50 protein-coding genes and 1 tRNA gene (2 of these 51 cut by a window edge) are annotated in these 57,671 nt (G+C 42.3%); 25 read left to right on the top strand and 26 right to left on the bottom strand.

The features are described from left to right. Together BDD43_RS27785 and BDD43_RS27780 are read left to right on the top strand one after the other, a co-directional pair. Positions 1-1,290, top strand: the 3' portion of a protein-coding gene (locus BDD43_RS27785) for an SPFH domain-containing protein (RefSeq protein ID WP_121201478.1). The gene continues 657 nt to the left of window position 1, outside the view; 1,290 of the gene's 1,947 nt are visible here — the last part of the coding sequence; the start codon falls outside the window, past its left edge; its stop codon occupies positions 1,288-1,290. A gap of 334 nt (positions 1,291-1,624) precedes the next feature. After that, positions 1,625-3,187, top strand: coding sequence for a glycoside hydrolase family 28 protein (locus tag BDD43_RS27780; protein WP_121201477.1), 1,563 nt, complete (start codon positions 1,625-1,627; stop codon positions 3,185-3,187). A gap of 5 nt (positions 3,188-3,192) precedes the next feature. Here the strand turns inward: BDD43_RS27780 and BDD43_RS27775 are convergent, their stop codons facing one another. The 3 genes from BDD43_RS27775 to BDD43_RS27765 form a co-directional block, all read right to left on the bottom strand. Beyond that, on the bottom strand, positions 3,193-3,507 hold the full coding sequence (locus BDD43_RS27775; RefSeq protein WP_121201476.1) for a hypothetical protein: 315 nt from the start codon (positions 3,505-3,507) through the stop codon (positions 3,193-3,195). A gap of 5 nt (positions 3,508-3,512) precedes the next feature. Continuing rightward, on the bottom strand, positions 3,513-4,751 hold the full coding sequence (locus tag BDD43_RS27770; RefSeq protein WP_121201475.1) for a multidrug effflux MFS transporter: 1,239 nt from the start codon (positions 4,749-4,751) through the stop codon (positions 3,513-3,515). A gap of 93 nt (positions 4,752-4,844) precedes the next feature. After that, the gene (locus BDD43_RS27765) at positions 4,845-5,462 is read right to left on the bottom strand and encodes a hypothetical protein (RefSeq protein WP_121201474.1); all 618 of its coding nucleotides are present in this window, start codon (positions 5,460-5,462) and stop codon (positions 4,845-4,847) included. A 146-nt stretch (positions 5,463-5,608) separates the two neighbouring features. Here BDD43_RS27765 and BDD43_RS27760 point away from each other — a divergent pair, with 146 nt between their 5' ends. Beyond that, entirely contained in the window at positions 5,609-7,159 is a 1,551-nt protein-coding gene (locus BDD43_RS27760) for a glycoside hydrolase family 43 protein (RefSeq protein WP_162847184.1), read from the top strand. 210 nt (positions 7,160-7,369) lie between these two features. Here BDD43_RS27760 and BDD43_RS27755 read toward each other — a convergent pair whose 3' ends face one another. Continuing rightward, complete coding sequence (locus tag BDD43_RS27755) at positions 7,370-7,954, bottom strand: tetratricopeptide repeat protein (protein ID WP_121201472.1); 585 nt, start codon at positions 7,952-7,954, stop codon at positions 7,370-7,372. Positions 7,955-8,192: 238 nt separating this feature from the next. Between BDD43_RS27755 and guaA the strand changes: the two genes are divergently transcribed. From guaA to BDD43_RS27740, 3 genes are read left to right on the top strand one after another with little or no spacing between them, the layout of a single operon-like run. After that, complete coding sequence (gene guaA / locus BDD43_RS27750) at positions 8,193-9,722, top strand: glutamine-hydrolyzing GMP synthase (protein ID WP_121201471.1); 1,530 nt, start codon at positions 8,193-8,195, stop codon at positions 9,720-9,722. Further along, positions 9,679-10,929, top strand: a complete 1,251-nt coding sequence (locus BDD43_RS27745) for an ABC transporter substrate-binding protein (RefSeq protein WP_121201470.1) — start codon at positions 9,679-9,681, stop codon at positions 10,927-10,929. The genes guaA and BDD43_RS27745 overlap by 44 nt, the downstream gene beginning before the upstream one ends. Then, positions 10,926-12,125: an RsmB/NOP family class I SAM-dependent RNA methyltransferase gene (locus BDD43_RS27740; RefSeq protein WP_121201469.1), complete on the top strand. Its 1,200-nt coding sequence runs from the start codon at positions 10,926-10,928 to the stop codon at positions 12,123-12,125. The genes BDD43_RS27745 and BDD43_RS27740 overlap by 4 nt, the downstream gene beginning before the upstream one ends. Before the next feature lie 6 nt (positions 12,126-12,131). On the opposite strand, the gene BDD43_RS27735 is transcribed toward BDD43_RS27740, so the two are convergent. From BDD43_RS27735 to BDD43_RS27720, 4 genes are all read right to left on the bottom strand, one after another. Further along, the gene (locus BDD43_RS27735) at positions 12,132-12,482 is read right to left on the bottom strand and encodes a hypothetical protein (RefSeq protein ID WP_121201468.1); all 351 of its coding nucleotides are present in this window, start codon (positions 12,480-12,482) and stop codon (positions 12,132-12,134) included. Between the two features lie 9 nt (positions 12,483-12,491). Then, positions 12,492-13,082 (bottom strand): MarC family protein, encoded by a 591-nt coding sequence (locus tag BDD43_RS27730; protein ID WP_121201467.1) that lies wholly within the window; start codon positions 13,080-13,082, stop codon positions 12,492-12,494. Positions 13,083-13,163: 81 nt separating this feature from the next. Further along, complete coding sequence (locus tag BDD43_RS27725) at positions 13,164-14,720, bottom strand: amino acid permease (protein WP_121201466.1); 1,557 nt, start codon at positions 14,718-14,720, stop codon at positions 13,164-13,166. A 111-nt stretch (positions 14,721-14,831) separates the two neighbouring features. Further along, positions 14,832-17,045 carry a sodium-translocating pyrophosphatase gene (locus tag BDD43_RS27720; RefSeq protein WP_121201465.1) on the bottom strand — a complete coding sequence of 738 codons (2,214 nt, stop codon included), beginning with the start codon at positions 17,043-17,045 and terminating at the stop codon, positions 14,832-14,834. Between the two features lie 256 nt (positions 17,046-17,301). Between BDD43_RS27720 and BDD43_RS27715 the strand changes: the two genes are divergently transcribed. Together BDD43_RS27715 and dacB are read left to right on the top strand one after the other, a co-directional pair. Continuing rightward, on the top strand, positions 17,302-18,771 hold the full coding sequence (locus BDD43_RS27715) for an APC family permease (RefSeq protein WP_121201464.1): 1,470 nt from the start codon (positions 17,302-17,304) through the stop codon (positions 18,769-18,771). Further along, positions 18,746-20,158, top strand: coding sequence for a D-alanyl-D-alanine carboxypeptidase/D-alanyl-D-alanine endopeptidase (dacB, locus tag BDD43_RS27710; protein ID WP_246001811.1), 1,413 nt, complete (start codon positions 18,746-18,748; stop codon positions 20,156-20,158). The genes BDD43_RS27715 and dacB overlap by 26 nt, the downstream gene beginning before the upstream one ends. A gap of 25 nt (positions 20,159-20,183) precedes the next feature. On the opposite strand, the gene BDD43_RS27705 is transcribed toward dacB, so the two are convergent. After that, positions 20,184-20,846, bottom strand: coding sequence for a hypothetical protein (locus BDD43_RS27705; protein ID WP_121201462.1), 663 nt, complete (start codon positions 20,844-20,846; stop codon positions 20,184-20,186). 213 nt (positions 20,847-21,059) lie between these two features. On the opposite strand from BDD43_RS27705, the gene BDD43_RS27700 reads away from it, so the two are divergent. From BDD43_RS27700 to BDD43_RS27670, 7 genes are all read left to right on the top strand, one after another. Further along, positions 21,060-24,080, top strand: coding sequence for a tetratricopeptide repeat protein (locus tag BDD43_RS27700; RefSeq protein ID WP_246001810.1), 3,021 nt, complete (start codon positions 21,060-21,062; stop codon positions 24,078-24,080). Then, positions 24,077-25,870 (top strand): TonB-dependent receptor, encoded by a 1,794-nt coding sequence (locus BDD43_RS27695; protein ID WP_121201460.1) that lies wholly within the window; start codon positions 24,077-24,079, stop codon positions 25,868-25,870. The genes BDD43_RS27700 and BDD43_RS27695 overlap by 4 nt, the downstream gene beginning before the upstream one ends. Before the next feature lie 42 nt (positions 25,871-25,912). Then, entirely contained in the window at positions 25,913-27,010 is a 1,098-nt protein-coding gene (locus tag BDD43_RS27690; protein ID WP_121201459.1) for an HU domain-containing protein, read from the top strand. A 5-nt stretch (positions 27,011-27,015) separates the two neighbouring features. Beyond that, a complete protein-coding gene (locus BDD43_RS27685) occupies positions 27,016-27,723 on the top strand; it encodes a MotA/TolQ/ExbB proton channel family protein (RefSeq protein WP_121202149.1) in 708 nt (235 codons plus the stop codon). Next, positions 27,720-28,118 carry an ExbD/TolR family protein gene (locus BDD43_RS27680; protein ID WP_121201458.1) on the top strand — a complete coding sequence of 133 codons (399 nt, stop codon included), beginning with the start codon at positions 27,720-27,722 and terminating at the stop codon, positions 28,116-28,118. The genes BDD43_RS27685 and BDD43_RS27680 overlap by 4 nt, the downstream gene beginning before the upstream one ends. A 2-nt stretch (positions 28,119-28,120) precedes the next feature. After that, positions 28,121-28,930 carry an energy transducer TonB family protein gene (locus tag BDD43_RS27675; RefSeq protein WP_121201457.1) on the top strand — a complete coding sequence of 270 codons (810 nt, stop codon included), beginning with the start codon at positions 28,121-28,123 and terminating at the stop codon, positions 28,928-28,930. A gap of 272 nt (positions 28,931-29,202) precedes the next feature. Further along, on the top strand, positions 29,203-30,522 hold the full coding sequence (locus BDD43_RS27670) for a bifunctional folylpolyglutamate synthase/dihydrofolate synthase (protein ID WP_121201456.1): 1,320 nt from the start codon (positions 29,203-29,205) through the stop codon (positions 30,520-30,522). A gap of 154 nt (positions 30,523-30,676) precedes the next feature. On the opposite strand, the gene BDD43_RS27665 is transcribed toward BDD43_RS27670, so the two are convergent. From BDD43_RS27665 to BDD43_RS27635, 7 genes are all read right to left on the bottom strand, one after another. Next, the gene (locus BDD43_RS27665) at positions 30,677-31,603 is read right to left on the bottom strand and encodes an aspartate carbamoyltransferase catalytic subunit (RefSeq protein ID WP_121201455.1); all 927 of its coding nucleotides are present in this window, start codon (positions 31,601-31,603) and stop codon (positions 30,677-30,679) included. A 110-nt stretch (positions 31,604-31,713) separates the two neighbouring features. Then, positions 31,714-32,259 carry a bifunctional pyr operon transcriptional regulator/uracil phosphoribosyltransferase PyrR gene (gene pyrR / locus BDD43_RS27660; protein WP_121201454.1) on the bottom strand — a complete coding sequence of 182 codons (546 nt, stop codon included), beginning with the start codon at positions 32,257-32,259 and terminating at the stop codon, positions 31,714-31,716. Between the two features lie 144 nt (positions 32,260-32,403). Beyond that, positions 32,404-33,411 carry a YncE family protein gene (locus BDD43_RS27655; protein WP_121201453.1) on the bottom strand — a complete coding sequence of 336 codons (1,008 nt, stop codon included), beginning with the start codon at positions 33,409-33,411 and terminating at the stop codon, positions 32,404-32,406. 208 nt (positions 33,412-33,619) lie between these two features. Continuing rightward, a complete protein-coding gene (locus tag BDD43_RS27650; protein WP_246001808.1) occupies positions 33,620-35,269 on the bottom strand; it encodes an ABC transporter ATP-binding protein in 1,650 nt (549 codons plus the stop codon). Beyond that, complete coding sequence (locus BDD43_RS27645) at positions 35,250-36,974, bottom strand: ABC transporter ATP-binding protein (RefSeq protein ID WP_121201452.1); 1,725 nt, start codon at positions 36,972-36,974, stop codon at positions 35,250-35,252. Before BDD43_RS27645 ends, BDD43_RS27650 begins: the two co-directional genes overlap by 20 nt. Before the next feature lie 655 nt (positions 36,975-37,629). Then, positions 37,630-38,007: a bactofilin family protein gene (locus BDD43_RS27640; protein WP_121201451.1), complete on the bottom strand. Its 378-nt coding sequence runs from the start codon at positions 38,005-38,007 to the stop codon at positions 37,630-37,632. A gap of 64 nt (positions 38,008-38,071) precedes the next feature. Further along, positions 38,072-38,938: a M23 family metallopeptidase gene (locus BDD43_RS27635; protein ID WP_121201450.1), complete on the bottom strand. Its 867-nt coding sequence runs from the start codon at positions 38,936-38,938 to the stop codon at positions 38,072-38,074. A 255-nt stretch (positions 38,939-39,193) separates the two neighbouring features. On the opposite strand from BDD43_RS27635, the gene BDD43_RS27630 reads away from it, so the two are divergent. After that, positions 39,194-39,604 (top strand): BrxA/BrxB family bacilliredoxin, encoded by a 411-nt coding sequence (locus tag BDD43_RS27630; RefSeq protein ID WP_121201449.1) that lies wholly within the window; start codon positions 39,194-39,196, stop codon positions 39,602-39,604. A gap of 56 nt (positions 39,605-39,660) precedes the next feature. Here the strand turns inward: BDD43_RS27630 and BDD43_RS27625 are convergent, their stop codons facing one another. Both BDD43_RS27625 and BDD43_RS27620 read right to left on the bottom strand, forming a co-directional pair. Further along, positions 39,661-39,969, bottom strand: coding sequence for a type II toxin-antitoxin system RelE/ParE family toxin (locus BDD43_RS27625; protein WP_121201448.1), 309 nt, complete (start codon positions 39,967-39,969; stop codon positions 39,661-39,663). Next, the gene (locus BDD43_RS27620) at positions 39,969-40,217 is read right to left on the bottom strand and encodes an addiction module protein (protein ID WP_162847183.1); all 249 of its coding nucleotides are present in this window, start codon (positions 40,215-40,217) and stop codon (positions 39,969-39,971) included. The genes BDD43_RS27625 and BDD43_RS27620 overlap by 1 nt, the downstream gene beginning before the upstream one ends. A gap of 125 nt (positions 40,218-40,342) precedes the next feature. Here BDD43_RS27620 and BDD43_RS27615 point away from each other — a divergent pair, with 125 nt between their 5' ends. After that, entirely contained in the window at positions 40,343-42,832 is a 2,490-nt protein-coding gene (locus tag BDD43_RS27615) for a M1 family metallopeptidase (protein WP_121201446.1), read from the top strand. A gap of 194 nt (positions 42,833-43,026) precedes the next feature. Here BDD43_RS27615 and cdaA read toward each other — a convergent pair whose 3' ends face one another. The 3 genes from cdaA to BDD43_RS27600 all read right to left on the bottom strand — a co-directional run bounded on the left by cdaA (position 43,027) and on the right by BDD43_RS27600 (position 45,924). After that, the gene (gene cdaA / locus BDD43_RS27610; RefSeq protein WP_121201445.1) at positions 43,027-43,818 is read right to left on the bottom strand and encodes a diadenylate cyclase CdaA; all 792 of its coding nucleotides are present in this window, start codon (positions 43,816-43,818) and stop codon (positions 43,027-43,029) included. Positions 43,819-43,893: 75 nt separating this feature from the next. Beyond that, positions 43,894-44,946, bottom strand: coding sequence for a TerC/Alx family metal homeostasis membrane protein (locus tag BDD43_RS27605; protein ID WP_121201444.1), 1,053 nt, complete (start codon positions 44,944-44,946; stop codon positions 43,894-43,896). A 6-nt stretch (positions 44,947-44,952) separates the two neighbouring features. After that, the gene (locus tag BDD43_RS27600; RefSeq protein WP_121201443.1) at positions 44,953-45,924 is read right to left on the bottom strand and encodes a polyprenyl synthetase family protein; all 972 of its coding nucleotides are present in this window, start codon (positions 45,922-45,924) and stop codon (positions 44,953-44,955) included. Between the two features lie 207 nt (positions 45,925-46,131). Here BDD43_RS27600 and BDD43_RS27595 point away from each other — a divergent pair. Together BDD43_RS27595 and BDD43_RS27590 are read left to right on the top strand one after the other, a co-directional pair. Beyond that, positions 46,132-46,219, top strand: a tRNA-Ser gene (locus BDD43_RS27595). A 155-nt stretch (positions 46,220-46,374) separates the two neighbouring features. Further along, positions 46,375-46,830, top strand: coding sequence for an ankyrin repeat domain-containing protein (locus tag BDD43_RS27590; RefSeq protein WP_121201442.1), 456 nt, complete (start codon positions 46,375-46,377; stop codon positions 46,828-46,830). A gap of 378 nt (positions 46,831-47,208) precedes the next feature. On the opposite strand, the gene BDD43_RS27585 is transcribed toward BDD43_RS27590, so the two are convergent. Further along, positions 47,209-47,787 carry a YdeI/OmpD-associated family protein gene (locus tag BDD43_RS27585; protein ID WP_121201441.1) on the bottom strand — a complete coding sequence of 193 codons (579 nt, stop codon included), beginning with the start codon at positions 47,785-47,787 and terminating at the stop codon, positions 47,209-47,211. A 268-nt stretch (positions 47,788-48,055) separates the two neighbouring features. On the opposite strand from BDD43_RS27585, the gene BDD43_RS27580 reads away from it, so the two are divergent. After that, the gene (locus tag BDD43_RS27580) at positions 48,056-48,826 is read left to right on the top strand and encodes a phosphatase PAP2 family protein (RefSeq protein ID WP_246001806.1); all 771 of its coding nucleotides are present in this window, start codon (positions 48,056-48,058) and stop codon (positions 48,824-48,826) included. Between the two features lie 59 nt (positions 48,827-48,885). Continuing rightward, complete coding sequence (locus BDD43_RS27575; protein ID WP_121201440.1) at positions 48,886-49,185, top strand: hypothetical protein; 300 nt, start codon at positions 48,886-48,888, stop codon at positions 49,183-49,185. 142 nt (positions 49,186-49,327) lie between these two features. Here BDD43_RS27575 and BDD43_RS27570 read toward each other — a convergent pair whose 3' ends face one another. Further along, positions 49,328-51,064: a phospho-sugar mutase gene (locus BDD43_RS27570; RefSeq protein WP_121201439.1), complete on the bottom strand. Its 1,737-nt coding sequence runs from the start codon at positions 51,062-51,064 to the stop codon at positions 49,328-49,330. Between the two features lie 401 nt (positions 51,065-51,465). On the opposite strand from BDD43_RS27570, the gene ahcY reads away from it, so the two are divergent. Further along, positions 51,466-52,782, top strand: coding sequence for an adenosylhomocysteinase (gene ahcY, locus BDD43_RS27560; RefSeq protein WP_121201437.1), 1,317 nt, complete (start codon positions 51,466-51,468; stop codon positions 52,780-52,782). Between the two features lie 164 nt (positions 52,783-52,946). Then, positions 52,947-53,588 (top strand): START domain-containing protein, encoded by a 642-nt coding sequence (locus BDD43_RS27555; protein WP_121201436.1) that lies wholly within the window; start codon positions 52,947-52,949, stop codon positions 53,586-53,588. A 76-nt stretch (positions 53,589-53,664) separates the two neighbouring features. On the opposite strand, the gene BDD43_RS27550 is transcribed toward BDD43_RS27555, so the two are convergent. The 3 genes from BDD43_RS27550 to BDD43_RS27540 form a co-directional block, all read right to left on the bottom strand. Beyond that, positions 53,665-54,996 carry a zinc dependent phospholipase C family protein gene (locus BDD43_RS27550; protein ID WP_121201435.1) on the bottom strand — a complete coding sequence of 444 codons (1,332 nt, stop codon included), beginning with the start codon at positions 54,994-54,996 and terminating at the stop codon, positions 53,665-53,667. A 65-nt stretch (positions 54,997-55,061) separates the two neighbouring features. After that, on the bottom strand, positions 55,062-55,559 hold the full coding sequence (locus BDD43_RS27545; protein ID WP_121201434.1) for a DNA-deoxyinosine glycosylase: 498 nt from the start codon (positions 55,557-55,559) through the stop codon (positions 55,062-55,064). After that, positions 55,546-56,526, bottom strand: coding sequence for a polysaccharide deacetylase family protein (locus BDD43_RS27540; RefSeq protein WP_121201433.1), 981 nt, complete (start codon positions 56,524-56,526; stop codon positions 55,546-55,548). The genes BDD43_RS27545 and BDD43_RS27540 overlap by 14 nt, the downstream gene beginning before the upstream one ends. Before the next feature lie 85 nt (positions 56,527-56,611). On the opposite strand from BDD43_RS27540, the gene BDD43_RS27535 reads away from it, so the two are divergent. Then, the gene (locus BDD43_RS27535) at positions 56,612-57,331 is read left to right on the top strand and encodes a pyridoxine 5'-phosphate synthase (protein WP_121201432.1); all 720 of its coding nucleotides are present in this window, start codon (positions 56,612-56,614) and stop codon (positions 57,329-57,331) included. Between the two features lie 156 nt (positions 57,332-57,487). After that, on the top strand, positions 57,488-57,671 hold the beginning of the coding sequence (gene gcvP / locus BDD43_RS27530; protein WP_121201431.1) for an aminomethyl-transferring glycine dehydrogenase. It continues 2,708 nt past the right edge of the window; only the first 184 of its 2,892 coding nucleotides appear in the window; its start codon is at positions 57,488-57,490; its stop codon lies beyond the right edge, outside the window.

Raw genomic sequence — 57,671 nt, 5'->3', positions numbered from 1 at the left:
ATTATATTAGCCGGTTCGTACAACGTTAATAAATGGGCGGTACAAATAGAAGAGATCCCGATGACGGACGTACCTATTGGTTATGTAGGTGTGGTAATATCATACATAGGCGAAGACGGGCAAGACATGACCGGTGATGCGTTTAAACACGGTAACATAGTAAGCAAGGGTTTCCGCGGTGTGTGGATGGAGCCTATGGGCCCCGGTAAGTATCCAATTAACACCTTCACCATGAAAATGGAACTGGTGCCTACCACAAACCTGGTGCTTAACTGGGCCAATGCCCGCAGCGAATCGCACAATCTGGATAAAAACCTTTGTACCATTACTGTACGTTCAAAAGATGGTTTCCCTTTTAACCTGGATGTGGCCCAAATTATCCACATCCCGGCAAACGAGGCACCAAAGGTTATAGCCCGCTTTGGTAGCATGTTAAACCTGGTATCGCAAGTGCTGGAGCCAACCATTGGTAACTATTTCCGTAACTCGGCTCAGGATAGCGATGTAATATCGTTTTTAACTTCCCGTAAGGAAAGGCAGGAATCGGCCAAAGAGCATATCCGCATTGTGCTGGAAGAGTATAACGTGAATGCAGTTGATACGCTGATTGGTGACATTGTGCCACCAGAGGCTTTGATGAAAACTTTAACCGACCGTAAAATAGCGCAAGAAGAGGAAAAAACTTACGAAACACAACGTATGGCACAGGTACAACGCCAGGGCGTAGAAAAAGAAACCGCGATTGCCGAAATACAAAAAGAAATTGTAAAGGCGCAACAAAGTGTTGAAATTGCCCAACGCACTGCTGATGCTGCGGTAAAAAAATCGGAAGGTGAGGCTACCAGCTTAAAATTACAGGTAAACGCCGAAGCGGCTGCCACAAAAATGCGCGCCGAAGCCGAAGCTGATGCAACCCGCTTACGTGCCGGTGCACAGGCCGAATCGACCAAGTTGAACGCGTCTGCCGAAGCCGAAAGGATTTCGAAAACCGGTTTAGCCGAAGCCGAAAAAATTATGGCCATAGGTAAATCAACCGCCGAAGCTTACGAGTTACAGGTTAAGGCAATGGGTGGCGATAACTTTACCAAGTTTAAAATTACCGAAGAAATTGGTAAGGGCCACATCAAGGTTATTCCAGATGTGCTGATAGGTGGCAACAACGGCTCCGACGGCCCGATAAGCGGTTTGTTAGGCTTAAAACTAATGGAAATGATGGACACCGAGAAGTTTGGTAAGGAAAGCAAAAAGCTGCCTGCCACTGATAACGATAAGTCATCAGATAAAAAATAAGGTTAAGTTTTTCCCAGAAGTAAAGGTTTTAAGTTTTCACGTCATTGCTTTGTATCTTACAGCAATGACGTGTTTTTTATTATCGCGAGGCACGAAGCAACCGCACGGAGGTCTGTTCGCCCTGTATAGCTGCCCGGCTTCCGAGCGATTGATACGCTATCGCTCGCAACAACATAGTTTTATATTTGTTGTTATCAATTCCGACTATCGTTGCCGGGAACGATTGCGTAAATAAATAGCGCAAACTGTATCTATCCTGCCAAAAAAACTACTTACAATTGTCTTGCAGTGTAAACCTTTGCTCTGCCTATACCCAATTGTAAACAACCGCTTTATGAAAAATAACAGACTGATATTTTTAGCCGCTTTACTTTTTTGCTATACCACCTCGTTGGGGCAACAAGCTACAGAACACGATATGATGTGGTACGTTAACAACGCTCCTTTTAAAATGGGCAATATAAGTGAACCTAAATTTGCCGACAAAACATTTAACATTAAAGATTACGGCGCAGTGGGCGATGGGCAGGCACTCAATACCGATGCTATTGCCAAAGCTATTGATGCCTGTTCGGTAGCGGGCGGGGGTACGGTGCTTATTCCGCCTGGCTTGTGGTTAACCGGCCCTATAGTGCTAAAAAGTAATATCAATTTACACGCGGCTACGGGTGCGTTGGTTATATTTAGTGCCGATCATTCGTTGTTTACCGTTAGCGGTGGGCGCGGCAAACCGCAACTGTATGGCGAAAAACTGGAAAACGTTGCCATAACCGGCGGCGGTATTTTTGACGGCGCAGGCGATACCTGGAGGCCATTAAAGAAAAGCAAAGCTGCACCAACCTTATGGAACGACCTTGTAAAATGGGGAGGTGTATTAACCAAGGATGGTGATATGTGGTACCCCACCAAAGAGGGCCTGGCCGACGACCATTTGCGCCCCATTATGGTAGTGATAAACAGTAGCAAAAATGTTTTGGTAGATGGGCCAACATTTAAAAACTCGCCAAATTTTGCCTTTAATCCTAAAAGTATCACTAACCTCATTATCCGCAACGTAAAGATAGAGAACGAATATTATGCCCAAAATGGTGATGCTATTGATCTGTCAACCTGCAAAAACGCCATAGTCTACCATTGCACCGTACACGCCGGCGATGATGGTATCTGCATGAAATCCAGCGGAGCAAAAGATAAAAACGCCGCAGCCTTAGAGAATATAATTATAGCCGAAAACATTGTTTACCACGCGCACGGCGGTTTTGTAATAGGCAGCAATACCGATGGCGGTATGAACAACATCTGGGTAACCAACAATAATTTTGTTAATACAGATATAGGCATACGCGTAAAAAGTAACGAAGGGCGCGGTGGCCTGGTGCATAACGTTTACATCGACCATATTTATATGCGCGATATTTTGAACGAGGCCATTTTGTTTAGCAGCTACTATGAGGATAAGGGCCCCGGTGCTGTAAAAGCTGCCGTACTTGCAACCGATAAAACGCCCAACTTTCAGGATTTTCACATCAGCAATGTATATTGCAACAGTGCCAAAATAGCTATTTCTATTATTGGTTTACCCGAAATGCCCATAAGTAAAATAGATTTTACAGATGTAACCATATCGGCAACCAAAGCATTTAGCTCAACCGAAGCTACCGATATTACATTGAAAAATGTAAACATCATATCGCCGGATAAAACGGTTTATACCCTCAATAACTCAAGCAATATTAACATTAGCAATGCCGGTTTTGATAGCCGGGCAACTACATTTATATCAGCCGAAGGGCCAAAAACTACAGGCGTTACGGTTAGCGGCACTAATGTTAGCAAGGTAGCCAACGCTGTTAAATTAGGTGCAGGGGCACCCAAAAATGCTGTTAGTATAAAATAGCATAACTATTTGTTTATAATATGGAGTATGCGCACGTAAATAGTAGCGCCATAAGCAATAAGTATAAGGGTATTTAAAACAAGCAGCCAATTTAAATCGGGCTTGGTGTATTTTTTAATGGTACATAGCACCAGCAAAGCAATAAAACCCAGGGCCAGTAATATAGGGTAAGCAAATACCCATTTATTGCTGGCCGTAATGTAAATGTTTTGCAATTGCGTATCCATTGTGTTGCCGGTAAAAAACGGCACTAAGGCAAGCAGTATTAAAAATAAAAATAATCGTACAGCTACTTTTGCTGCTATGAGGCTTGCTTTCATTTTGGCTATTCTAAATGTATTAAGGGGCCGGCACTTGCCGGGATAAATTGTTTTTTAATAATACGGCTTCCGGTAAAAAGCAGTGCTGTGCCAAGTAAGGGGCAAACGGCCATAATACCCGTCATTGGGAGCGAACTGCCGTTGTAGGCCGAACTTAAAATACTTACCATTGCCGATGCTACCGAGCCAATACCCATCTGTAAAAAACCCATCAGTGCCGATGCGCTTCCGGCTTGCTTTGCAAAGGGCGTTAGCGATAAGGCCGATGCATTGGGCGATATAAAGCCCTGGCAGCACAAAAAGGTAAAAATGAGCAGTATCATTCCGGTTTTATCAATCCAGCCTTCAAAAGTAACGGTAAATAACGCCAGGCCCACAAGGCATTGTATAAACAACGCTACTTTAATTACCTGTTCGCTTTTAAAACTGCGTAATAAAACGCTGTTAACCTGGCTGGAGCCAATAAGCCCGGCGGCTATAAAGGCAAATATCCATCCAAATTGTTTTTGGCTCACATGGTAAAAACCAATAAACACGTTTGACGAACCCGACAAATAAGCATATTGGCTTGCCGATGCTATGCCGCCCGTAATTGCATAAACATAAAACTGCGGCTGCTTAAATACACTGTAAAAATTAATAACAATAGGTATTGGCTTTAACGATAGCAATTTATCAGGCTCGCGGCCATTGGGGAGCCAATAAATGCAGCCGGCAAATATAAATGCAGCAATAGTTGTGAGTATAATAAATACCCAATGCCAGCCAAACCAGGCGCTTATGTAGCCGCCCACGGTAGGGGCCACCATTGGCGAAAGTGCTACTACCAGCAGCAGTAGCGAAAATACCTTCGCAATATCGCCAACCGGGAAAAGGTCCCGCACCAGGGCGCGGGCGGCAACCATGCCCGCGCAACTGCCCAAAGCCTGCAACAGGCGCATAAAAATGAGCATATTGGCCGATTTTGTTACCGCGCAGCCTAACGAAGCCACAATATAAATCAGTAGGCCAATAAACAAAGGCTTTTTGCGGCCAAAACGATCAAGCAGCGGCCCATAAAGCAATTGCCCCAACGAAATACCAATAAAATAGCTGGTTAACGATAGCTGGATATGCTCAACAGATGTTCCCAGATCTTTAGCAATAGCCTGGAAAGCAGGTAGGTACATATCAATAGAGAACGGGCTCAATGCCGATAACGTCCCTAAAATAAGTATGAGTATAATATATCGTTTTCTATCCAAGGCTTGCTTTAAATTTGGCGCAAAGATAAGCAGGTAGTTTTGCCTGGCCTACTATTTTTTTGGATAGCGAATGTTGAATTGGCGGCCTTTGGCCTACATTAAAGTTATGCCCGTAATTTCTTTAACCTTGTAATAACCTTTGGCCAGGGGTAAATAAACTTCTATTTCCTGCCATTCTACCTTAACATGTTTACCAACATTGGTACCTAAGCCGCTTGTAAATTTTTCTGATCCGGCAAATTGCCTTAACCATAAAAACGATTTTTCGGCCCCTTTTTCGGTTATCACAATATAATTAAACCCCTTGTTGTCAATCCGCTTTAGCACACCTGTGGAATAATTATTCAAAACTTCGGTAGCTTTTTGTTCGGCAAAATAAGTAGATAGCTTTATAAAATTAGCGCATTTATCTTTCATTAGGTTAAAGGCAATGTTCATCCCTACCTTTTGCATCGCAGCCTGGTCGTTTACATCTACTTTAAGTTCATCAGCCAGTTCTTGCAGTAAGTCAGCATGTTCCATCACACAACTGGTATATAAGGCAACAGCCTCTTGTTTGTTAGTTATTTTAGATATATCGCGTTTGCTCAAAGCGTTACAAATGCTATCAGTTATTTTTTTCTCGGCAGGGCCAATAACACGGCTTGCCTGGGCCAACGAAAGTTGTACAAATGTGATACACAGGACACAGATGGCAAAAATCTTTTTCATAAATATGTTTTATCAAAAGTAATATTTTAACTAAATAATCGGCATGGTTAATAACCAAAATGTTATTTAAATAATAGGTATTTTTGTGAGCATTTGCATTGTAACCTCATTTTATGCAGACTGATCGCGCTACTAATTTTTCATTCATGTTTAAAGCATTATACGTCATTTTGCTGGTTGCCGCGTCGGTGAGTACCGTTTTGGCTCAAACCGCTAAATGGGGCGATCAACATAATGGTACATATGCCAACCCTATACTTCCGGCGGATTTTCACGATACCGATGTGATACGCGTAGGGTCCGACTATTTTTTGGTATCCGCCACCAATCAATTATCGCCGGGCATCCTCATCATGCAGTCAAAAGATATGGTTAACTGGAAAATAGTTGGCCATGCCGTTAACGATATAACACGCATAAGTGCCAGTTATAATTACGATAAATTACAAGGCCGGGGTATAACAGCAAGTGCTATCCGTTACCACGATAATGAATTTTTAATTTACTTTACCGACCCTGATGAAGGTGTTTTTATGACCAGCGCAGGCAAAATTAGCGGCCCCTGGAGCCCCTTAATTCAACTGATAAAAGGGCCGGGATGGGGAAGCCCCTGCCCGTTGTGGAACGATGCCGGTGATGCTTATTTAGCCGCTACCAATTTTGCCGACAATTACAAAGTGCATTTGTTTAAAATGGCTAACAATGGCGAAAGTATAACTATGCCAGGCAATGTAATACAGCAAGGCAAAGCCGCTTACGGAGGCAAACTTTACAAAATAAAAAACTATTATTACCACTTTTACAGTGAGCTTACTGCCGAGGGCAGGGTGCTTTTTGCAGAACGATCTGCAAATGTTACAGGCCCTTACACAGAACATCATCAGTTAATGCATAAAGCCGACCATGAGCCAAACCAAGCCTCGATGGTGCAAAACGAAAAAGGCGATTGGTATTTAATAGCGCAACATAGCCAGGCACGTTGGGATGGCCGCGAATTAAGTTTGCTACCCGTAACCTGGGTTAATGATTGGCCCGTTGCCGGAACCCTTGCCGGGGATGGCATTGGCGAAATGGCATGGACGGCACGCAAACCTGCAACCGACCCTAACGCTACACCCATACAAACCAGCGATGATTTTAGCAGCAAAACTTTATCGCCACAGTGGGAGTGGTGCTTTCAGCCAAATGCCGAAAAATGGTCGGTAACGGAGCGGGCGGGATATTTAAGGCTATACGCAAGCAAAGTGCCACAGCCCGAAGTGATAGAAAAAATACCCAATGTAATAACGCAACGCCCCTGGCGGCTTGAGCAAAGCATAGCCACCGTTAAGTTTGATATTGCCCACATGACGGACGGGCAAATAGCAGCAATGTGTTTATTTGGTAAAACAACAGGCATTTTTGGTGTTAAACAAAACGATAATTTAAGGCATATTTATTTTAGTGCAGGCGGTATAACCAAACAAGGCCTTCAAATAGAAATTGCAAACGTATGGCTGCGCGCCATTTGGGATGCCAACGGCCTTGCTAAATTTTATTACAGCACCGATGGTGTTAACTATGATGCTTTTGGCGATGCTTACAGCATAACCAACGTTGACAATGATGGAGCTGCAAAAATAGGCATATACACCGCCAGCGACAACGAAAGCGGCGGCTTTATTGATATTGATTGGTTTCACTACGGGCTGAACTGAGTATGATTGGGAAAGCCCGATTGACAGTTATTAATCAATTAACTTATCAGCCACATCCAGTTTCAATGGAGCAGGCTGTTTGCTGTTTTAACAAGTCGTGCAGCATAACATAAAATGTTACGGGTTTTTGCCAATTTAGGGCACAAATGTAAAACATCACAAAAGATTCTGTCCATTCTAAAATTCTATTAATTCTGGTTCAGACAAACACTAATCGGTAAGCAACTCAACACAATGTTTGCTCATGTCTGTTAAGCGGGCACTTAGCGAGTTTAAATCGGCACTGTCGTTTAGCTGCTGGTACAGTTTTTTTATGTAGTTTAACGAGGTATCGTCCGGGTCGCAGGCTTGCGCTTTTTCCAGGTGGAACAAACTGCTTTTAATTATCTTTTGGTATTGGCTTGTGTAGGTAGCATAAGCCTGCGGGTCTTTTCGGGATGCATTAATTTTGGCTGCCAGTGCATTGCTTTGCTGTATATAAAGGTAGCCCAGGGCGCGGTGAGCCACGTAATAATTGGGTTCGGCAGCAAGTACTTTTTCCCAAAAGGTTATCGCCTTAGTTTGTTCGTTTTTATCTTCATACAACTTGGCCACCTTGGCATAAAAGTTGGTTTGGGTTTTAGCAGGAAGTTTTTCGGTGCCGGTTAAAATTTCGTTGGCAAGGCTTAACGCTTTATCCTTGTCGTTATCCATCGCAATAGCCTTGTTAAAATCAATGTATTTATCGTAAACGTCCTGTGCTTTAAGCAAGGGGCTGCACAATAAAAACATCAAAAATATTGTTAATTTTTTCATGGTAAAATAGTATAAATAGAAACCAAGATACTCAAAGCAACGGCATTTGGGCACATAATAACAGAAAGATTTCTCAACTTTTTAAAAGTTGGCAAATCTAAACAAGGCTCATTTGCACATCTGCATATTTTCCTCATCTGCACATTATAGCTCATCTCCACATTTACAAAGCTTATTAACATTTACAACCTTGATAACTTTACCCTTTAACCTTTGGGCCGAATAAGTATCTTTGCCCATGCCTGAAAAAATTATAATTCTCGATTTTGGTTCGCAGTTCACACAGCTTATAGCCCGCCGGGTTAGAGAACTCAATATTTACTGCGAAATTTACCCCTACAATCACATTCCCGATTTTGATGCAGATGTAAAAGGAATCATCCTTTCCGGAAGTCCGCATTCGGTAAGGCAAGAGGAGCCGCCACATTTTGATTACAACACTTATAAAGATAAATACCCAATTTTAGCAGTTTGCTACGGTGCGCAATACCTGGCCCATTTTTACGGCGGCGAGGTGCAGGCATCAAGCACACGCGAATACGGCCGTGCTAACCTGCAATATATACAGCCCGGTAACCCGCTGTTTAAGGCTATTCCGGCTGGTTCGCAAACCTGGATGTCGCACGCAGATACCATTGTAACCCTGGCCGACGATTTTGAAGTAATTGCCAGTACCGAAACCGTGCGTGTTGCTGCTTATCAAATTAAAAATTCGCAAACGTATGGTATCCAGTTTCACCCGGAGGTAACGCATAGTATTGATGGCAAACAATTGCTGCAAAACTTTTTGGTTGACATTTGCGGATGCATACAGGAGTGGACCCCCGATTCGTTTGTGGAAACCACGATTGCCAATTTGAAAGAAAAGCTGGGCGATGATAAGGTGGTACTGGGCCTTTCGGGCGGTGTGGATTCGTCGGTTGCGGCGGTTTTGCTGCACCATGCCATTGGCAAAAACCTGCATTGCATTTTTGTTGATAACGGCCTGTTACGTAAAGACGAATTTCAGTCGGTACTGGATTCGTACCAGCACATGGGCCTTAATGTAAAAGGAGTTGATGCCAAACAACGCTTTTATGATGCATTGAGCGGATTATCGGACCCTGAACAAAAGCGTAAAGCAATTGGCCGCGTTTTTATTGAGGTTTTTGATGATGAAGCAAACCGCATTGAAAATGTAAAATGGTTGGGGCAAGGCACAATTTATCCGGATATTATCGAATCCGTATCGGTAAAAGGGCCATCGGCAACCATCAAATCGCACCATAACGTTGGCGGCCTGCCCGATTTTATGAAACTTAAAGTAGTTGAACCGCTTAATACCTTGTTTAAAGACGAAGTACGCAAAGTGGGCCGATCATTAAAAATAGATGAGAATATACTTGGCAGGCACCCTTTCCCGGGGCCTGGGCTGGCCATCCGCATTTTAGGCGAGGTTACTCCCGAAAAAGTGCATATTTTACAGGAAGCTGATGCCATATACATCAACAATTTAAAGTCTTCGGGGTTGTATGATAAGGTTTGGCAGGCCGGTACCATATTTTTGCCCGTGCAATCGGTAGGGGTAATGGGCGATGAGCGTACTTACGAAAATGTGGTATGTTTGCGCGCAGTAGAATCGTTAGACGGTATGACTGCCGACTGGTGCCATTTACCTTATGATGTGCTGGCAAAAATATCAAACGAGATTATTAATAATGTTAAAGGAATTAACCGCGTAGTTTATGACATTAGCTCAAAGCCACCGGCTACCATCGAGTGGGAATAAATGGATAGTATTTGTATTGATAGGGCTTGTTTTAGGCGCATGTTCGCCTAAACTTGCTCCCGTTACGCAAAAACCGGTAACAAAGCCTGTAGAAAGTAAAACCCCGGATGTAAAAGTTACTCCTAAGGTTGTGGCTGTACACACTTCTACTGTGTCGCTTATTTTACCTTTTGAATTGAATAAGCTCGATTTGAGTTCGGCTGCTACAAGTGCCAATTTAAGCCGGGCCGATTTGGCTGTTGGTTATTACCAGGGCTTTAAGCTTGCGCTCGATTCGTTAACCGCTCAGGGCTATAACTTTAAACTACAGGTTTTTGATTCAAACGGCGACGATTCGCAGGCGCATAGCCTGGCAGGCAACACAAAATTGCGCACCAGCGATTTAATAGTTGGGCCGGTATTTCCGGAAGGTATAAAAGCTTTTAGCACAGCCATGCATGGCATTAATAAACCGCTCATATCGCCGCTTTCGCCTGCGGCACCTGCCGAGTTTAAAAACAATAATTTGGTTACCATCGAACCGCCGTTAGAATACCACGCCTGGCGCATTGCCCGTTATATTAAAGAGCGTTTAAGGCCGGTAAAGGTTTTTGTTTTAAAATCGGGCTATAGCGACGAGAATAAATATATCCTCCCGTTTAAAAAAGCTATTGATAGCCTAAGTCGTAAACGCATACAGGTGGTTTACCTCACTGTAACCAAGGGTAATTTAAGCGCAATAATACCACAGCTATCCACCTCGGCGCAAAACATATTTATCGTTCCGGCTACCGATCAAACTTTTTTAGCAGTAACATTAGCCGCGTTAGATAAACTGAATAAAACCTACCCCGTAACCGTATTTGGGCACCCCAACTGGTACAAGTCTTCATTTTTACAGGCCACTTTGCTACAGAGGCTAAAAACCTACATCACCGTATCCGACAAAGTTGATTATAATGATGATGAAACGAAGCAATTTATTAAAGCTTACCGCGATGCCTACCACCTTGAGCCCAGCGATTATGCAATTAAAGGCTTTGACGATGGCTATTATTTAGGAACCTTATTGAGTACCGATACCGAGGCTTTTAAAAAGCTGGATAAGCTTAACTACCTGGGTTTACATAACCAATTCAGTTTTATAAAAACGGGAAATGCGGGTTGGGTAAATACCCATGTAAGCATTTATCAGTATCAAAATTTTGAACTAAAGCCCGTAGAATGAAAGCCTTTAATCAATTGAAAACTTTTCAGCGTATACTGGGAGAATATCCGGTTGATACGCCTTTGAGCAAGTTTTTGCCAGGCTTTTACCGCCAAAATAAACAAATGGGCTCTACCGACAGGCGTATTGCTAACAGGCTCATTTACAATTATTTTAGATTAGGCAAGGCACTTGATAATACCGTTACCGAAGAACGCTTGTTTGTTGCCGAATTTTTGTGCAATACGCAAACCAATTCGTTTTTGGCTCATTTTAAACCCGATTGGGCGCTATGTGTAGGCTTTAGTTTAGACGAAAAGCTGGCCATGGTAAAGGTTAGTTACCCGGATTTTAAACTGGAAGATGTTTTTCCGTGGACTGATGCGCTTTCGGCGGATGTGGATAGGGATGCATTTTTAAAGTCGTTTTTTATTCAGCCCGATCTGTATATCCGCGTGTTAAAAGGTTTTGAACCGCAGGTAAAATCAACGCTAGCTAAAGCGGAAATTGTATTTAGGGAGGAAGCCAACCAATGCCTTGCCCTGGCCAACGGTACGCGCCTTGATACCTTGTTTCAAAACCAACACTGGTTCGAAATTCAGGATTTATCGTCGCAGCAAACGGCTCAGTTTTTTAAGCCCAATAAATGGGAACACTGGTGGGACGCCTGCGCTGCTTCGGGAGGCAAAACACTTTTACTACACGAGTTGCAACCCGATTTAAAGCTGGTTGTGTCAGACATTCGCGAATCTATCCTTGCTAACCTTGACGAACGCCTGCACCAGGCCGGACTATTCAAATACCAAAAAAAACTGGTTGACCTTACCAAAAATGTTGACCCGGAATTACATGATTACCAATTTGACGGTATTATTTTAGACGCACCGTGCAGTGGCTCGGGCACCTGGAGCCGCACGCCCGAAATGATAGCCCAGTTTCAGGATTTTAAAATACAGTCCTTTAAAAACCTGCAACAAAGTATTGTGCGCAATGTGGTAAAGTACCTAAAGCCAGGCAAGCCGCTTATTTACATTACCTGCTCGGCCTTTAAAGCCGAAAATGAAGATATGGTTGATTTTTTGACTGCTGAGTTTGGATTGAAGTTGGAAGAGAAAACGGTTTTAAAGGGATATGGGCATAAGGCGGACACGATGTTTGTGGCGAGGATGGTGGCACCGGATACAAAATTGAATAGGTCAATTAAAACCGATGAATAATCATATTTATTTAAAATGATGATACCAATTGCCGTCGGATTCCCGATCTACAGTTTCCTGCGATTCAAAACTAATGAACACATGCGGCTGTGCAGCCAATGGGTATCTATGCTTTTCTAATAATGATCTGAGTAATTGGTTAAGCTCTAAGTTGCTCTCTAATTCGTGCTTTACTTTGTCCGTTTTGATGCATATCCAATAAACGAGGTGTTTAGGGTCGATATCGTAAGCACCATACCAGGTAATGTCAAACTTTTCGGTACAATAACTAAATACAGTATTTTCAATGTCAGCTTTGATATCTAAGATCTTCCTTTTTAAAGAATTCTTATTGTAAAAGAATCGGGAAAAGCTCATGCTAAATACCTACAAATGCGTATTACTCCTAAACAATTTTATCGCAATAGCCAACAAAATTATCCCAAAAGCCTTTCGTAAAATTTCGAGGCCGGTTTTGCCTAATATTCTTTCTATACGGTAGGTGTTTTTTAATACCAGATAGACAAATAAAGTGTTGAGCGTAATGCCTACCAAAATGTTTTGAGTTTGGTATTGCGATTTAAGTGAAAGCAGGGTAGTCATGGTGCCCGCGCCTGCTATGAGTGGGAATGCCAACGGTACAATGGAAACCGAAGATGTGGTTTCGGCCATTTCATCTTCCTTAAAAAACTTGTGGCCCAGTATCATCTCCAAAGCGATAAAGAAAATAACCAGCGAACCGGCAATAGCAAACGAGGGTATATCAATGCCTATAATGCTTAACAACTCTTTCCCTACAAACAAAAAAATAACCATTAAAAACAACACGGTTAATGATGCTTTTTCGGCCGCTATATAACCTGCCTTGCGCTGCAACTCAATAATAACGGGCACAGTACCCACAATATCAATAATAGCGAACAGGATTAAGGTAACGGATAGTATTTCCCTGGGATCAAAAACAAAGTATTCACTCATGGGGCTGATGTTTGGTATAGTAAAGCTAAAATAAATTAAGGTCAAAAAAAATCCCGGAAGGAAATTCCGGGATTTTCGATATTATTCTACAAATTTCGGATTTGGGGGATCATTTGCAGCTTCGGGTTTGCCATGCCTTACATGTGAATGTTTAATGCTATAGCCAAAGTAAACCGCCATACCAATACCCATCCAAATGAATAAACGTAACCAGTTTTCTAAACCTTCGCTGCCCATCATGGCTAAACAGATAATGGCACCTAACGGACAAACGATGTAGTATAAAGGTGTTTTGAACGGACGTACCAGGTTAGGATCAGTGTTACGTAAAATCATGATACCAAGACAAACCAAAACGAACGCGAACAGCGTACCGATACTTACCATATCGCCTACTATGCTATCGGGTATAAACCCGGCAAATACCGATACCATGATAAAGAATAACCATTGCGATTTATATGGCGTGCTAAATTTGGGGTGTAGTTTAGAGAATACCGGCGGTATTAAACCATCAATACTCATGGTGTAAAACACACGTGTTTGGCCCAATAGCATGACCAGGATAACCGACGAGAAACCAGCCAAAATAGCGATGGTAACCAATTTGGCTAACCAGCCATAACCGTGCATTACTGCCGAAATAGCGTAGGTAACAGATGCTTCTTTACCTTGTACCAAAAACTCTTTGTAAGACACTAAACCTGTTAACACGTGCGAGAACAAAACGTATAAAACAGTACAGAATACCAGCGATATCAAAATACCTTTTGGCATATCTTTTTGTGGATTCTTAGCTTCCTGAGCTGCGGTTGATACGGCATCAAAACCAATAAAAGCGAAGAATACCACACTTGCACCACGCAATACGCCAAGCCAGCCGTGGTTAAACGTATCGGCATAATTAACTATGCCAGTGTTTGTTTTAACAGTACCCGCATTGGCAGGTATAAGGTAAGGTGTATGGTTAGCCGGGTTAATAAAACTCCAGCCTAAACCGATAATCATTAATACAATAGCTACTTTAATAATAACAATAACGTTATTAACGGCTGCCGATTCGGCAGTACCTTTGATGAGCAGCAACGTTAGCATTAACAATATAAATATAGCGGGAAGGTTAACTATGCCGTGTGAGCCTAACTCGGCGGCATACATGCCTGTTGTGGTGGTTGATGTTTCAAAGGGCGAGTGGCAAAGTGCAAAGGGTATATGTACACCAAAAAAACTTTCTAAAAAATTATTGAAATATTGCGACCAGCCAATGGCTACCGTAGCTGCACCAAGTGCATACTCAAGCACCAAATCCCAACCTATTATCCAGGCAATAAATTCGCCCATGGTAGCATACGAGTAGGTGTAGGCCGAACCTGCAATAGGTATCATACTGGCAAACTCCGCATAGCATAAGCCTGCAAGCGCGCAACCTGCGGCGGCAATTAAAAATGAGATAGTTACAGCCGGACCAGCATGTTCACCGGCGGCGGCGGCGGTACGTACAAAGATACCGGCTCCGATAATAGCACCAATGCCGAGGGCAATAAGTGAGCCAACGCCAAGGGTACGCTTTAAGGTTTTTTCGCCTTCCTGCGCGGCGGCCATCAATTGTGCAATAGGTTTCTTAATAAATAATTTCATCAGTCAGTTTATGGGTTGTAATTATAATACTTCCAAACATACAGAATTTTATGTAAAAAAGAAAAGGGATGCCGTTGCCGAAATCCCTTTTAAGCTGCATTTTGAATAGTTTTACTGGTATTGAGCAGTATTTAATTTTGTAACTACTGCTGCCGTAGCCTTGCTTACCTTAATTGTGGTAGGTTTTAACGTAGCCGCAGGCGGAACTTTATTAGGATTAAGATGCGGTGCTATTACCAGCGACATGATTGACATGAGTTTGATGAGGATATTCATGGACGGGCCGGAGGTATCTTTAAACGGATCGCCAACGGTGTCGCCGGTAACGGAAGCCTTGTGCGGTTCGGATTTTTTGTAGTAAATCTCGCCGTTAATTTCAACACCTTTTTCAAACGATTTTTTGGCATTGTCCCACGCGCCGCCCGCATTGCTTTGGAAAATACCCATCAGCACGCCCGATACGGTAACGCCTGCAAGTAAACCACCCAGTACTTCGGGGCCAAAGGCAAAACCTATAATAATAGGGGTTATTAAAGCAATTAAACCGGGAGCCATCATTTCGCGAATGGAAGCTTTTGTTGATATGGCTACGCATTTTTCGTACTCGGGTTTAGCCTTGTATTCCATAATGCCGGGTATTTCTCTAAACTGACGCCTTACTTCTTCAACCATTGCCATAGCGGCACGGCCAACTGCCGATATACATAGTGCCGAAAATATAAAGGGTATCATTCCGCCCACAAATAAACCGGCTAATACATCGGCCTTGTAAATATCAATATGGTCTATCCCGGCTACGCCAACAAAGGCGGCAAACAAAGCCAGTGAAGTTAACGCTGCCGATGCAATGGCAAAACCTTTACCTGTAGCGGCTGTAGTATTACCCACGGCATCTAAATTATCGGTACGTTCGCGCACTTCGGGCGGCAGCCCGCTCATTTCGGCAATACCACCGGCGTTATCGGCAATTGGGCCAAAGGCATCAATAGCTAATTGCATGGCAGTGGTGGCCATCATACCTGCGGCGGCAATGGCTACACCATATAAACCCGCAAAGTAAAACGAGCCGTAAATACCGGCTGCCAATACTAAAATTGGCAACACGGTTGATTCCATGCCCACGGCCAAACCGGCAATGATATTGGTAGCATGCCCTGTAGACGATTGCCGTATAATGCTCAACACCGGGCGTTTACCCATTGCTGTATAGTATTCGGTTATTATGGACATTAAAGTGCCTACAAGCAAACCAACTACTATGGCCAAAAACACATCGTTACGGGTAAAATTAACATTACGGATAATCATGTTATCGGGCATCAGCCACTGTACGGCAAAGTATGAAGCAATTGCGGTTAACAATATAGATAACCAGTTACCCATATTTAAAGCCTTTTGTACGCTATCGGTTTCGTTTTTGATTTTTACGAATGATGCACCAACTATAGAAAACAACAAACCCAGGCCAGCTATCAGCATTGGCAATAGGATAGGGGCAATACCACCGAAGTTATCAACCGATTTAATTTCCCGGCCTAAAACCATCGTAGCCAAAATAGTTGCCACGTACGATCCGAACAAATCGGCACCCATACCGGCTACATCGCCCACGTTATCGCCTACGTTATCGGCAATGGTGGCGGGGTTGCGCACATCATCCTCGGGGATGCCTGCTTCAACCTTGCCCACAAGGTCGGCACCAACATCGGCAGCTTTAGTATAAATGCCGCCGCCCACACGGGCAAACAAGGCTATAGATTCGGCACCTAAAGAAAATCCGGCCAGTACATCCAGTGCTTTCTCCATTTCGGCACCGTTTACGTTGCCATTTACGCTTTTAACATAAAAGGTATATAAAACAATAAACATGGATCCTAAACCCAAAACAGCTATCCCGGCTACACCTAAGCCCATAACCGTACCGCCCGTAAACGATACCTTTAAGGCTTGTGCCAAACTGGTTTTAGCAGCCTGAGTGGTGCGCACGTTAGCTTTAGTAGCTATGCGCATACCCAAATATCCGGCGAAAGCCGATAAAAACGCACCCACAATAAACGATACCGCAATTACCGGGCTTGATGTAGCAACCGTTGTGCCCGAGTATGCCAGTAAAATGGCAGCTACTACAACAAAATAGCTAAGTACTTTCCATTCGGCACGTAAAAAAGCCATTGCACCGTCGGCAATATAGCCCGATAATTCAGTCATGTCGCCGTCGCCTGCGTCTTGTTTGGTTACCCATGCCGATTTTATCATCATCACGGCGATGCCCACCACGCCGAACACGGGTATTAAATAAATTAAATTATTGGTAAAAAAATCCATAGTAAGTATTAGGTTATAAAATTGGTTTATAATGTAGAGAGTGGTAAATTTAAGCAGAACAAGCAAATTACCAAATTTAATTTGTTGTACGGTAACTGATACTTAAAAGTTTATATTTAGGTTGGGATTGGTGAAATTTGTTTGAATTACCGTGCGTTTAAAAATCTAAACCGGGTAAATTCTTCCAAATTCCCGTCAACATTCCCTACTCCTGATTTTTTTAAATAGATTAGTAGCTTAAACCTTTTTGTAACTGATGGAAAACCAAACACCACCGCAAGAATTAAAACGCGAACTGGGCTTGCTTGATGGCACTATGCTTGTTGTAGGCTCAATGATAGGCTCGGGCATATTTATTGTAAGCGCCGATATTACCCGCAGCGTAGGTTCGGCAGGCTGGGTAATTGCTGTTTGGCTCATTACCGGTTTTATGACACTCACCGCCGCCGTAAGCTACGGCGAACTAAGCGCCATGTTCCCCAAGGCGGGAGGCCAATATGTTTATTTAAAAGAATCCTATAACAAGCTAATAGCCTTTTTATATGGCTGGAGCTTTTTTGCCGTAATACAAACCGGAACCATTGCCGCCGTAGGTGTGGCCTTCTCTAAATTTGCGGCCTATTTGTATCAGCCTTTAAGCGAGCAACACATACTATACCAGATAAAAACCGGGGTCGACCAATTGGGTAACGATAAGTTTTTTAGCATAAGTGCAGCCCAGGCTATGTCTATCGTAATTATTGTGCTGTTAACTTTTATAAATACCCGTGGCGTAGAAGGCGGTAAATGGATACAGCGCATATTTACGCTCACAAAAATATTGAGTTTGTTTGGTTTAATTGTTTTTGGTTTAATAGCCTTAAAAGGCGATGTATGGCACGCCAACTGGACAAACGCCTGGCATATGCACGAAATTAAGCTTGATGGCACCAATGGCCTGATGGATTATACTTTACCCATTGCCCTGGGGGCCATAGCCGGATCAATGGTTGGCTCTATTTTCAGTAGCGATTCGTGGAACAGCGTAACCTTTATAGCTGGCGAAATGACAAACCCTAAACGTAATATTGGTTTAAGCTTGTTTTTAGGTACCTTAATAGTTACCGTTATTTATGTAATGGCTAACGTGGTTTATATTGGCGTTTTACCTATGCACGATATTGCTACCGCAGCCAGAGACAGGGTTGGTGTAGCCGCTTCGCAACAAATATTTGGCAATGCGGGTACTAAAATTATGGCTGTTATGATTATGATTTCAACATTTGGTTGTAACAACGGTTTAATTATGTCGGGAGCGAGGGTGTATTATACAATGGCTAAAGACGGTTTATTTTTTAAACAAACAGGCACTTTAAATAAATTTGCCGTTCCCGAATTTGGCCTTTGGATACAGTGCGTAGTTGCCTGCGCGCTATCGTTAAGCGGTAGTTATGGTAACTTGTTGGATATGATATCGTTAGTTGCCGTAATATTTTACATACTTACCATTGGCGGTATTTACATTTTAAGGGTTAAACGCCCCGATGCAGAACGGCCATACAAAGCCTTCGGTTACCCCATTTTGCCTGCTATTTATATTTTAATGGGCCTTGCATTTTGTATCGTACTTTTAATTTACAAGCCCGAATATTCACGGGGCGGTTTATATATTGTTTTATCAGGTATCCCAATTTATTTCCTGGCTAAACGTTATTTAGGTAATGATGAAGAAACTACTAACGCTTAGCCTTTTTTTAGTATCAGGTTTTGGGTATGCGCAAGGGTTACAGCAAAGGCTGCAATTAGCCTTTAACCGTTTACAGCAGGATAGCCAAAGCCGCTATGCATCCATATCCTTAACCGTGCTTGATGCCAAAACCGGCGAGCAGGTGTTTGCCGTTAACCCAAATATGGGTTTGGCTACGGCATCAACCTTAAAAACTATTACAAGTATTACAGCCTTTAATATTTTAGGGAAAGATTACCAGTACACTACATCGCTATTATACAATGGCAACATTGATGCCGATGGCACCCTTACGGGCGATATTGTGATCCGCGGTAGCGGCGACCCTACCCTGGGTAGCTGGCGTTACCCAACAGCAACGGTAAGCAGCGTGCTTAATTTATGGGTTGATGCCATCCGCAAGGCTGGAATAAAAAGGATAAAGGGCCGTATAGTTGGCGACGATTCGGCATTTGGCACGCAAACCATCCCCGAGGGTTGGATATGGCAGGATATAGGTAATTATTACGGTGCGGGCACATCGGGCTTATGCTGGCGCGAAAACCAGTTTGACATTAAGCTGCGTACCGGGCGTTTAGGTACGCCGATAGGTGTTGCGGCAACCGTGCCGACGGTGCCATATTTGTATTTTAAAAGCGAGTTGCTTAACGCCGAAGCCGGTACGGGCGATAAATCATACGCATACCTGCCCATACAGGGCAGCGTAATGTATTTGCGGGGCACGTATGCTGCCGATCAAACCAAAAAAAGTATTGCGGTAGCACTGCCCGATCCGGCATTTGATGCCGCTTTCCGTTTGGCCGATACGCTAAAGGCGCTGGGTATTGATGTTTCGCAAAGCGCATCGTCAATAAAAACGATAACCGAAAAAAATCAGACTTTGCCCGTAGGTGGTACTTTGCTGGTTGATTATCATTCGCCAAAGCTTAGTCAGATAATTTATTGGCTTAACCAAAAAAGCATTAACCTTTACGCCGAGCAATTACTTAAAACGCTGGCACTGGCATCGGGCAAAAAGGTATCAACAGATGCAGGTGTGCAGGTTGAACAGGCTTTTTGGAAGGCCCGCGGCATCGACCCGCGTTCGCTCAATATTGTGGATGGCTCGGGCCTTTCTCCCGGCGATAGGGTAACTACGCTAACGCTTGCCACCATACTACAATCGGCCAAGGGCCACGATTGGTTTCCCGATTTTTATAATAGCCTGCCCGTTTACAACGACATGAAAATGAAGAGCGGTAGCATTAATAATGTACTTACTTATGCCGGTTACCAAACCACCAAAACCGGCCGCGAGGTTTGCTTTTCTATCATGGTAAATAATTTTAGCGGCAGCACATCGGGCATTAAACAAAAAATGTTTGAGGTGTTGAATGAGTTGAAATAGGTGAGAAATTAGCAGTAGGAATAATTTAATAATCAACCTTCCAATAAGTATCGGTAATAAAATAAACAGAAGCCAAACTTCCATTATTAAAACTGTAAATATGCTTTATGTCGTCAACACATGATACTAGCACTATCACTTTGTATTTGTGTAATAACTCCTCAGGAAAATAATCGAAAAAGGTTTTATAAAAACTTTCAATACTCATTCCTATACTTATATTTTTATCAAATTTAACTTCGGCATCATTGATTTCACCTTTTATAATAAATGAATGTCTGGATCCCTCCGTATCGTTATCAAAAAAGAAAATTAACTTGCTTGATTTTAGCTTTAGTATTTGAAACTCCACCGGGCCAATATCGACCGAATCTGTGCGGTTCCGAATATCGAAGTTATTAAGAATGCTTGTTTTTAACTGTTTTTTATTTTTGATGTTGCCAAACGGCGAATAAACATAATGAGAACATGTTACAAGGGCCAGCGTATCGCCCGAAGCCATTTGCAACGAATTAAAATCAAAGAATTTTTTTGGCGTTACCCATGTACCACTTATTTTAAACGAAATGGTAGTATCTATAGTTATAGCTTTAACAGCAGACTTTTTAATTTGCTGTTTTGTAGTTGTATTAGTGCAGCTACAAAAAAAAGTGGCTACTACAAACACCCCAAACATCATTGCTTTCATTCCTCAATTGTTTTTTAAAAATAGTTTTAATTCTTAAATTTCTTAACATTTATATCAAACTAATTGCGCCCAACGTTAAAAAAACTGTTATCCACAGTTGTGAATTACTAATGTTAATTACACTTTTGCAGAAAGCGTAATTTAGCACCTATTGTTATTAGTCTAAATATGATCAAAACAAAATACTGTATAACCTTACTCCTTATATTCTGCTTGTCGCGCACAGTGGCGCAACAAAATCAGTCGTTCGAAATTTACCGCACCTATCATGCCGCACTGGATCTGTTTTCAAAACGAGCTTTTGTGGCCGCAGCCGAGCAATTTAGGCTGGTAGAAAAATCGCGCGTGAAAACAAGTAACCAACCCGAGTTTGAATCGCAGCTTTCGTTAATAAAAGAAAACTGCCAGTACTATGAGGCTGTTTGCGCACTTGAATTGGGTAACGATGATGCCGAAACCAAACTTTTGGAGTTTATTAAAGAACATCCCGAAAACCCGTTTACCAAGCTGGCCTACTTCCAGATAGGTAAATCGTACTATAAGCAGGGTAATTACCAGTTGGCCATTGTTTGGTTTGATAAAGTACACGCCGGTGAACTGAGCGGAAGCGAAAATACCGAGTACAAGTTTTTTAAAGGATATGCGTATTTTTCGTTAGAGAGTTATAAAAAAGCGCAGTTGCTTTTTAGCGAAGTGAAAAACAAAAAGTCGCCATATACTGAGGATGCTACTTATTACTTTGCCTACATTGCCTACCTTAATAAAGATTACAGCATAGCACTGGTTAATTTTGAAAAACTTAAAGATTCAAAAAAATACGAAGCCAGCTATCCATATTACATTACTTCGGTTTACTTTTTGGATAAACGGTATGACGATGTTTTAAACTATGCTATCCCAATTTTAACCAATACCCACCAACTGTACGAAACCGAAATGCTGCGTTTGGTTGCGGCAGCGTACTTTGCCAAGGCCGATTATGTTAATTCGGTAAAATATTATGATCGCTTTCAATACCAGGATCTCGGTAAAACCCAAAACACACAGGATACTTACCAAATAGGCTATGCTAATTATAAAGTTGCCAAATACGAAAAGGCCGCTAAAGAACTGGAGCAACTGGTTGATCGTAAAGATACCTACAGCCAAAGCGGCAGCTATACCCTGGGCGATGTGTTTTTAAAACTAAACAACAAGCAAAGCGCACGCAATGCATTTTTTGTAGCATCTAAACTGGATTTCGATCCGCAATTGAAAGAAGATGCCTTGTACGAATACTGCAAGCTATCGTACGAACTGGATTTTAACGGCCAGGCGCTTGACGCAACCAGGTTGTACCTGCGCACCTATCCTAAAACAACCAAGCTTAACGAAGTTAAAATTTTGTTGGCGGAGGAGTTACTTAACTCGCGTAACTATAAGGAGGCTATTGATATTTTAGAGCCGCTACCTAATAAAAACGAAAGTGCCAAAGCCGCCTACCAAAAAGTTACCTACTACCGTGGACTGGAGTTTTACAACGAACGCGCCTTTGAAAACGCAATAGGGGTTTTCTTGCGTTCGCTGGATTCGCCGATGGACCCGAAGATAACCGTACTAACCACCTATTGGATGGCCGAGGCTATGTTTGAGGTGCGCAAGTACGAGGAATCTGTTGAAACGTTTGAGAAATTTTTGGATATGCCCGAGGCTAAATACACTCCGGTGTATAACTATGCCAATTATGCCCTGGGCTATGCAGCCTTTGGCGGCGAGCAATATAAAAAGGCTGCAACCTATTTTGAACGCTTTATTGCTGGCGACGAAACTGATAAAAACAGCATTAACGACGCCATAACCCGCACTGCCGATAGCTATTTTGTGTTAAAGCAATATGGCAAGGCGATGGATAATTATGATAAAATAATAAACGAGCATCAAAAAGGCGAAGATTATGCCTTGTTTCAGCGCGGTATGATACAGGGTTTGCAAGGTGCGCTTGATACCAAAATAAATACCCTTAACGATGTATTGAGGCAGTTCCCAACATCAAATTATGCGGATGATGCTTCGTTCGAGATAGCGTATACTTACTTCCTTAAAAACAATGGCGATTTAGCCAAAACCGATTTGCAGGCTATGATACAAAAGTATCCGCGAAGCAGCTATGTACCACGAGCCTTAGTTACCGAGGGCTTAATTGATTACAATGCTGGCAGGGATAGTCTTGCTGTTACATCGTTTAAGCAGGTGATAAGCGATTACTCATCAACCGACGAAGCCAAACAGGCCCTTAAACAGATAGAAAAAATATATACCGATAAAGGCGATGCCCAAACCTTTATCACCTATGCGGCAACAACGCCAATAGGTAACTACACTAGTGCCGAGCAGGAAAATATTATGTACACCGCCGCTAACAACCTGTACTTACGGGCCGATTGGCAGGGAACGGTAAACGCTGTTAATGCTTATTTTGATAAGTTTCCCAAAGCTATTTACGATAAGCAGGCTAAATTTATACGGGCGCAAAGCTTGGTTAGTTTAGATAGGGGAGATGAGGCTGTGAGCGATTACAACTATATTTTGAACGACTGGACGAGTACTTATACCGAGAAATCGCTTATCAGCATGTCGAGGTTGTATATCAATAAAAAGAAATATAACGAAGCCGTTGTGTTTTTAAAACGACTGGAAACCAACTCGGAATATAAAGCCGATTATAGCTTTGCCGTTAACAACCTGATGCTTTGCTACTCGGAAATGGAAATGCCCGACGATGCACTTAAATACGTAAACCTGGTGCGCGAAAATACCGCAGCCAGCGAAGAGGATAAGTTTAAAACCAACTTATATGCCGGTAAGGCTTATTTGCAAAAGGCCGATACCGCTACAGCTATAAAAGAGCTTAACGAGGTTGTTGCCCATACCAAAACCATTACCGCTGCCGAAGCCATGTATAACATTGCCAATGTGCAGTACTTAAAACACAATTATAAAACGGCGCAAAAAACCTGTTTTGATTTGATTAACAAAATGGCCAGTTATGATTATTGGGTAGCCAAAACCTATTTGCTTTTAGCCGATAATTATACCGCTCAAAAAGATACCTTCCAGGCTAAGGCTACCTTGCAAAGTATAATTGATAACTACAAGGCCGATGATGATATTTTGCCTGCTGCCAAGCAAAAGCTTGATATTTTGAGCCCGCCAACCGATATAAAGAAGGACGATAATAAGGAGAACAAGCAATGAAATTAAGATATATAACCACCTTTGTTACCGTTGCTGCATTTTTTTGCTTAACCCACGCCGATGCACAGGTTAAAAAGCCGGCAGCAAAAAAGCTGGCAGCTAAAACTGTAAAACCAACAGCAAAAACCAATGCTGCTGCCAAAAAGGTTGTTGGCATTGCTAAAAGGTTAACCGATACCGTTAAACGCGGCGGGCAACCCAACCCAACTCCTGTTAAAGATAACAATAGCCTAACCGAAGAGATTGTAGTAACAACAGCCTATAAACCTGTTTTGGCCGATGCCGTAAAAATACGCCGTAACCCCGATTTGGAAGATAAAGAGCCCTTTAAGGCACCTCTGCATTACAATGCCCTTGACAAAGCTTTGCAGGATAATACCGACATTAAACAAATGCCGGCCATGAAAATACCCAAAGAGAAGGATGCCGATTTGCGAAGTAGTTATGCTAAATTAGGGGTAGGCAGTTTTAAAACCACCTACGGCGAATTATATGTAGATAACGGTAAAGACGAAGCCCTGCAAGTTGGCGGGTATTTAAAACACCTGGCGCAAAATGGCAGCCTTTACAGGCAAAACTTTATGAAGGATGATGCCGGTATTTTTGGCAAAAGTATAGGGGACGAATCGAGCATAAGCGGGCGGATTAATTACAATTACCGCAGTAACTATTTTTATGGTTATGATGAGTTGAACCCGCCAGCTACGCTGCATGTGGATAAGCAACACTTCAGCACCTTATCCGGCGAGGCCGAGATAGCCAAAAATTATAAAGACGAAGACGACCAGTTTATTTATGCACTAAAGTTAAGCGGCTATAATTTTACTAATGCTTTTCAGGCTAAAGAAAACAACTTAACCCTATCGGGATATATCAACCAAACTATAAGCCAGTTTTATGCCGGTTTAAGCGGGTCGGTTGATTTTAATACCGTGAAGGATAGCCTGTACTCGTTCAATAACAACATTGTGAGGGTTAACCCTTACCTTAAATTTCAGGGTACAAATTATAAAATTGATGCCGGTATTAATATCACCAGCGAATTTGGCGGGCAAACCCGTTTCCGTTTGTTTCCGGCGGCAAAGCTGGAGTTCCAGGTGATACCAAAATATGTGCGGCTGTTTGCCGAAGTTCGCGGCGATGTAAACAAATCCTCTCTGCGCGATTTTTCCCAAGCTAATCCATTTTTAGGTCAGGATATTAATGTGCAAAACACCGTAGACCAGCTTGACCTGGCTGCTGGTTTAAAAGGTATGCTTGCTCCGGGCCTGGGTTTCAAGGCAACGTTTTTCCGCAACAGCGTAAAAAACATGGCTCTTTTTGTTAACGATTTTAACTTTGCCACAGGTTACAACCGCTTTAAAGTTATTTACGATGGCGGTAACTCTCGCGTAAGCGGCTTTAATGGCGAACTGGATTATAAACCGGCAGATGATTTGGATATTTTTGGCCGCATAGAACTTAAAGATTACCAGCTTGCTACCGAGGCCCAGGCCTGGAATTTGCCTAAATTTGTTTTAACAGCAGGTACGGCCATAAAAATAAACGATAAAGTAAGCATCACCGGTTCGGTACTTTTCCATAGCGATACTAAGGATATGTTATCGGCTACGCAAATGGCAAGCATAAAATCATTTGTAGACCTAAGTGGAGGCGTAGAATACAAAGCTACCAACCGTTTGTCTATATTTGGCCAAGTAAACAATATACTCAATAGTACTTATCAAACCTGGTTGTACTATCCTAATTATGGGTTTAATATATTTGGGGGAGTGGGTTACAAATTTTAACCCCGTTTTGATGTTAGGGAATTTAAAACTATTTTTAGCAGAATGGATATAGCTGCCGTTATTAGTGAACTGCTTGAACACCATGATACCTTGGTTGTTCCGGGGCTTGGCACATTTTACCGAAGCCGGCTCGATGGTTATTATAGTAAAGAACAGCAGCAATTTTATCCGCCATCTTTACAACTCCAGTTTAATACCGAGTTGCAGGAGGATGATGGCGTGCTGGTTGCTGCTTTAGCGAGCCAAAAGCGTGTTAATGCGGCATCGGCAGGTTATTTTTTAGAAAAATATGTTGCCGACGTTTTGCAATCGGCAGCTACCGAAACGGTAATGCTTGGCGATTTGGGCACATTTATTATGCGCCGCAATCAGCTATTGTTTACGCCCAAAAAGCTTAACAACAATAATGAGTTATTTTACGGTTTGGCACCTGTAAAGTTGCGCCGTAATAAGTTAACCCCCGCAGTTGGTGCTGCGCGGGCGGCTATGCAAATGCCAGCTACCGAAAAACCATCGCCATTTACGGCTGCACTGTTGCGCGGCGAACCTATGCCCGGCAAATCGTTAAGTTCGGTAAACGAAAAGGCACCCGAACCGGAAGCAGAAGAACCCGAGGTTGTTGAGAAAAAACCAATGCATGTAAATATTTGGTGGTTGGTGTTAATTTTATTTATACTGGTAAGCTGTATAGGTTTAGTAGTAGCATACAAGTATAAGCCCGCCTTGTTTGATAGATTTAGGCACTCTGGCACCGTTTCACTTTCCGAAGATGAGCGCAGGCGCCGCACTGCCGACTCGATACAGCATGCTATAGAAGAACAAAAGAGCCTGGGTTTATTACCCAATGTAGATACCGGCACGCAAAATAAAATTGTGAGCGTGGAAGCACCAAAAGATACTTTTGCCATAGTGGAAGCAAAGTTTACCACGTTAGACAAGGCAAAGGCTGCATTTGCCGGGTGGACTAACGACCGGTATCCGTTAATGATACATCGGGACCCCGGTAATTCTGATTTTCCATATCAACTTGTATTAGCACTTTACACCAGTGTAGATTCGGCTAACGTACATCTCGACGAGTATAAAAAGGAATTGAGTTTACCTAAAATTTATATACAACAGTTTCCATACAAAAAATAATAATGATGTTACTACTGCAAGCAATAGATACCGCACATAAAGTAATTGATACCGTAGGTAAAGCCATACAGCCGTCGGCGGCGGCTCCGCAAGAAGAACTCCGCATTGGCGATTTATTGGTTAAAGGCGGCTGGGTAATGGTGCCGATAGGCATATTGGCCGTGCTTGGGCTGGTTATCTTTTTCGAGCGTTATTTCACCATCCGCAAGGCATCAAAAGATGAATCTAATTTAATGGGAATGGTACGTTCAAGCATCCTTTCGGGGAAACTGGATTCGGCAATAGCTATCTGCAAAAACAGTAATTCGCCGCTGGGCCGTATGCTGGCCAAAGGCTTGTTGCGTATTGGCCGCCCCATAAAAGATATTGAAGGCGCTATTGAAAACATAGGCAAGTTAGAGGTATCGAAACTGGAAAAAAACATTGCCATACTGGGTATTGTTGCCGGTATAGCACCCATGTTTGGTTTTTTGGGTACCATTGTTGGGGTAATAAAAATATTTTTTGATATTTCAAAAACTGATAACTACAGCTTATCGGTTATATCGGGTGGGTTGTATGTAAAAATGATAACATCGGCAGCCGGTTTGGTTGTAGGTTTAGTGGCCTATGTGTTGTACAACATTTTAAATATTATGGTTGATAAAGTGATATTGAAACTGGAAACCGATGCCATTGAATTTATTGACCTGTTAGAAGAGCCAAGCAAATGAATTTAAGCAGAAGAAACAAACGCGCCAGGGCCGAACTGCAAACTTCGGCAATGAACGACATTATGTTTTTTTTGTTGTTGTTCTTTTTGATTGCCTCAACGGTTACCAACCCAAACGTAATTAAGTTATCGCTGCCAAAGGCGGCGTCGGGTAAATCAATCGCCAAAAAAACCATCATCGTATCAATAACCCAGGACCTCAAATATTACGTTGAGAAAAAGGAGATACAAGAAGCCGACCTGCAAACTACACTAAGTAAATACAGTAACGAAGCCGGCCAGCTTACTATTGTTTTATACGTTGAAAAAACAGTAGCTGTACAAAATGTGGTATCGGTGTTAGATATTGCCCAAAAGTTGAACATTAAGTTAGTGTTGGCCACCGTGCCCAAGTAATAATGGAATACCGGGAACAAAATAATTACCCCAAAGCGTTTGCACTAACGGCCATTATAATGGGCGCACTTGTTGCGCTATGCTTTTTATTAACATTTACCATACCGGCTAAACCTATAGAAGGCACCGGCGGAATATTGGTGAACTACGGTACTACGGATAAAGGTATGGGCGACGACTACATGAGTGCCGAAGAAATATCGCGCGCCGAAAAGGCCAACAAAACGGCACCAAACAAGGTAACGCCAACCCAAAACAGCGAGAAGGCCAGTAACGATGTTGGTGATAAAAAGGTAGTTACACAAACAACCGAAGATGCACCCGTAGTTGCCGATAATAGTAAAAAAGCAACCAACACTATTGCCACTACCGATACAAAAAAGGCCCAAAGCAAACCTGTTATTAACCAAAATGCACTTTACAAAGGTGCAAAAACAACGGGTACAGGTGCTGGCGATGGTAATACCAATACACCGGGAAACCAGGGCAAAGTAAACGGCTCAACCCTGAGCGATAATTATAACGGAACAGGATCGGGCAATGGCGGGCTCACTATGGGGCAACGAAGTTTTGTTACCCGCCCAACGGTTGATAATCCTAAACGCACCGCAGGTATTGTTAAAGTAGATGTTAAGGTGGATAAAAATGGTAACGTAACCGAGGCAAGCGTAGGCCGCGGCACCACAGTAGCAGGCGATAATACCTTGCTGCAAAAATGTGTACAAGCAGTTTACGGAGCTAAAGTAAATGCATCCGAACTGGCACCCGATACGCAAACCGGAACGGTAACTTTTGTGTTTAAGGTAAATTAAATGATGGAAGATGTATCAGGTAAGATGGAAGACGTAAGAATCTGTCATTGCGAGGAACGAAGCAACCGCACATAAGCAGAGTAGCGATGCAAGGCGAATATGCCTACGAGCGGTTGCCACGCTATCGCTCGCAATGACACAGTTATTTTAGTGCATCATACATCTTCCATCTTACAAAAGCTATCTTCCATCTTACCTGATACGTCTTCCATAGAAAAACATCTTCCCTAAAAAAACATCTTCCATCTTACCTGATACCTCTTCCATAAAGAATGACTTACCCCGAAACCATACACTACCTTTACAACCAACTGCCTATGTTTACCCGCGTAGGTGCATCGGCATATAAGGCTAATCTGGATAATACCATTGCCTTATGTAACCGGTTGGATAACCCGCAAAATAAGTTTAAAACTATACACGTTGGGGGTACAAACGGCAAGGGTTCAACATCGCACATGCTGGCGGCTGTATTGCAAACAGCCGGGTATAAAACGGGTTTATATACATCGCCACACTTAAAAGATTTTCGCGAGCGCATTCGTATTAACGGCCAAATGATTGCCGAACAAACGGTTATTGATTTTGTAGCCAAGCACCAACCTGATTTTGAGGAGATACAACCCTCGTTTTTTGAAATGACGGTAGGTTTAGCCTTCGATGTTTTTGCCTTGGAACAGGTTGATATTGCAATTATTGAAGTTGGCCTGGGTGGCAGGTTAGATTCTACCAATATTATTACTCCCTTGCTTTCCATTATAACCAACATCGGTTGGGATCATATGAATATACTGGGTGATACTTTACCCTTAATTGCGAGCGAAAAGGCGGGTATTATTAAACCGAATATCCCCATAATTATTGGCGAATACCAACCAGAGGTTGCCGAAGTGTTTATCAGCAAAGCCAGACAGGAAAATGCAAACCTGGTTTTTGCCTCGCACGCATTTGAAGCCGATGTAGTAGCCGGTGTATCGGCCAGTACTTACCTTGAACTGATAGCCCGTAAAAACCAAACTTTAGATATTTCTGATTTGAATTTCCCCGGTAACGGCATAGATATTAAGCTTGATTTAACGGGTAGCTACCAAACCAAAAATGTAAAAAGCGTTTTAGCAGCCGTAACCGAACTGCGCTCGCTGGGGTTTGTTATAACCGATGCCGATATTCAAACGGCCTTAAAACAGGTTAAAACACTAACCGGCTTGCGCGGCCGCTGGGACATATTAAGCAGCAACCCAACCGTAATTTGCGATACCGGCCACAATCCCGAAGGCATTGCCGAGGTACTTAAAAATATTGCGGTTACTGCGCACAAACAGCTTCATTTTGTGATGGGGATGGTGAATGATAAGGATAGCAGCAAAGTATTAAGCATGCTGCCTAAAAACGCCATCTACTATTTTTGCAAACCCGATATTCCGCGTGGCCTGGAGGCCGAAAGTTTAAAGCAGCAAGCAGCAAGCTATGGTTTGCATGGCAATACTTATGCTGATGTACCATCGGCTTTTAAAGCGGCTAAAGCCGCTGCGCTTATTGATGATTTGGTTTTTGTTGGTGGGAGTACTTTTGTTGTGGCAGAGGTGGTATAGGCAACGAGCATGGCAGCTGCCATCGCCAATAATAGTTAAAGGATGTTGTGCAAAGGCCACCACCCGCAATACAGGGCAAATATGCTTGTCGCAAGGAGACGCCCTTTAAATGTCATACTTAGCCAATCCTAAATACGACGCCTCTCTTTTATTATTACTGCGTTTGCCCCGCCAACAAATATAACACGGCCATTCTTACAGCTACGCCATTTTCAACCTGGTCTAAAATGATAGATTGTTTACTATCGGCAACGTCGCTGGTTATTTCAACGCCACGGTTTATGGGGCCGGGGTGCATTACGGTTATCTCTTTATCCAGCGAATCTAATATCTGCTTATTCAGGCCGTAAAGCATGGTGTATTCGCGTAGCGAAGGGAAATATTTAATATCCTGCCGCTCTAATTGTATACGCAGCATGTTGGCAACATCGCACCAGTTTAGGGCTTTACGCAAATTGTGTTCAACCTTTACACCTAACGAACCAATAAATTTGGGGATAAGCGTAGTTGGCCCGCAAACCATCACTTCGGCACCTAATTGTTTAAGGCAAAGTATGTTGGATAGTGCCACCCGCGAATGTAAAATATCGCCAACTATAACCACCTTTTTACCCGCAACCTCGCCATATTTTTCGCGGATGGAAAAGGCATCAAGCAGGGCCTGGGTAGGGTGTTCGTGGGCACCATCTCCGGCGTTAACTATTTGCGCCTTTACGTGTTTTGATAAAAATATGCCTGCGCCTGCATAGGGGTGGCGCATCACAACCATATCAACCTTCATGGCTAATATATTGTTAACGGTGTCAATTAGCGTTTCGCCCTTACTTACCGATGATGACGAGGCCGCAAAATTAACCACATCTGCCGAAAGGCGCTTTTGAGCCAGCTCAAACGACAAACGTGTGCGCGTTGAGTTTTCAAAAAATATGTTGGCAATGGTAACATCCCGTAACGAGGGCACCCTTTTTATCGGCCTGTTCAGTACATCTTTAAAAGTATCGGCTGTTTCAAATATCAGTTCAATATCTTTTTTGTTCAGATCTTTTATGCCTAATAAATGACGTGTACTGAGAGTATTCATATTTTGGATTTCGAATGTTCGATTTCGGATTTCTCCGATTGAGTAATTCCTAAAATTTTAATATTATATTTTTAATTCCGACGTCGAAATTCCGACATCCGAAGTCAAAATTATTTCACCTCTGATACTAAAACCACCTTGTCTTCTCCATCGGTTTCTTTCCAGCTTACCACTACTTTTTGCGATGCGATGGAATCTACTTCGATACCTATATAGTTGGCTGCAACGGGCAAATCGCGCGAGTAACGGCGGTCAACCAGTACAAGTAGTTCTACTTTTTTAGGGCGGCCAAAGGCAAGCATAGCATCCATTGCTGCGCGTATGGTGCGGCCCGTCCAAAATACATCATCCATCATGATAACTTTTTTGCCTTCAACAATAAAATCGATCCTGGTTTGATTAGGCACCAGCGGCGATTCGCGCCTGCGAAAATCGTCGCGGAAAAAAGTAATATCAAGGTCGCCCTGTAATATAGTTTGGCCGGGTAAAATTTTTCGAAGTTCTTCGGCAATGCGTTTGGCAAGGTATATACCTCGGGGCTGTATGCCAATGATAACCGAATTAGAAAAATCGTTATGGTTTTCTATCAATTGCCTGCACAGGCGTTGTATAGTGATCTGGAATTTTGGGCCGTCGAGTAATATCGGGTTTAGCATTACCTAGGTGGATTTGGGCAAAAATAGATAATTTTTTTGGGAACGAAGACAATTAGATTTGGCAACTTTTAAAAAGTTGCCAAATCTTTGAGGCAGGCTGATGTTCGATTTAGGATACCGGATGCTATTTTGAGTGTACTTGTATTATTGTAACTTATATACCAACAAAGTAAAAGTACCGGGCACTACTTTGCGGGTGCCTTTTTCAAATTCGGCTGCGCTGAGGTAAATTTTGTGGGTTTTGGTATCTAATGCCAATGTTTTTGCACGTACCTGGGTAGTTAAGGTTTGCACTGTTTTGTATTCGTTGGCCGATTGTTGTTTGATGATGGTTGTGGTGCCATCGCCATTTGATACAATTACCAGTTTGGTTTCGGCATCGTATGCAACGGCATCAACACCGGCACCAATGGGGATGGTTGTAATCACACGGCCACTGGTGGCATCAACAACGCTCATGCCTTTATTTTCGCGGCAAACGGTAAATAAGCGCTGGTTCTTGTCGTCTAAAGCTAAACCTGTTGGGCCGCCGCAGGGCGTTAGCGGGTAGTTTTTAATTACTTTTTGAGTTTTGGTGTCAATAACGTTCAGACTATTTTTATCTTCAAGGTTATTGTATATCAAGCCTTTTTCGTTGCTTACGGCAAATTCGGGCGCACCGCCCAGGGCTATTGTGCCGATTTGCTTTAATGTATTAGGGTTTACCACTGACGCGTTGTTGGCATCGCCGTTAAATACATAAACTTTATCGCTAAAGGCATCATACATAATGGCATCTGCCCCTTTGTTTGTTAACGGAATGGTGGCAACCTTTTGCAGCGTTTTTAAATTGAAGGCTACGGCAGCATTGCCCCGGCCATCGCTAATAAAACCTTTGTTAGCTTTGTTATCAATAGCAATGCCGTGTACGCCCTGCATACCGTCTATGCTGCCAATAACCTTTTCGGTAGCCAGGTCAACTACGTTTACGGCTGTTCCGTGCGAGATGTAGAGCCGGTTGTTAACTTTATCAATCGACAAATAGTCATAGCCACCATCGCCGGGGAGGGCTATTTTTTTATCTAAAACGTATTGCTTATCCTGTGCACGGAGTGCTACTGATGTTGAAACCACCAATAATGTGGCTGAAAAAATGCTGAATAATTTTGTCATGGTTGTTTAGGGTTATTTGCTTTAGCAATGATATAGATATCACAAAGGTGAATATCAATTTTGGAGAAAAATTGAATTAACGGACGATACTAAATTTAACTTACCCGCTTACCGCTTAATAGTTTATCCAAAGCATCGTTAAACGAGCCAGCGCGGATTACCTCTCCGGCGTTAACAAAAAATATCTCGTCGGCATTTTCAATGGTGTTTAGGCGGTGGGCATTATAATAATGCGAGTGGTATTTGCCGATAGCTTATTGAGTATATCGCCCAATAATTGTTCGGTAACGGTATCAATATTGGCGGTGGCCTCGTCTAAAATAAGTACTTCGGGGTTGCGTAGTACCGCACGCATAAAGGCTATTAATTGCTTTTGGCCCAGGCTAATGCTATCCCCGCCGGATGTTACACGGGTTTCGAGGCCGCTTTCAAAAATGGTGAGCAGGCTTTCCAGGTTGGCCTCTTTAATTACAACTTCTAACTGCTGGTTGCTGTAATTTTGGTACTGCGGGTTGCCGTATAAAATATTATCTTTTACGGTACCGGTAAACAAAAAGGGTTCCTGTAAAATAAAACCTACTTTTTGGGCGCGTTCTTCGGGTTGGTAGGTACGGATGTCTTTCCCATCCAACAGCACCACGCCCGATGTAGGGTCGTACAACCTTGCTATAAGCGATGCCGTGGTGGTTTTGCCGCCGCCTGTTGGGCCAACAAAGGCGTAGGTTTTACCGCGCTCCAGGGTTAGCGATACATTGTGCAATATCTCGGTGCCGTCATGATAGCCAAATTTTACATTTTTAAATTCAACAAGCGCAGTTGATGCTTCGGCAGGGGAGTTAGCTATAATGGGCAGATCGGCTTCCAGCGATAATATTTGCGCTATCCTGTCCCAACCGGCCATTGCCACCTGGAAGCTGGTCCATAGCGAAGCCAATTGCCTTAACGGATTATAAAAATTGGTAACGTAAGCCAGGTAGCTAACCAGTAAACCTATTGTAAATTGCCCTGCCGAGATTAAATAAATACCATAGGCCAAAACGATAAGCGTACCAAAGCTGGAAAATAAACTGTAAACAGGCAGCAGCAGGTTATTTGCCAGGCCTGCGCCAATAGCAGTGTTGTAATTATCCTGATTGGCCTCGCTAAACCGCTTGCGGAAATAATCGCGCCGGTTAAAGGCGATGATAACGCGGAAGTTATTGAGGCTCTCCTGTATTTCGGCACTCATGCCGCCTACGCTTTTTAAATTGGTGGCGTTGCGGCGTTTTACCCATGGCGAAACCAATTGCGTAAATAAAAGTATAAGCACACCGGGTATTAAAGCGGCGGCACCCAGTTTAATATTAATGAGCAGCAAAAAAATACCTGCGCCTACCATAATGGCTATACTACCTATAAATTGCATTAACGATTGCGAAAAAAAAGTATTAAGCTTATCGGTATCGTTATTTACGCGCGATATTAAATCGCCGGCTTTGTTGGCGTTAAAAAAGGCTACCGGCAATTGTTGAAGCTTGTTAAAAATAGCATTGCGTAAAGTAAACAATAACCGTTGCCCCACACTACCCATTAACTTGGTTTGAAAATAACTTGTACAAAGGCCAATCAGATACATGCCCAGTAATATGCCCGAGAACACCAGCACTCCATGATATTGTTTATATTGTATGTAGGTATCAATAGTGTGGCCTATTAAAAACGGACCTAACAGGTTGATGGTTGAATTCATCAAAATAAATACCATTGCAATGAGCAAATTATTACGCTCGTGGGCAATAAGCTTTAATAAGCTTTGCAGGGCGGCATAGGTTGAAGTTTTCTTCTGCTGTTCCGATAGCTTATTCAGGTCGTAATTCATAGTTGCTGGTGCTTTGTTGGGAGTTGAACAGTTGTATATATTCGGGGCTGGTTTGTATCAATTGCTCGTGTTTTCCGGTGGCAATTACTTCGCCTTGCATCATCAGGATAATCTGGTCGTAATGCTCAACCGCCGCAATTTTTTGCGTTACCGATAGCAGGGTGATGCCGGGATAATTTTTCTCAATATTATCGAGTATCTTTTTTTCGGTATTGTTATCAACGCGGGCGGTAAAATCGTCAAGCAACAATATCCGGGGGTTAACCGCTAAGGCCCGGGCCAGCATAATGCGTTGTTTTTGTCCGCCCGAAAGGCTTGAGCCACGTTCGGACACGATGGTACTTAACTTATCAGGAAGGGCATCAATAAACTCGCGCAGTTCGGCGGTATCAATGGCTTTCTGTAACGATTCATCGGTTACCGTATCGCTAAAGGCAATGTTTTCGCGGATGCTCATGTTAAAAATAATGCTATCCTGAAAAACAAAACCTACCTGCCGGTGAAAGGCTTCGGTGTTGTAATCATCTATATTGTGGCCATCCAGTTCAACCGAGCCTGTGTTGGGTTTTATTAAGCCTGTAAGCAGGTAAAGCAATTGCGTTTTGCCCGCAGCAGTTGGGCCAATTATAGCGGTGCGTGTGCCTGCATTAATGGTAAAGTTAACATGTTTTAAAACCGGCTTTTGGCCATATAAAACATTTACATTTTTAAGTTCAATATCCCCGCGAAGGGTATTGGTAATGGTGCCTGTTGGTGTTACATCCGGACTTTCGATAACTATGCGTATCCGCTCGTAAGATGCGGTGGCCTGTGCAATTACATTACTCATAAAACCTATAACCAGTATGGGGAATATGAGCATGGATAGATAGCTGTTAAAAGCTGCAAAATTGCCAAGACTCATGCTGCCCGTTATAACAAAGTGGCCGCCCAAAGCCAATATGGTAAGTGCTGCTATGTTTGCCGAAAACGTAATTACGGGTATTAGTCCGGCAAAGAGTTTTAAAATAGTCAGGCCGAAATCGCGCGCTTTGGTATTGGCCTCTAAAAATTTGTTGTATTCCAGCGTTTGCGAGTTAACTACGCGGATGATGGCCGAACCTAAAATGCTTTCGTTTATTACCTTATTAAGCCAATCGATAACGGCGCGGCTTTGGATGTAAATTGCCCTTACTTTTTTCAGTACCGTATAAAATGTAAACCCAATGATGGGGATAATAGCTATAACGCACAGTGCCAACTGCCAGTTGATGGTAAGCAACAACACGCTTGCGCCGATAATAATAACCAGCGACGAAACGATAGACACAATGGCCTGCGAAATGAACATCTTGATGGAGTCTACATCGGTAGTGAGGTTGGTTAATAGTTTTGATGGGTTAGCGGTTTCGATAAAGGCGTTGTTTTGTTTTGATATTTTATCGGCAAGGCGGGTGCGCAAATCGCGGGCCACACGCTCTGATGCGTAGGTTTGTATAACGCTTTGCAAATAGGTAAAAATAAATATGGCCGCAACGGCTAAAGCAAACTCAATAATAATGGGTTTAAACACAAATTGCCCGCGTGTAAAAGCATCAATACTGTTTGATATAATTTTAGGGAGCAGCAGGTTAATGGCGTTGCCCATAAGCGTAAACAGCAGTAGCAACAGCACCAAACCCATATAAGGTTTAAGCAGGGCGAGTATACCGGGTTTTTTATCCATATTTTTTATTGAATACTGATATGTATGGGTTAACGGTTTAGCGTATAAATTACTTTAAAACAGGGCAAATATAAGTTTGTTACTTTACCATACGTGCGTTTTTTTAGTGCAAATTGCGTAATGCAATAAAAAAAACGAAACACGGTTTACAGCAAAGCATCAAAATAATTTAACCTTGTGTGATGGGTTTAATTGTGAAAGTTTTTTCGGTTAAAGATGTTGGGGGATTATTGCTTCTTGACGATTAAAGCAATGGGTGATTTGCATAGTTAATACTCAATTGCCGCGGAGGCTGTTACTTGTGTAGCCACAAAGTAACCAAAGGGCTTGTCAGTAAAAAGGCTTCTTTTCGCACAGGGCCTTCGCGCACAAGCGGTAAGAACTCACAGGAGGCTCGATTCATTGCCCCAATGGCCGCACTTGCCCCGCTCAAGCAAGAATCGAAAGGCCCTTTCCCGCCGCACATCCCAACACGTTATTCCCGCTTTTGGCCGAAGCTGTTTTGCTGACGGGTTTAGGATGACGGATAGTTGATTTCGGATTACCGGGTTCGGAAATCAGAAATCAACCGGATATATGAATCCAAATTATTTGGATTCATATATCAGTAATCCGAAATCCGTCTTCTGACATCAGTCATCTGAAATCTCGCCTTTTATTCAGTTGCTACTTTAGTATTTTGCGCCATAGAAAGTACACCATTATAAATTGCGCCGGCTTCAACCAGCAAAGTTTGGGTTTTTAATTCGCCTGTAATGTTGCCGGTGCCCCTAATCTCCAGCGAGTGGGTGTCAATATCACCTTTAATGGTGCCGTAAACAACCATATCATGAGTAGTTACATCGCCGTTTATTATGCCGCGTTCGCCTAAAATCAAACCACCTTCTATGGTTACGTTACCGGTAACCTGCCCATCAATACGCACAAAGGCCGGGGCCTTTAGGTTGCCCTCTAAAAAACAACCTTCACCAATAAATGTTGATATGGCTTGCTGATCCAGCGTTACTTTATCTTTCTTTTTGAACATTGACATTACGAAAATTTGTTTTAGATTATAATATGGCGTGTTGCCGGTTTAAGCACTAAATATTACTTAATTACTTGTTGAGTGTTAAAAAGTTAACGGGGTTAACAGCTTTGCCGTCTTTACGAATTTCGTAATGCAGGTGCGGCCCGGTTGAGTGCCCGGTTGAGCCTACTTCGCCAACTTTATCGCCCACGCTTATTGCTTGCCCAACCTTTACAACAATGCGCGAAAGATGGCCAAATAGCGTTACCAAATTGTTGCCGTGTGCAATTTGCACGCAATTGCCATAACCGCCGTTCCAGCCGGCAAAAATTACCTTACCGTTGGCGGTACATTTAACGGCGTCGCCTTTTTTGCCGGCAAAATCAATACCGGGATGAAACTCGGCACTGTTAGCATTAAATGGATCGCCCCTGAAACCGAAAGATGAGGTGAAGGAGCTACTGCGCGGATAACCCATTGGCGTGAAGCCTACTGCTGCTACCAAATGTTTTAAATACTCGTCGTAATACATGTAAGCATCTTTTTCGCTTAATTTTGCACCTTCGGCTTTGCCGCTGCCGCCTTCGCCCGTGGTAGAAAACTCTTTTAGGCCCCGTTTACGCAGGTAATCGTTAATTTGCCGTAATTTAAGTTGGATTGATTGGATGTAGCTCTGGGCCGATATACCCGTACCAGTTTTAGCGTGATTAACAGGCAGGGTGCCTTTGGCTTTTAGCTGGGCCAGTAATTGTTGTTTCTCTTGTGCCTGTATGGAATTTTGGTTTTGGAGGTAACAAATGCAACCTATAAGCAGTGCAACCAAAACAAAAATACCTGCCGAGTAGTGTTTGAGCCTGCCTAAATGCTTGGTTTTTATTTGGAAGGATTTAATATGCTGCTCACTTTTATTTAAAATGACAACCGTACTGGTGTTATCAGTTCGTTTAATATTCATCAATCGTAATTTTGGTAAAGGAATTGCAAGGTAAACATTTTAAGTAATAAATAGCATTAAAAAATTGTTTAACTCCCTGTTAATAAACCACTACTATCAATAAATACATCCGCTATGTGCTTTCAAAGGGTTGCTAATTGGAGTTAATGAGTTTTAGGCCCGGTTATCGTCAGCAAAATGTTATTATTCAAAATGATAAAATTAAAACCGCATCGATTTGTTACTTTTGTGGTAATTACTTAGAAAAAAGAAATTATGTATCCGGAATATTTAGTTGCCCCCATGCGGGAAGATTTAACCAAGGTTGGTTATAAAGAGTTAAAAGATGCCGATGCAGTAAAGCAAGCTATTGAGGCAGAAGGTACCGTATTGGTAATGGTAAACTCGGTTTGTGGTTGTGCAGCAGCTAATGCGCGCCCGGCAGCTAAAATGGCTACCCAAAGTGCAAAACATCCCGATAACTTTGTTACTGTATTTGCAGGCATGGAAAAAGACGCTGTTGATACTGCCCGTAATTATATGCTGCCTTATCCTCCGTCGTCGCCATCAATGGCTTTGTTTAAGGATGGTAAACTGGTACACATTATTGAGCGCCACCAAATTGAGGGCCGCCCTGCACAAATGATTGCCGATAACTTAATTGGTGCTTTTGAGCAATATTGCTAAAAATTTTAATTGAGTTTTTTTTTGAGAAGTTCGGCGCGCAAGTGCCGGACTTTTTTTTATTTATTAAACTTTCGACGAAGCTTTTGCTTAGGATTACGGCTGGTATGAAAGATAGCTGATACATAAATCAATTCTCTCTTTTCATCTATTTCATAACATATTACAAAAGGGAAGACCTCAATTAAAGCCTGCCGCAACTTTTTGGTGATAATTTGATAATGAAAAGGATTATTTTTAACTTTCTCTAAGCCCTCTTCAATTTGATATAATAATTGTTCGCCTAAATTTTCGCCCTGTTCCTCATACCAATCGTACGATTCCTGAAGATCCTTTTGTGTTTCTGAATGAAATATTAGTTGATACATCAGGCCTTTTGATTTGCCGGTGATGATTTTCGGACACGTTCTTTGATTTCATCCCATGTAAAACCTTTTTCTTTACCGGTTCTCAGTTCTTCAGTTCTGCGTTCCAGTTCGGCAACAGTTTCCTTATCATTCCACCACTTACCTTCTTCTAACTCACTTTCCAGTATCGTATAAATAGCCTTTAATTTTTTTTCTTCAGCTATATCTATATAATCGTGAAGCTTTTGCTTTAATGTTGCCTTGTTCATAATATTAAACGATAAACACAAATTTAATACATCACCCTTAAAAACCATATGTATTATAGCCTTTTTTAATTTTAACTAAATCTTATAACTTAGCATTTACATTTTAACTCATAACTGACCCATCAATGAACAAGACCAGGCTACTCACCCTGCTTTTAACACCCGCTGTTGCCCTGTGCGCAACTACAACGCTTTTTGCCCAGCAAAGCCAGCCCGATGCACCAGAGCTGAAAATATATCGCGAAACTGCTGCCAAGGTAAACGACCTGGTACATACCAAGCTTGATGTACGTTTTGATTACAAAAAGCACTACTTGTATGGCAAAGAATGGGTTACCATTAAACCGCATATTTACCCTACCGATTCGCTCCGTTTAGATGCCAAGGGTATGGATATTAAAAACATATCCATTGTAAAGGCAGGCAAGCTTTTCCCCTTAAAGTTTAAATACGATAGTTTATCGCTGGCTATAACACTCGATAAAAAATACCGCAGCACCGAAAGCTATACCATTTACATCGACTATACATCAAAACCCGACGAATTAAAAACTAAGGGGAGTGCCGCCATTAATGATGCTAAAGGTTTATATTTTATTAATGCCGATGGTGCCGATAAAAACAAACCCACCCAGATATGGACACAGGGCGAAAGCGAAAGCTCGTCGGCCTGGTTCCCTACTATTGATAAACCCAACCAAAAAACTACCGACGAGATAGTGATGACGGTTCCGGCCAAATACGTTACCCTATCAAACGGCAGGCTGGCAGCACAAAAATTAAATGCCGACGGTACCCGTACCGATACCTGGAAAATGGAGCTTCCGCACTCGCCATATTTGTTTATGATGGCTGTTGGCGATTTTAAGATTTATAAAGACAAATGGCGCAATAAAGAGGTTAGCTATTACCTGGAGCCCAAATTTGCCCCTTATGCCAAAGATATTTTTGGCTTTACGCCCGAAGTAATGGAGTTTTATTCGCAAAAACTGGGTGTTGATTATCCGTGGAACAAATACGCGCAAATTGTTGTTCGCGATTATGTGAGCGGTGCTATGGAAAACACAAGTGCAACTCTTCACGGCGAACAAGTGCAAGCTACCCGCCGCGAACTGATTGATGGTAAACCCGAAAGCGAAGTGGATATTGTACACGAGCTTTTTCACCAATGGTTTGGCGATTATGTAACTACAGAAAGCTGGAGTAACTTAACTGTAAACGAATCGTTTGCCGATTTTAGCGAAACGCTTTGGGCCGAACACAAGCACGGTAAAGATGCCGGAGACGAGCATAGCTACCAGGCCATGATGCAATACTTGAACACACCCGGTGCCAACGCCAAAAACCTGGTAAGGTTCCATTATGCCGATAAAGAAGATGTTTTTGACGTAGTTACCTACCAAAAAGGTGGCCGCATATTAAACATGCTGCGCAACTACTTAGGCGAAGATGCTTTTTTTAAAGGCTTACACATTTACCTTACCCAAAATGCTTTTAAAAATGGCGAGGCCCAGCAATTGCGCCTTGCATTAGAAGAAGCCAGCGGTTTAGATTTAAACTGGTACTTTAACCAATGGTACTACGGTGCCGGCCACCCCGAGTTAAAAATTGATTACAAATGGGATGAGGCAACCAAAACCGAAACCGTTTACTTAACCCAAACACAGGCGGGCAATAATTTTATTTTACCTATGGCGGTTGATATTTATGCTGCCGGTAAAAAAGAACGCCACAAGGTTTGGATGCGCAACAAGGCTGATACCTTAACCTTCCACGTAGCTTCGGCTCCCGATTTGGTTAATGTGGATGGTGATAAGGTATTGCTTGCCCGTAAAACTGATAGCAAAACGTTAGATCAACTGGTTTTTCAATACTTTAATGCACCGCTTTATTTAGATAGGTTTGAGGCTATTGACGCTGCAACCAAACAGCAGGAAAACAAAGGCGCACAAAAAATATTACTGGCTGCTTTAAAGGATAAATATTTTAACCTGCGTATTAAAGCTATCCGCGCCATTAATTTAACCAATGCCGATGTTAAAGCCGCTGCTTTACCCATATTGGCCGACATTATAAAAAACGACGAAAAAACACTTGTAAAAGCTGCGGCAATTAACGCATTGGTTAAACTTAACGATGCCGGCAATTTGCCTTTGTTTAAACAATCAATAAACAGCCAATCGTATGCGGTGCAGGCTGCATCGTTAAACGGTATAGCCTCGCTTGCCCCTGCCGATGCCCTGAAAATAGCTAAGAGCCTTGAGCAAGATAACACCGGTACACTAACCGAAGCTATTGTAAAACTATACATAAGCAACGGCAGCGATGCCGAAATTCCGTTTATTGCAGCGGCCTTTAAAAGGGCCGAGCCACAAGCTAAATTTAACATGCTGCAAGGCTACGCCAAAGTAATAGCCCGGGCAACCGATACCAAAGTAGTTGAAGGCTCGGTTGACGACCTGAAGGCTATGGCTATCCGTTATAAACCTTATGGCGCCATCCCTTACATTACCCAATTGCTGGAAAACATTAAGGCCCAAAAAGTAAGCACCAACCAAACCGAGCAGGTGAAATACATTGATGATGCTCTTGAGGTTTTAAAGAAAAATCAATAAGCATTACAAATTATTGTTAACAAAAAATGCTCCTGTAAAAAGGAGCATTTTTGTTAAACGCGATTGCGTTAATACAATATGTATACAGAAAGCGGTTTGGGATAGACAATTTCTATCAAGGTGTACCAGTCTAAACGCTAAGTGTTTTTCTTGTAGTGCTTGTTCTCCAAATTGAATATGGATGATTTTTTTGCTTAAAAATCCTTATTCAGTAACTTTTCTAATTCGGCAAAACCGATATTCATTTTTACACGGCCATGCTTGGCGTATGATAATTCGCCGGTTTCTTCGGATATGATGATAGCCGTTGCATCATTAGCTTCGGATACCCCAATACCGGCCCGGTGGCGCAAGCCAAATTGCGGCGGTAAATCGGTATTATCCGTTAATGGCAAAATGCAACTGGCTGCTTTAATTTTGTTTTCGGCTATTACAACGGCACCATCGTGCAAGGGGCTTGTTTTCTGGAATATACTTTCGAGCAAACGCTTTGATATTTTGGCATCAACTACTTCGCAACTATTCTGGAAAAATTGCTCGTCGTAATATTTGGCAAAAACAATAAGGGCGCCGGTATGCGTTTGTTTAAGGCTTTTGCAGGCATCAATTATAGGCTTTATACGGGCCAGGTTATCTTTCTCTACCTCGTTTTTACCAAAAAAGTACCGCCACCACGCTTTGTTACGCTGTAGCGAAGCATTTTTACCTACCAACAATAAAAAACGCCTTATCTCTTGCTGAAAAACAATAATGAGGGCAATAATGCCTACATCCATAAAGCGGCGCAATATGGCGGTAAGCAGGCGCATGTGCAGGGCGTCTACAGCAAAAAACATAAGGCAAATAATGGCCAGCCCAATAAATATATTGGCGGCAATAGTACCCCTGATAAGGTTATAGAGCTGATAAATAATGATAGCCACTATCACTATATCAAGCACATCAAAAAAAGTAAAGTTAAATGAACTCAAATCGCTCAACTGCATTGAACGAAGTTAATAAGTTTAATGCAATTGAGTTGTTAAAAATGTGTTATTTGATAACAACACTTTTAAATTGGTTTATGCCGTTGCGGTTTTGTTTTTAGGAAACACTAACGATGCCACCACGCTAATTACCAATATCAACACAATAATTATGAGCGACCGCATGGTGGTTAAACCAATTTGCTCGGCATAATGCCCTGCCAACATTTTTGCGCCTATAAACACCAGCAGCAAAGCTAAACCAACCTTTAGGTAATGAAACTTATCAATAATGTTCGCCAACAAAAAAAACATTGACCGGAGCCCCAAAATGGCAAATATATTGGAGAAGAATACGATATAGGGATCTTTAGTTACCGAGAATACCGCCGGGATAGAATCAACTGCAAATATCAAATCGGTAAATTCAATAATCAGCAACACTAAAAATAAGGGGGTAATTAACTTTTTGCCGTTAAGCTTTACAAAAAATTTATCGCCCTCAAACCGGGGGTGTACGGCAAAATATTTTGAAGCCAGTTTAACAACTTTGTGGTTTTCGGGGTCAATGTTATCTTCCTTGTTACGGTTTATAAACATCATTACACCCGTGTAAATTAAAAAGGCGCCAAACAAGTACAGTATCCATTCAAATTTTGTAATGAGGGCCGCCCCTAAAAACACAAATAAAAAGCGCATTACAATGGCGCCTATAATGCCCCACAATAAAACTTTATGGTAATGCTTTTCGCTCACTTTAAAAGCGGCAAATACCAGCACAATAACAAATATATTATCAACAGACAATGCGTACTCAACCACATACCCGGTTATAAACTCGAGGCCAATATTTTTACGGTATAAATCAAGTCCGCCGGCAAAATCAGTTGGGTTTAATTTAAGTTTATGAAAATGGCTGATGTTAACGGCCTGCAAACCGGCAAAGTTTTTAATAGAATGCAGCATATGGCCATAATTGAGCAGCAGCACGTAAAATAATAGTGCAAAGCCTATCCATATGAGGCTCATTATGGCTGCACGTTTTAAGGTAACGGGTTGGTTGGGTTTAGAAAACAAGCCCAAATCGGCAGCCATCATCACCATAATAAATACAACAAAGCCTATTAAAAATATCACCTCGTTGCTCATGCTTATTTATTTGTTTCTTTCGGTAGTGTAACGCACCAATTGCTCTAATGATCGTCTCGAATCTACATCGGGCAGGGTGTTTAATATCTCAAAGGCTTCTTCCTGGTAAATCTTCATCTGGCTTTCGGCATATTGCAAGCCACCGGCATCTTTTACAAATTTAATAATATCGGCAATTTTGGCTGCATCATCATTATGGTTTTTCACCAAATTGATAATACGCTTCTTTTCCGACGGGGTGGTATGATTTAGGGCGTATATCAACGGCAGGGTTATCTTTTTCTCTTTAATATCAATGCCGAGGGGCTTGCCAACATCATCGGTACCAAAATCAAACATATCGTCTTTGATCTGGAAAGCAATCCCTATTTTTTCGCCAAAAAGGCGCATTTTTTCGATGGTGACGTCATCCGCGCCCGACGATGCCGCGCCGCATGCACAGCACGATGCAATAAGCGAAGCTGTTTTTTGGCGTATAACGTCGTAATAAACCGGTTCGCCAATATCCATACGGCGCACCTTTTCTATCTGTAGCAGTTCGCCCTCGCTCATCTGCCTTACGGCTTCGGATACTATTTTGAGTAAATTAAAATCGTTATTTTCGATAGAAAGCAGCAAGCCTTTTGAGAGCAAAAAATCGCCAACCAAAACTGCTATCTTGTTTTTCCACAAGGCGTTAATGGAGAAAAAACCACGGCGCTGGTACGAATTATCAACCACATCGTCGTGAACCAGGGTAGCGGTATGCAGTAACTCAACCAATGCAGCACCCCGGTGGGTAGCCTCGTTAATGCCGCCACAAACGCTTGCCGATAAAAAAACAAACATTGGGCGTATTTGCTTACCCTTGCGTTTAACAATATAATGGGTAATACGATCAAGCAGCGGAACAGAGCTTTGCATTGAGGTTTTAAACTTTTCCTCAAACGCATCAATTTCTGCAGCTATGGGTCTTTTGATCTCGTCGATGCTTAACATTTAAAACTCAACAATCTTAGTAAAGTAGAAACAATTAACCAACAGGGTTAATTAGTGGCAAACATAAGTTAAATATTAATAACAGTATAAACCTACGGTGCTATATTGCAATTTTATGTGTTATAATGTGGCCGGTGCTAAAAACATGTACACTTTTATGCAATATAACGGCAGAAAATTTTACTTTTGCAATCCCACAAAAAAAACGGAGAAGTGTCTGAGTGGTCGAAAGAGCACGCCTGGAAAGTGTGTATACGCCAAAAGTGTATCGAGAGTTCGAATCTCTCCTTCTCCGCAAATAACAAAACCCGATAACTACCGGGTTTTGTTATTTTAGGTCATAATCAACGGCTTTTTGAGTGTTCTAATCTCATGAGTACAATGATGCAGGGTAAAATAAAAAATGTTAGAAGTTGCTACCTTGCAATTTAAAATCCTGATTAAATCGCAATGAAAATTCTTTTAAGTATTACAGCTTTGGTACTTGTAACTACAACAAGCTTTTGCCAAGATCTGAATGAACAATTATATAAAGCTGTTTCTAACAAAGACTCGTTAAGTGTCCAAAATCTTTTGATTAAAAAAGCTAATGCTAATTTTAAAAAGAAAACGGGTGGTTTTTTAGAAATTAGCATGCTAATTTTGGCAGTTCAAAATAATGATTTTAATGATGTGAAATTATTAGTTGGACATGGTGCAGAGGTTGACTGGCGAGACGCGTTCAAAACAACCGCTTTAATGTACGCGGCAAGTAGGGGCAATAAAGACATCGTAATTTATTTAATAAAAAATGGTGCAGACATCAACGCTAAAGATGAACAGGGCAATTCCGTTCTTAGCGCTGCTGAAGAAGGAAAAAATATTGATGTAATTGGTTTAATTAAAAGTCTTGTTAATAAAAATTAGTTTAAACAAAATGTTATTACTTCTTTAAAATCTCTCTTATTATTGTCAAAATAGCAGATAAGTGTTCTAACCGGCTCCCTTCATCCCCGCAACCATTAAATATAAAAAGCCTTATGCATTGCGCATGAGGCTTTCTTGTAACCTAAACAGGTAGTTGGTAGTAAATTAGGAAACTCCGTATTATTTTAATCCATCTTGTTATTTTCATTATCAGATAGGAGCGGTAGAGTGTTGGTTTAGTAATAGCGTTATAAATGAAAGGGCAACACCCGCGGGTTGTTTGATTAGAGTTGAGGCCGAATAAATGGCAAAACTCAAATCCGCTTAAATTAAGCACACTAAGAAGCTCTTTTGGGAAATATTTAATTGCAACTGAGCCTAATCATTTAAGCCCTTCCCATCAAGAATCTGCGGAATGCATTTCTCCACTCTCGACTCTCGGGTTTTGGCTTGCTTAGGTGCCGAAAAATAGAGGTTGTAAGCCCTTTGCCGTCCTGGTGTTAAAGATTCAAAAGCGGTTTTTAAGTGGTGATGTTGGTTTAATTTGTTTTGAAATTCTTCGGGGAATACCAGTTCCGCGCTTTTTTTAAGTGTTACCTTTAAACCGGCTTTCTCTACTTCAATAGCTTCATCAATGGTAGCTTTTAACACGGCCTCCATCTCAATTATTTGCCCGGCATTGGTAAAACGTATTTGGCGTGCCGCCTGCACATTCTGGGTTTGTTGTATCAAAACACCATCGGTATTGTTTAGTAAAGCACCTTTAAAAAACAAAAGCGCGCAGTACTCTTTAAAAACATGTATTAAAACGATGTTGCTTTTTTGCAAGGTATAGCAGGGGCAGCCCCATTTAAGCTCTTCGATGAGCCCGCAATCCAAAACTATCGCTCTCAACTGGTTGATCTCCTGCGGCCACTTTTTTTCATTATTAAAATAAAAATCAACCTTTGGGTTCATTGTAGGTTTTATTATGGTGTTATACTAATTATCTCCCCGCGTTATCCAGAAAAAGTTTGCGTGAGCGTATCCGGCTTTTAAAAGCGAAAAATAGCTAAATTATATCTTAATTCTGTATTAAACCTGTAGTTGTGCAGGTATTTTAAGTTTTTTAAAATATAGCTCAGATGCGCAAACAAATGGCTTATTGCCAAAGTTAAGCGGTTGTTAATTAAATGTACAGCGGTAACTTTATGATTAATATTTAACCATTTTTAATTTATAAGCAGTGAAAAAAATACTATTGTTTTTATGTTGCATCCTCTCGTTAGAGGCAAACGCACAGGTTGCAGACAGTATAAAAAAAGACCTTTTTACTGCGCCCGACACAGTTAAACGGTTGCACAGTAAACCCTGGGCGATGGTGCCACCGGCAGTATTAATTACTTATGGAGTACTATCGTTCCAAATAAAACCCATACGCCAGCTTGATTATACCATTAACGGCGAAATTGCTAAAACCGACCCTACATTTAGTACCAAGGCCGAAAGCTACTTCCAGTTTGCGCCCATAGTTATTGTGTATGGTTTAAACCTGGCCGGTATATCGGGCAAAAATACTTTTATAGATCGTACAGCCCTGCTTGGCCTTTCGGGAGGTATTTTAGGCATCAGTACAACGGTATTAAAGCACAGCACCAATAGGTTGCGCCCCAATGGGGCCGACAATTTATCGTTCCCATCGGGCCATACTTCAACTGCATTTTTAGGGGCCGAATTTTTGGCTCAGGAATATTCGCAAAAATCTGTTTGGTATGGCGTAGCGGGTTATACTATAGCCGCTACAACGGGCGTATTCAGGCTCTACAACCGCGATCATTGGTTTAGCGATGTGGTGGCCGGTGCGGGTTTCGGCATCCTGTCGACCAAGCTATCATACCTGGTTTACCCTTATATCCGCAACGCTATAACGCATACCAATAAACAGGGCAAAAGTACAACGCTTGTACCCACTTATCAGGATGGCATGGCCGGTTTCAGTTTCGCAAAACAATTGTAAACCAAATACCGCTATTGATGTTAATATAGCGTATTAGATAATTTACATAAACAACCAAAATGAAAAACTTGAAATTTTTAATCATTCCTGCCCTTTTACTTTCGGTACAGATAATGGCTCAAACCAAAAGACCGGGCGATGGTAAGGTAGGTACTACCATAAATAAAATTGGCAACAAAACGGCCCAAATTGCAGTTAAAGGTACATCGGTAATGAAAGACAAAGTGTACCGCGATAAAAGAGGCCCGGGTAACCAAACTGTTTACATTAATAAGCATTCGCACTATTACTATGTAAATGGCCGCGGTAAAAAGGTGTACATCACCAGGGCACAGATGAGGAACGAAACTCACCGGTAAGCGTTTTCAGAGGCCGGATTTCGGAATGCTGATGACAGATAATAGCAATGCCCGGTGAGAGCCGGGCATTCTTTATTTAATTCAATATGAAATAGTCAGGGTATTTCAACTATTTATTTAACAAAGCGGTAAATCCAAAAATCTAAACTCCCAAATCTTTCATAATATGCGCTATTTTGGCATCTAATGCTTTTTCGGTTTCGGCAAAGGCTTCTTTGCTGGTTAGTTTGGTGTTTACGCTGCAATAAAATTTAATTTTTGGCTCGGTGCCCGATGGCCGCGCCGAAACTACAGTACCATCTTCGCTAATAAATTGCAATACATCACTTTTTGGCAAATCAATCGGTTTAGTACTGTTGGTATCTAAATCGGTTTCAACGCGGTTTTCGTAATCTTTTAAAGCGATAACTTTGGAGCCTCCTAAAGTTTTAGGCGGGTTGTTACGGTATTTCTCCATCATATCTTTAATTTCCTGGGCGCCGCTCTGGCCCTTTTTGGTGATAGAAATTAAAGTTTCTTTATAAAAGCCGTACTCTAAATAGGTTTCAACCAGGGCCTCAAACAGGCTGCTGCCTTGGTCTTTATAAAAAGCGGTCATTTCGGCAATAAACGCGCCCGATACTATGGCATCCTTATCGCGCACAAACTCGCCAATTAAATAACCGTAGCTTTCTTCGCCACCGCCAATAAAGGTTTCTTTGCCGGCAAGCTTGGTCATCAATTCGCCAATGTATTTAAAGCCGGTTAAGGTGTTAAAATATTTTACGCCTTTGGCGTTGGCTATAGCTTCAATAAGGTTACTGGTTACAATGGTTTTAACAATGTATTCTTTACCGGTAAGTTTACCGTGTTGCTGCCATGCGGTTAACAGGTAATTAATAAGCAGGCTGCCGGTTTGGTTACCGTTAAACAGTATCCATTCGCCCTGGTCGTTTTTAGCGGCAATACCCACGCGGTCGGCGTCGGGGTCGGTGGCTAATACCAGGTCTGCGTCAACTTCTTTAGCCTTTTTCATGGCTAAGGTAAGTGCTTCCTTTTCTTCGGGGTTAGGGTAAACCACCGTTGGGAAGTTGCCATCCGGTGTGGCTTGTTCGTCAACAATAATTACGTTTTCAAAACCAAACTGGGCCAATGCCTTAGGCATTAAAGTAATACCGGTGCCATGTATTGGCGAGTACACTATCTTTAAATCCTTTTGGCGTTTAATAGCATCCGGCGATACCGAAAGCGTGGTAATGGCATCCAGATAAAGCTTATCAATTTCTTCGCCTATCAGCTCAATATTGGCTTCAACGCGGTCGAACTTAATTTCATCAATACTGGCAATAGCGGCAACCTCATCCATAACGGCCACATCCTCGGGCGATACAAACTGACCACCATCGGCACCATAAGCTTTGTAACCATTATACTCTTTAGGGTTGTGCGAAGCGGTAATCATTACACCGCTTTTGCAGCCTAAATGGCGTATAGCAAACGAAAGCTCGGGCGTGGGGCGCAAAGCTTTAAAAAAGTAAACATGAATATCATTAGCCGAAAAAACCTCGGCAGTAATACGGGCAAATAAATCAGAATTATTACGGCTATCGTGCGAAATAGCTACCTTAACCTTTTGGCCGGGATATGTTTTTTTGAGGTGGTTGCACAAACCCTGTGTAGCAGCGCCTATGGTGTACTTATTAATACGGTTACTGCCCGCCCCCATTGTTCCGCGTAAGCCGCCTGTACCAAACTCAAGGTCGCGGTAAAAGGCATCGGTTAATTCGGCGTAAGCTTTATCATCAAGCAATTTCTGAATTTGTTGCTTAACTTCGGCATCATAATTTCCGTTAAGCCATGTGTTCACTTTCTGCTGAACAGTAGCGTCTAATTCCTGCATATATATAATAGTTTATGGGTTATGCTATTTGTAATTACTAATAACAAATATGCTAATAAAAACTTGTGTGCAATTATTATTTGAAGATAATTTTGCATCGATTTCGGATTTCGAATGTTCGATTTGGGATTTTTTTGTCGGATTTCGGACGGCTGATTTCGGATTGCCGGAGGGCGGATTTGGATGGCAAATTCAAAGATGCAGCAGGGAATACAATCAATCAAAGCGGGACGAGGGGCTCAGATAATAGTGTCAATTCTTTTTAGTGCTTTCTCTTGATTCTTGACTCTGGCTTCTTGATTCTAATCCAAACTCAAACTGTCTCCTGATTCTCATATCTTCGGTGCCCGTTTTGACTCTTGATTGTATTATTAGTATTTTTGCGCTATAAATCATAAAATATGTCATTAGTAGAAACAGATTTTGTTAAATACAAAGTAAAAGACATTGCGTTAGCCGAATGGGGACGTAAGGAAATAGGGCTTGCCGAAGCCGAAATGCCGGGCTTAATGGCCCTCCGTGCCGAGTTTGGTGCAGCTAAACCGTTGGCTGGCGCGCGCATTGCAGGTTGCCTGCACATGACCATCCAGACGGCCGTTTTAATTGAAACTTTGATTGAGCTTGGCGCCGAGGTTACCTGGTCGTCGTGCAATATCTTCTCCACTCAAGATCATGCCGCTGCTGCTATAGCCGCCGCCGGTGTATCTGTTTATGCCTGGAAAGGTATGAACGCCGAAGAATTTGACTGGTGTATTGAGCAAACTTTGTATTTTGGCGAAGACCGCAAACCATTAAACATGATATTGGATGATGGTGGCGATTTAACTAATATGGTTTTAGATTTATTTCCGGAACTGGTTTCGGAAATTAGAGGCTTATCCGAAGAAACTACTACCGGTGTACACCGCTTATACGAACGCGTTAAAAACGGTACTTTATTAATGCCTGCCATTAACGTTAACGATTCGGTTACCAAATCGAAATTTGATAATAAATATGGCTGTCGCGAATCGTTGGTTGATGCGATACGCCGCGCTACCGATGTAATGATGGCAGGTAAAGTAGCCGTTGTTTGCGGTTACGGCGATGTAGGTAAAGGCTCTGCCGATAGCTTGCGTAGTTCGGGCGTGCGTGTTATTGTTACCGAGATTGACCCTATTTGTGCTTTACAGGCCGCAATGGAAGGCTTTGAAGTTAAAAAGTTAGATACCGCTGTTAAAGAAGCCGATATATTGGTAACTGCAACAGGTAACTGTAACATTGTTCGAGAAAAGCATTTCCGCGCTTTAAAGGATAAAGCTATAGTATGTAACATTGGCCATTTTGATAACGAAATTGATATGGCTTGGTTAAACAGCGCGTATGGCGATAGCAAAATTGAAATTAAACCACAGGTTGATAAATATACTATTGACGGTAATGATGTTATTGTTTTAGCTGAAGGTCGCCTGGTAAACTTAGGTTGCGCAACCGGACACCCATCGTTTGTAATGAGTAACTCGTTCACCAACCAAACGCTGGCCCAGTTAGAGCTTTGGACAAACGGCAGTGCCTACGAAAACAAAGTTTACACCCTGCCTAAACACCTTGACGAAAAGGTTGCACGCCTGCACTTAGCCAAAATTGGCGTTGAGCTTGAAGTGTTAGACCAGGAACAAGCCGATTATATTGGCGTACCGGTACAAGGTCCGTTTAAATCGGATGCTTACAGGTATTAAATTTAGATTTGAGATATTAGATTTTAGTATTGAGATAGAAGGGATGTGGTTTGATGCCATGTCCCTTTTTTTGTTAAACTCCGCCCGATGTTTAATAACCGCAAAGTCATAAACATAATAGCAATTGCCAAGTTAGTGGCTTTTTTTGTTGTTTTGCTTTTGATATGTGTAAACAATTATTATTGCTTTGTTTGTTGCTGAATGCCGGCCTGGTGTTTGGGCAGGAGGGCTGGAAGTTGAGTGTGGTGAAGGATGAAATTAGTATTTATACCCGCCCGGTTGTTAATTCTAAAATTAAGGCTATTAAGGTTGAGTGTAGTTTGCCGGTAAGGCAGGCGCAATTGGTGGCTGCTATATTGGATATTGATAACAGCGGGCAATGGGTTTATCATAGCAAACGCGCCAGTATTATTAAGCGGGTATCGCCTGCGGAATTATATTATTATGCCGAGGTAGCTGTACCCTGGCCTGCCGAGAACAGGGAATATGTGGCTCATATTATGGTGAACCAAAACACTAAAACAAAAGTGATAACTATTGATGCGCCCTGCGTAACGGGTATGGTGGCCGGCAAAATTAACGTTGTACGCATTACCCACTCTATAGGTAAATGGGTAATAGGCGCTTACCAAAACAATGCTATTAAAGTAAGTTACGAACTAGAGGTTGACCCTGCCGGCTCGGTACCGGCGTGGTTGGTAAACGCATTTGCTACACAAGGGCCAATGGAAACCTTTGAGCGCTTGAAACGGTATCTGCAAAAAAAAGAGTATAGGGATGTTAAGCTGGATTATTTGCAGGATTAAGTTTTTGTTTGGTATAACACAGCAAACCACGTACAAGTTTAATGCTCCCGCGTTAATGTTTTTTTTGATACTTAGCTTAATTGCTGCTTGTTAAAGCAGGCTCGTTTAATTTGTAATTTTTGCCTTTCGCATCTTTAAGGCTGTCGGGTATTATGGTTGGGGCGGTTTTTATTTGTTTTAGGGCAAGGTCGGCTTTCTTCCAGTCGTCGGGGTATTTATTGGCGAGGGTTAGGGTATCGGCTTTGTTGTAAAATTTGAGGATGTTGTTTTGCAGGTCATCCGTAAGGTTATCGTATTTTACTTTTTGCAGGTTAATTAATAAATCGCAATAGGTTTTATCGGCAAGGCCGTATTCGCCAACGGTGGTAGGCTGGCCGGTATCGTAATCAACATCTAGTAATTCTAACCTGTGGTTGTGCAATTGGGTTAAGGCAGCATCATAATGTACCAGTACGCTATCAAAACTATGAATAAACAGCTTTTCGCCTTCGGGACTAATTACCTGGAACTTTAAAGCCTTTAAGGGCCCCACTTTAGGTAAAATGGTAATAATAAATGATAGTACCCGGGCACTAAAGCCGGGCCGCTGCCTATCGGACCCAAACTCTTTGTAATACTTTTTACGGCTTAGTTTGTAATGAAATTTACGACTGGTTATGGTTGGGTTAAGTTTTTTGATGTCGTCTTTTTTAAGGACCCAGGCCGCCCTGGTTACGGTGGGCATTAGTTTGTTAACCGTCCACCTAAAGGTTGATATGGCAAGGCCCATATCGCCAAAAACATCGTTAATATCGTTACCGTAGGTTTTTAAAAAAGCGCGTTCCAATACCGGGCGCGAAATTTCGAAACCGATAAAATCGTGATAAGCCTGCGACGCGTAATTGCCTCGGGCCAGTTGCAGTACATCAAAAGATATTTCGACTTTGCTATGGCTGGCGTGGTTTTCTTCGTAGGTAACTACGGGGCCATATTTTTTTTTCATATTGGGGTAAACCAAAGGCACCACATGGTTGGTGCCTATAGAGTGGCCGTACCTATCGGCCATATAATGGCAAAGTGTGCCCAGGGCAAAGGCGTATTCGTTTATGTTTTGCGCTTCGGCTATCATGTTTTCTACAAAATCGCCGGTGCGTACATAATGTGCCAGGTTTGTAAAATATGCGCTGCCAAAGGGCGAGTAGCCGATATCGGCAATAAGGCAGCCGCCGTAGGCGTATGCATGGGCTTTGAGCAGTTCGTCGGGCGTGGCTGCCGGAAATTTTGCTTTAAGCAGCGGTTTAATGCTTTTGTCCCAACTGGCATCAATTAAAGCTTCGTGGGTTAAAATTGAATAGGCCTGGCTTGAACAGGGCAACAGGATAAAGAGGAGTAACAGGATAGGGCGCTTACAAGTTATGGTGAACGGCATTGTAAAAGGTTTGAAAAAGTACCTAATAAAACATTTAAAACGCAAATTGTTTGATGTAACTTAACTTAAACATAACCATTAGCTAACGCAACTTGCCATGTATTGAGCTTGGTTTGATAAGCCATTGTATGCGCCGCACTGGTTGACGGCATAATTTGGTAACTAATGGCATTTAATAGCTGCACTTGCTTTTTAAATGCCTTAAAACTTGCGTTTCCGTTAAATAAAACCAGTTGTATTTGCGGGTGGGTTTTAAACAGTGCTTCAAAATTGTTTACTACGCCGTTTTTTATGTTGGCGTCTAAACTACCCTGGCGTTCGCAGCTTTCAAAAACATCCCAGAGGGCAATTTTATTGGCTTGCAGCAGGCTTGTTTTTTCGTGATAATTGGTTAATGCCTCGCCCGAATTATAAACATCGGACATGATTTTCCAGAAGGCATTTTGTTTGTTGGCATAGTATTGCTGCTCGGTTAATGAGCGTTCGCCGGGCATGGAGCCTAAAATTAGTATTTGTGAGTTGGCATCAATAACGGGTTTAAAGGCAGTTTTAATCAAATTCATCGCCAACGCTTTCCCTTAAATCATACAAAAGCCATTGCTTGTTGGTAATGGCTTTGGTTTTACTTTTTAGCAGTTTAATAAAATCGGCCACGCCAAGGGGCTCGTTACCGTTGCCGTGTATCAATACTATGCTGCCGGCTTGTGGTTGCTGGCCCTTGGCCAGCCAGGCATCGGTCCCTATGGGTATTAAACCAAAGCTGGTGATGCTGGTAACCAACTGTTCGTCGGATATTAATCCCGGAAAGCGGAAAAACGCCGACGGTAGCAGTCCGTTTTTAAGCATGGCTTTTTCGGTTTCGGTAACTTCGTAATAAATATCGGTTCCGCTTTCCAGCAAAAAGTTTTGTTTAAGCGGCAGGTTTTTGCTTACGCGATGATTGTAGGAGTGATTGATCCAGGTGATGTAGATCTCGTTTTTCAACTGCATTTGTTTAAGCCAGGCCAAATCCTGCGGGTGCTGTTTCATCCAAATGCCGGTAATTGAAAGGGCTATGGGCACCGGGCGCTCTACTTTTTGAAATTGCTCAAAAATATCGGTAAATATCCGTTTATCTAATGGCCGGTGCGAGGGGCATAGGTCGGCCGTTAGGGTGATACCTGTTTCTTTAGGCATTCCGCTTTGTATACCGGCATCCTGTATCGATTTCGAGTTTTTTTCGGCCTTATCAATAGCCTTTACATAGGGCGTTGCCTGGTAATATTTACGGGCCTCGGTAAGCGTGAGCGGGGTAACGGTGTAGAGCGAAATCTCGTCGGTTTTGGTTTCCAGCGAATGCGGTTCAACCATAAGCAGGTATGTTTTGCCCTGGCTTTCAAACTTGCGCATAATAAGCCAGTCCTGCGTGTTGCGTTTGGCCGAACCGTAATATACCTTGTAGTTTTTTATATCGCGGTAGGTTATTTGGGCTGATGCCGCAAACCGGATGGCGGACAAAATAACGACCAGAAAAAAAAGCTTTTTAATCATTTCACAAAAAAAATATAAAATAATGGCTTAAACCATATGCACTATAATTATGTTTAGCAATAGTAAATATTTTATCTTTACCGCCATGACTCATCTCTCCGTCAATATCAATAAAATTGCCACTTTGCGTAATTCGCGCGGCGGTAATAACCCCGATGTTATTAAAGTGGCCCTTGACTGCGAACGTTTTGGTGCCGAAGGTATAACAGTACACCCCCGCCCGGATGAGCGCCATATACGCTACCAGGATGTTGACGATCTGAAAAAAGTAATTAAAACCGAATTTAATATTGAAGGTAACCCGGTTGAAGATTCGTTTATGAAACTGGTGCTTAATAACCGCCCTGCGCAGGTAACACTGGTGCCTGATGCCCTCGGCCAAATTACATCTAACCATGGTTGGGATACTATTGAGCATCAATCGTATTTAAAGGAAATTATATCGGAGTTTCAACTGGCGGGCATAAGGGTATCTATTTTTGTTGACCCGATAGCCGAAATGGTTGAGGCCGCCGCCACAACCGGCACCAACCGCATTGAACTTTATACCGAAGCCTACGCCAGTGGCTACCACGCCGACCGTTTAAAAGCTATTGCCCCTTATATAGAAGCCGCCAAAGTTGCACAGCAAGTTGGCCTTGGCCTAAATGCCGGGCACGACCTTGACCTGCACAACCTAAAATACTTTGCCCAAAATATTGAGGGCTTGCAAGAAGTTAGCATTGGCCACGCCCTGGTATGCGATGCCCTTTACTACGGGTTGGAAAACACTATTCAAATGTATTTGAGGCAATTGGCGGTGTGAGATTGAAAAGGTGAATTGTCTATAGAAAAAGTAGTGTTTCAACTTCGTTTTTAATTAGTTATTATCTGGTAAAACCATTGTCAGTATTTGCTGTACGGTTGGGATAGGATTTGGATTTGTTTACCTTTGCGGCATAAAATACTCTGACCCCATTTCATGAAATTAAATATCGATTACCAGGAAAAATTTCAGCAAAGACACATCGCTCCAAATGAAGCCGACACCGCCGAAATGCTGCAAACTGTTGGTGTAAAAACCATTGACGAATTGATTAGCCAAACGGTTCCTCAAAAAATCCGTCTTAAAGCTCCGCTAAACTTGCCTGTTGCTAAAAGCGAAT

The sequence above is a fragment of the Mucilaginibacter gracilis genome, assembly GCF_003633615.1.
Lineage (GTDB): Bacteria > Bacteroidota > Bacteroidia > Sphingobacteriales > Sphingobacteriaceae > Mucilaginibacter > Mucilaginibacter gracilis.
This window is presented reverse-complemented; position numbering and strand designations above follow the sequence as displayed.

Coding starts and splice junctions, on each gene's coding strand:
- dacB (WP_246001811.1), top strand. CDS start 18,746: ATGATGAAGAAACTACTAACGCTTAGCCTTTTTTTAGTATCAGGTTTT.
- BDD43_RS27765 (WP_121201474.1), bottom strand. CDS start 5,462: ATGAAAAAGATTTTTGCCATCTGTGTCCTGTGTATCACATTTGTACAA.
- BDD43_RS27760 (WP_162847184.1), top strand. CDS start 5,609: ATGTTTAAAGCATTATACGTCATTTTGCTGGTTGCCGCGTCGGTGAGT.
- BDD43_RS27705 (WP_121201462.1), bottom strand. CDS start 20,846: ATGAAAGCAATGATGTTTGGGGTGTTTGTAGTAGCCACTTTTTTTTGT.
- BDD43_RS27655 (WP_121201453.1), bottom strand. CDS start 33,411: ATGACAAAATTATTCAGCATTTTTTCAGCCACATTATTGGTGGTTTCA.
- BDD43_RS27780 (WP_121201477.1), top strand. CDS start 1,625: ATGAAAAATAACAGACTGATATTTTTAGCCGCTTTACTTTTTTGCTAT.
- BDD43_RS27620 (WP_162847183.1), bottom strand. CDS start 40,217: ATGAACAAGGCAACATTAAAGCAAAAGCTTCACGATTATATAGATATA.
- pyrR (WP_121201454.1), bottom strand. CDS start 32,259: ATGCTAAACCCGATATTACTCGACGGCCCAAAATTCCAGATCACTATA.
- BDD43_RS27625 (WP_121201448.1), bottom strand. CDS start 39,969: ATGTATCAACTAATATTTCATTCAGAAACACAAAAGGATCTTCAGGAA.
- BDD43_RS27585 (WP_121201441.1), bottom strand. CDS start 47,787: ATGAACCCAAAGGTTGATTTTTATTTTAATAATGAAAAAAAGTGGCCG.
- BDD43_RS27735 (WP_121201468.1), bottom strand. CDS start 12,482: ATGAGCTTTTCCCGATTCTTTTACAATAAGAATTCTTTAAAAAGGAAG.
- cdaA (WP_121201445.1), bottom strand. CDS start 43,818: ATGCAGTTGAGCGATTTGAGTTCATTTAACTTTACTTTTTTTGATGTG.
- BDD43_RS27615 (WP_121201446.1), top strand. CDS start 40,343: ATGAACAAGACCAGGCTACTCACCCTGCTTTTAACACCCGCTGTTGCC.
- BDD43_RS27555 (WP_121201436.1), top strand. CDS start 52,947: ATGTGTAAACAATTATTATTGCTTTGTTTGTTGCTGAATGCCGGCCTG.
- BDD43_RS27675 (WP_121201457.1), top strand. CDS start 28,121: ATGGAATACCGGGAACAAAATAATTACCCCAAAGCGTTTGCACTAACG.
- BDD43_RS27545 (WP_121201434.1), bottom strand. CDS start 55,559: ATGAATTTGATTAAAACTGCCTTTAAACCCGTTATTGATGCCAACTCA.
- BDD43_RS27590 (WP_121201442.1), top strand. CDS start 46,375: ATGAAAATTCTTTTAAGTATTACAGCTTTGGTACTTGTAACTACAACA.
- BDD43_RS27665 (WP_121201455.1), bottom strand. CDS start 31,603: ATGAATACTCTCAGTACACGTCATTTATTAGGCATAAAAGATCTGAAC.
- BDD43_RS27695 (WP_121201460.1), top strand. CDS start 24,077: ATGAAATTAAGATATATAACCACCTTTGTTACCGTTGCTGCATTTTTT.
- BDD43_RS27550 (WP_121201435.1), bottom strand. CDS start 54,996: ATGCCGTTCACCATAACTTGTAAGCGCCCTATCCTGTTACTCCTCTTT.
- BDD43_RS27730 (WP_121201467.1), bottom strand. CDS start 13,082: ATGAGTGAATACTTTGTTTTTGATCCCAGGGAAATACTATCCGTTACC.
- BDD43_RS27640 (WP_121201451.1), bottom strand. CDS start 38,007: ATGTCAATGTTCAAAAAGAAAGATAAAGTAACGCTGGATCAGCAAGCC.
- BDD43_RS27575 (WP_121201440.1), top strand. CDS start 48,886: ATGAAAAACTTGAAATTTTTAATCATTCCTGCCCTTTTACTTTCGGTA.
- BDD43_RS27570 (WP_121201439.1), bottom strand. CDS start 51,064: ATGCAGGAATTAGACGCTACTGTTCAGCAGAAAGTGAACACATGGCTT.
- BDD43_RS27680 (WP_121201458.1), top strand. CDS start 27,720: ATGAATTTAAGCAGAAGAAACAAACGCGCCAGGGCCGAACTGCAAACT.
- BDD43_RS27685 (WP_121202149.1), top strand. CDS start 27,016: ATGTTACTACTGCAAGCAATAGATACCGCACATAAAGTAATTGATACC.
- BDD43_RS27670 (WP_121201456.1), top strand. CDS start 29,203: ATGACTTACCCCGAAACCATACACTACCTTTACAACCAACTGCCTATG.
- BDD43_RS27630 (WP_121201449.1), top strand. CDS start 39,194: ATGTATCCGGAATATTTAGTTGCCCCCATGCGGGAAGATTTAACCAAG.
- BDD43_RS27720 (WP_121201465.1), bottom strand. CDS start 17,045: ATGGATTTTTTTACCAATAATTTAATTTATTTAATACCCGTGTTCGGC.
- BDD43_RS27725 (WP_121201466.1), bottom strand. CDS start 14,720: ATGAAATTATTTATTAAGAAACCTATTGCACAATTGATGGCCGCCGCG.
- BDD43_RS27775 (WP_121201476.1), bottom strand. CDS start 3,507: ATGAAAGCAAGCCTCATAGCAGCAAAAGTAGCTGTACGATTATTTTTA.
- BDD43_RS27540 (WP_121201433.1), bottom strand. CDS start 56,526: ATGATTAAAAAGCTTTTTTTTCTGGTCGTTATTTTGTCCGCCATCCGG.
- BDD43_RS27535 (WP_121201432.1), top strand. CDS start 56,612: ATGACTCATCTCTCCGTCAATATCAATAAAATTGCCACTTTGCGTAAT.
- BDD43_RS27635 (WP_121201450.1), bottom strand. CDS start 38,938: ATGAATATTAAACGAACTGATAACACCAGTACGGTTGTCATTTTAAAT.
- BDD43_RS27600 (WP_121201443.1), bottom strand. CDS start 45,924: ATGTTAAGCATCGACGAGATCAAAAGACCCATAGCTGCAGAAATTGAT.
- BDD43_RS27605 (WP_121201444.1), bottom strand. CDS start 44,946: ATGAGCAACGAGGTGATATTTTTAATAGGCTTTGTTGTATTTATTATG.
- guaA (WP_121201471.1), top strand. CDS start 8,193: ATGCCTGAAAAAATTATAATTCTCGATTTTGGTTCGCAGTTCACACAG.
- BDD43_RS27690 (WP_121201459.1), top strand. CDS start 25,913: ATGGATATAGCTGCCGTTATTAGTGAACTGCTTGAACACCATGATACC.
- BDD43_RS27715 (WP_121201464.1), top strand. CDS start 17,302: ATGGAAAACCAAACACCACCGCAAGAATTAAAACGCGAACTGGGCTTG.
- BDD43_RS27745 (WP_121201470.1), top strand. CDS start 9,679: ATGACATTAGCTCAAAGCCACCGGCTACCATCGAGTGGGAATAAATGG.
- BDD43_RS27755 (WP_121201472.1), bottom strand. CDS start 7,954: ATGAAAAAATTAACAATATTTTTGATGTTTTTATTGTGCAGCCCCTTG.
- BDD43_RS27645 (WP_121201452.1), bottom strand. CDS start 36,974: ATGGATAAAAAACCCGGTATACTCGCCCTGCTTAAACCTTATATGGGT.
- BDD43_RS27650 (WP_246001808.1), bottom strand. CDS start 35,269: ATGAATTACGACCTGAATAAGCTATCGGAACAGCAGAAGAAAACTTCA.
- BDD43_RS27740 (WP_121201469.1), top strand. CDS start 10,926: ATGAAAGCCTTTAATCAATTGAAAACTTTTCAGCGTATACTGGGAGAA.
- ahcY (WP_121201437.1), top strand. CDS start 51,466: ATGTCATTAGTAGAAACAGATTTTGTTAAATACAAAGTAAAAGACATT.